This window comes from Microcoleus sp. Pol14D4 (assembly GCF_036701245.1).
In the GTDB taxonomy this organism is placed as follows: domain Bacteria; phylum Cyanobacteriota; class Cyanobacteriia; order Cyanobacteriales; family Microcoleaceae; genus Microcoleus.
This window is the reverse complement of sequence record NZ_JAUBQM010000055.1, coordinates 1-44,736: the sequence shown is the minus strand read 5'-3', so window position 1 is coordinate 44,736 and position 44,736 is coordinate 1. Positions and strand designations below refer to the sequence as shown.

Annotated in this window: 35 protein-coding genes and 1 pseudogene; 16 read left to right on the top strand and 20 right to left on the bottom strand. The window is 46.5% G+C overall.

The window, feature by feature from the left end; all coding sequences use genetic code 11:
• Positions 1 to 501: 501 nt before the first annotated feature.
• From QUA33_RS19115 to QUA33_RS19105, 3 genes and pseudogenes are all read right to left on the bottom strand, one after another.
• Positions 502 to 1,354: pseudogene (locus QUA33_RS19115) on the bottom strand (IS630 family transposase).
• A 432-nt stretch (positions 1,355 to 1,786) separates the two neighbouring features.
• Entirely contained in the window at positions 1,787 to 2,506 is a 720-nt protein-coding gene (gene rph, locus QUA33_RS19110) for a ribonuclease PH (protein WP_333150267.1), read from the bottom strand.
• Positions 2,507 to 2,609: 103 nt separating this feature from the next.
• Positions 2,610 to 3,170, bottom strand: a complete 561-nt coding sequence (locus QUA33_RS19105; protein WP_333150269.1) for a nucleoside monophosphate kinase — start codon at positions 3,168 to 3,170, stop codon at positions 2,610 to 2,612.
• A gap of 356 nt (positions 3,171 to 3,526) precedes the next feature.
• On the opposite strand from QUA33_RS19105, the gene QUA33_RS19100 reads away from it, so the two are divergent.
• Positions 3,527 to 4,054 carry a P-loop NTPase family protein gene (locus tag QUA33_RS19100; RefSeq protein WP_333150265.1) on the top strand — a complete coding sequence of 176 codons (528 nt, stop codon included), beginning with the start codon at positions 3,527 to 3,529 and terminating at the stop codon, positions 4,052 to 4,054.
• A gap of 128 nt (positions 4,055 to 4,182) precedes the next feature.
• Here the strand turns inward: QUA33_RS19100 and QUA33_RS19095 are convergent, their stop codons facing one another.
• Positions 4,183 to 4,362 (bottom strand): hypothetical protein, encoded by a 180-nt coding sequence (locus QUA33_RS19095; RefSeq protein ID WP_333077141.1) that lies wholly within the window; start codon positions 4,360 to 4,362, stop codon positions 4,183 to 4,185.
• Positions 4,363 to 4,663: 301 nt separating this feature from the next.
• Positions 4,664 to 6,163 (bottom strand): GUN4 domain-containing protein, encoded by a 1,500-nt coding sequence (locus QUA33_RS19090; RefSeq protein ID WP_333077140.1) that lies wholly within the window; start codon positions 6,161 to 6,163, stop codon positions 4,664 to 4,666.
• Positions 6,164 to 6,850: 687 nt separating this feature from the next.
• On the opposite strand from QUA33_RS19090, the gene QUA33_RS19085 reads away from it, so the two are divergent.
• The gene (locus tag QUA33_RS19085) at positions 6,851 to 8,224 is read left to right on the top strand and encodes a hypothetical protein (protein WP_333150263.1); all 1,374 of its coding nucleotides are present in this window, start codon (positions 6,851 to 6,853) and stop codon (positions 8,222 to 8,224) included.
• Here the strand turns inward: QUA33_RS19085 and QUA33_RS19080 are convergent.
• A complete protein-coding gene (locus tag QUA33_RS19080) occupies positions 8,221 to 8,373 on the bottom strand; it encodes a hypothetical protein (protein ID WP_333150262.1) in 153 nt (50 codons plus the stop codon). The two genes, QUA33_RS19085 and QUA33_RS19080, sit on opposite strands and share 4 nt — an antisense overlap.
• A gap of 840 nt (positions 8,374 to 9,213) precedes the next feature.
• Between QUA33_RS19080 and QUA33_RS19075 the strand changes: the two genes are divergently transcribed.
• The 6 genes from QUA33_RS19075 (at position 9,214) to QUA33_RS19050 (ending at position 16,721) form a co-directional block, all read left to right on the top strand.
• Positions 9,214 to 12,039 (top strand): ATP-binding protein, encoded by a 2,826-nt coding sequence (locus QUA33_RS19075; protein ID WP_333150260.1) that lies wholly within the window; start codon positions 9,214 to 9,216, stop codon positions 12,037 to 12,039.
• Positions 12,036 to 13,427, top strand: a complete 1,392-nt coding sequence (locus QUA33_RS19070; protein WP_333150258.1) for a response regulator — start codon at positions 12,036 to 12,038, stop codon at positions 13,425 to 13,427. The genes QUA33_RS19075 and QUA33_RS19070 overlap by 4 nt, the downstream gene beginning before the upstream one ends.
• Before the next feature lie 198 nt (positions 13,428 to 13,625).
• Positions 13,626 to 13,814: a hypothetical protein gene (locus QUA33_RS19065; RefSeq protein WP_333150257.1), complete on the top strand. Its 189-nt coding sequence runs from the start codon at positions 13,626 to 13,628 to the stop codon at positions 13,812 to 13,814.
• Between the two features lie 325 nt (positions 13,815 to 14,139).
• On the top strand, positions 14,140 to 14,607 hold the full coding sequence (gene rimP / locus QUA33_RS19060; protein ID WP_333040953.1) for a ribosome maturation factor RimP: 468 nt from the start codon (positions 14,140 to 14,142) through the stop codon (positions 14,605 to 14,607).
• Between the two features lie 263 nt (positions 14,608 to 14,870).
• Positions 14,871 to 16,160: a transcription termination factor NusA gene (gene nusA, locus QUA33_RS19055; RefSeq protein WP_172191969.1), complete on the top strand. Its 1,290-nt coding sequence runs from the start codon at positions 14,871 to 14,873 to the stop codon at positions 16,158 to 16,160.
• Between the two features lie 279 nt (positions 16,161 to 16,439).
• Complete coding sequence (locus QUA33_RS19050) at positions 16,440 to 16,721, top strand: YlxR family protein (protein WP_333066666.1); 282 nt, start codon at positions 16,440 to 16,442, stop codon at positions 16,719 to 16,721.
• 74 nt (positions 16,722 to 16,795) lie between these two features.
• On the opposite strand, the gene QUA33_RS19045 is transcribed toward QUA33_RS19050, so the two are convergent.
• On the bottom strand, positions 16,796 to 17,083 hold the full coding sequence (locus tag QUA33_RS19045; protein WP_333077133.1) for a hypothetical protein: 288 nt from the start codon (positions 17,081 to 17,083) through the stop codon (positions 16,796 to 16,798).
• Positions 17,084 to 17,137: 54 nt separating this feature from the next.
• On the opposite strand from QUA33_RS19045, the gene infB reads away from it, so the two are divergent.
• The 3 genes from infB (at position 17,138) to QUA33_RS19030 (ending at position 21,910) form a co-directional block, all read left to right on the top strand.
• Complete coding sequence (gene infB / locus QUA33_RS19040) at positions 17,138 to 20,305, top strand: translation initiation factor IF-2 (RefSeq protein ID WP_333150253.1); 3,168 nt, start codon at positions 17,138 to 17,140, stop codon at positions 20,303 to 20,305.
• A 423-nt stretch (positions 20,306 to 20,728) separates the two neighbouring features.
• Complete coding sequence (locus tag QUA33_RS19035) at positions 20,729 to 21,442, top strand: low-complexity tail membrane protein (RefSeq protein ID WP_333150250.1); 714 nt, start codon at positions 20,729 to 20,731, stop codon at positions 21,440 to 21,442.
• A gap of 243 nt (positions 21,443 to 21,685) precedes the next feature.
• A complete protein-coding gene (locus tag QUA33_RS19030; protein ID WP_333040946.1) occupies positions 21,686 to 21,910 on the top strand; it encodes a hypothetical protein in 225 nt (74 codons plus the stop codon).
• A gap of 507 nt (positions 21,911 to 22,417) precedes the next feature.
• Here QUA33_RS19030 and QUA33_RS19025 read toward each other — a convergent pair.
• The 7 genes from QUA33_RS19025 to QUA33_RS18995 form a co-directional block, all read right to left on the bottom strand.
• Entirely contained in the window at positions 22,418 to 23,437 is a 1,020-nt protein-coding gene (locus QUA33_RS19025; RefSeq protein ID WP_333150248.1) for a glycosyltransferase family 4 protein, read from the bottom strand.
• A gap of 505 nt (positions 23,438 to 23,942) precedes the next feature.
• On the bottom strand, positions 23,943 to 25,151 hold the full coding sequence (locus tag QUA33_RS19020) for a DegT/DnrJ/EryC1/StrS family aminotransferase (protein WP_333150246.1): 1,209 nt from the start codon (positions 25,149 to 25,151) through the stop codon (positions 23,943 to 23,945).
• A 613-nt stretch (positions 25,152 to 25,764) separates the two neighbouring features.
• A complete protein-coding gene (locus tag QUA33_RS19015) occupies positions 25,765 to 26,340 on the bottom strand; it encodes an alpha/beta hydrolase (protein WP_333150245.1) in 576 nt (191 codons plus the stop codon).
• Between the two features lie 607 nt (positions 26,341 to 26,947).
• Positions 26,948 to 27,256, bottom strand: coding sequence for a DUF3493 domain-containing protein (locus QUA33_RS19010; protein ID WP_333057719.1), 309 nt, complete (start codon positions 27,254 to 27,256; stop codon positions 26,948 to 26,950).
• Between the two features lie 165 nt (positions 27,257 to 27,421).
• A complete protein-coding gene (locus QUA33_RS19005) occupies positions 27,422 to 28,654 on the bottom strand; it encodes a DUF445 family protein (protein WP_333150243.1) in 1,233 nt (410 codons plus the stop codon).
• A 79-nt stretch (positions 28,655 to 28,733) separates the two neighbouring features.
• Entirely contained in the window at positions 28,734 to 29,435 is a 702-nt protein-coding gene (gene ubiE / locus QUA33_RS19000) for a bifunctional demethylmenaquinone methyltransferase/2-methoxy-6-polyprenyl-1,4-benzoquinol methylase UbiE (protein ID WP_333150241.1), read from the bottom strand.
• Between the two features lie 213 nt (positions 29,436 to 29,648).
• Positions 29,649 to 30,593, bottom strand: coding sequence for a response regulator (locus tag QUA33_RS18995; RefSeq protein ID WP_333150239.1), 945 nt, complete (start codon positions 30,591 to 30,593; stop codon positions 29,649 to 29,651).
• A 157-nt stretch (positions 30,594 to 30,750) separates the two neighbouring features.
• On the opposite strand from QUA33_RS18995, the gene QUA33_RS18990 reads away from it, so the two are divergent.
• Entirely contained in the window at positions 30,751 to 31,845 is a 1,095-nt protein-coding gene (locus QUA33_RS18990) for a RuBisCO accumulation factor 1 (protein ID WP_333150237.1), read from the top strand.
• 109 nt (positions 31,846 to 31,954) lie between these two features.
• On the opposite strand, the gene QUA33_RS18985 is transcribed toward QUA33_RS18990, so the two are convergent.
• Positions 31,955 to 32,962, bottom strand: a complete 1,008-nt coding sequence (locus QUA33_RS18985) for a DUF4349 domain-containing protein (RefSeq protein WP_333150235.1) — start codon at positions 32,960 to 32,962, stop codon at positions 31,955 to 31,957.
• A gap of 453 nt (positions 32,963 to 33,415) precedes the next feature.
• Here QUA33_RS18985 and QUA33_RS18980 point away from each other — a divergent pair, with 453 nt between their 5' ends.
• Complete coding sequence (locus tag QUA33_RS18980; protein WP_333150233.1) at positions 33,416 to 35,878, top strand: ATP-dependent helicase; 2,463 nt, start codon at positions 33,416 to 33,418, stop codon at positions 35,876 to 35,878.
• Between the two features lie 173 nt (positions 35,879 to 36,051).
• On the opposite strand, the gene QUA33_RS18975 is transcribed toward QUA33_RS18980, so the two are convergent.
• Complete coding sequence (locus QUA33_RS18975; protein WP_333150231.1) at positions 36,052 to 37,869, bottom strand: pseudouridine synthase; 1,818 nt, start codon at positions 37,867 to 37,869, stop codon at positions 36,052 to 36,054.
• 297 nt (positions 37,870 to 38,166) lie between these two features.
• Between QUA33_RS18975 and QUA33_RS18970 the strand changes: the two genes are divergently transcribed.
• Complete coding sequence (locus QUA33_RS18970; protein ID WP_333150229.1) at positions 38,167 to 39,849, top strand: tetratricopeptide repeat protein; 1,683 nt, start codon at positions 38,167 to 38,169, stop codon at positions 39,847 to 39,849.
• Between the two features lie 414 nt (positions 39,850 to 40,263).
• On the opposite strand, the gene QUA33_RS28295 is transcribed toward QUA33_RS18970, so the two are convergent.
• The 4 genes from QUA33_RS28295 to QUA33_RS18955 all read right to left on the bottom strand — a co-directional run bounded on the left by QUA33_RS28295 (position 40,264) and on the right by QUA33_RS18955 (position 43,109).
• Positions 40,264 to 40,386 carry a hypothetical protein gene (locus QUA33_RS28295; RefSeq protein ID WP_445243263.1) on the bottom strand — a complete coding sequence of 41 codons (123 nt, stop codon included), beginning with the start codon at positions 40,384 to 40,386 and terminating at the stop codon, positions 40,264 to 40,266.
• Between the two features lie 16 nt (positions 40,387 to 40,402).
• On the bottom strand, positions 40,403 to 41,245 hold the full coding sequence (locus QUA33_RS18965; protein WP_333150227.1) for an MBL fold metallo-hydrolase: 843 nt from the start codon (positions 41,243 to 41,245) through the stop codon (positions 40,403 to 40,405).
• Positions 41,246 to 41,464: 219 nt separating this feature from the next.
• Positions 41,465 to 42,274, bottom strand: a complete 810-nt coding sequence (locus tag QUA33_RS18960) for an SDR family NAD(P)-dependent oxidoreductase (RefSeq protein ID WP_333150225.1) — start codon at positions 42,272 to 42,274, stop codon at positions 41,465 to 41,467.
• 682 nt (positions 42,275 to 42,956) lie between these two features.
• A complete protein-coding gene (locus QUA33_RS18955; protein ID WP_333096004.1) occupies positions 42,957 to 43,109 on the bottom strand; it encodes a hypothetical protein in 153 nt (50 codons plus the stop codon).
• Positions 43,110 to 43,218: 109 nt separating this feature from the next.
• On the opposite strand from QUA33_RS18955, the gene QUA33_RS18950 reads away from it, so the two are divergent.
• Together QUA33_RS18950 and QUA33_RS18945 are read left to right on the top strand one after the other, a co-directional pair.
• Positions 43,219 to 43,533, top strand: coding sequence for an RNA-binding protein (locus tag QUA33_RS18950; protein WP_333077113.1), 315 nt, complete (start codon positions 43,219 to 43,221; stop codon positions 43,531 to 43,533).
• A gap of 409 nt (positions 43,534 to 43,942) precedes the next feature.
• Positions 43,943 to 44,554: a hypothetical protein gene (locus QUA33_RS18945; RefSeq protein ID WP_172191765.1), complete on the top strand. Its 612-nt coding sequence runs from the start codon at positions 43,943 to 43,945 to the stop codon at positions 44,552 to 44,554.
• Positions 44,555 to 44,736: the final 182 nt, after the last annotated feature.

Genomic DNA, 44,736 nt, shown 5'->3' with positions numbered 1-44,736 from the left:
ATTAATTATGAAATGGAACCGAAAGATCAAAAACAAAGGTAACGCGAGTTGATGCAGTTTAGATGTCGAACAGCTTAGCTTCGCTTCACGTACTTCAAAAACTTTTAAAGCAAGCGATAGGAGAAGGTTGTAGAAAAGTGAGGGTGAGAAGGTGCGATCGCCCTGGGATCGGGTGCGAGCGTTTTGACGGGGTGACAAGCAAGTGGAAAGACTTACAAGACTTACGGTTTGAGTTGATATACCTCAAAAAAGATCGGAGTCGGTGTGTTCGGTGATGTTTTTTGGGTTTCTCTCGTGGAAAATGAGGCTGCATCGGGCGCTCGCTACCGATCGTATGAGTGAATAAACCTGTCAATAATCCCCTATCTTTTTCGTAGTTCAGCAGTCTTAATGCTCTTATAATCAAAGTTTCAGAGGCGTTCTCATCCCCTAAGTGCCTTTCGTAAAGCTAAGTTTTGCTAAGATGTAATAAATATAGTCATTTCAAATAAAAAAGAGACACTATTGAGCGCAGTAGGCACAGATGAGTTCATCTAAAGATGTGCCAGGAGGAGCATACATTCTGGCTCGCTTTAAGGCACTAAAATCGTGTTCAATATCGTTCAGATAGGCGAGAATATTTCGGGAGAAAAAGAACTTGATGACCCGTTTCCTCTAGCAGTTCTCGAATCGCTGTTTTTCGATGAATCGGTGCATTATCCATGATTAATATAGATGGCTTTGTTAGAGAGGGTAATAAATATAAAGATAACCACCCTTCAAAGCCTTCTGCATTGAGGCTTCCCGTAAAAACCATTGGGGCAATTAAGTCCTTTTCTCCTTTGCGTCTTCCGGCTACTAGATTTTCTCTTTATTCCCCGTTTGCCGGACTTTTCACCCAGATTTTTTTTCCTTTTTTTGACCAGCCAAATGCACAATCGTGAAACTCTTCAAATCCTGACTCATCAATCAATAAAAACCAGACTTTGACTTCCAGATACTTTAATCAATTCTCTCAGATATCTGTAGTATTTCATTCTTGCTTCTCGGTTTCTCTCCTGGTAACGAAGTTGTTTTTTTTTCGAGTAATTTTAAATTTTTTAAGAGCCTAAGATATGGCACTTGGTCTTACTCCAAACTTCATGGCTCTGTCGATTAATCTGGCATCTGAATTCTCTTTTACCTCCTTTTCTAAGGCTTGCCCATCTAGTTTTCTCTTACGCCTTTTTACCTGTGTGGCTCTAAGGTCTGTCCGACCCAGCCACCGATATATCGTTGCCACAACTACCTGAAAAAGTCCGATCGCTTGAGCGATACGACCGCCATTTTCTACATAATCCACTACTCTTTTTCTCCAATCAATACTGTCAGACATTTTCCTAGCGGCTTCACTATTTTTATTCATTTTACCTCATTTTTAAATTGTCTCATACTTATTTGAAATAACTATAACTCTTGGACGTGTTGCCCAATCAATGTTGTCGGTTTTAGTTGACATTGGTACTCCTACGAAAATGCCTAAACAGAGGGGAAAATCCCCCGGCTGGGAAAAAGGAAAAGTACGTACTAAGTCACCGTGCTATCCCACTGTTAAAAAACGGGTTTATCGAAGCAAAAAGTGTTCAATATTAGCTGTTTAATCTTCTACCTATTGAATTTTTGAGCAACAGCTTGCCTTCTATTCAAAGGCAGCTAGTTTTAGCTGCGACCATTTTTTAGTCTAAACTCCAGCTATTAACAGAAGTACAAAAACTAAAAGCAAATTTACAGGAAAATCGCGACTAAATATATCAGCAACTAGATGTACCTACTCCACTAAAGCTTGTCGCTGAGCCTCCAACAATTCCTGAATCCCTATTTCTGCCACATCCAAAATTTGATTTAACTGACTCCGGCTGAAACTTCCCTCTTCCGCAGTTCCCTGAATTTCAATGATATTCAAATCTCCATTCATTACCACATTACAATCAATTTCCGCCGCCACATCTTCAAGATAATTCAAATCTAAAAACGGCTCCCCTTCCAAAAGTCCCACAGACACGGCAGCAACTTGGCGAATCAAGGGCGATCGCACTAAATCACCTTTTTGCACCAACTTGTTCAAAGCATCAGCCACAGCCACAAACCCGCCAGTAATTGAAGTCGTGCGAGTCCCCGCGTCAGCTTGCAAAACATCGGCATCGACAAGTATGGTGCGTTCTCCCAATAATTGCATATCCAAGCACGATCGCAAACTGCGCCCAATCAACCGCTGAATCTCTTGAGTCCGTCCCGATAATTTCATAAATTCCCGCTCTTGTCGCTGCGGCGTAGAACCAGGCAACATTCGGTATTCCGCTGTTAGCCAACCTTGTCCCGTATTCTCCAGAAACCTAGGCACTCCCGGCTTGATTGTCACGCTGCAAAGTACCTGAGTATCGCCACTTTTCGCCAGTACGGAACCGCTAGCAAATTTGGTAAACTGTCGATCGAAACTAATCGGACGAAGTTGATTTGGTTGTCTGCCGTCAGGACGCTGGAAAGACATAATATTTAGATAATTGATAATGGGGAATTGGGCATTGATATTCCGGCTTTTTTTGACTCGTTAAATAAGCATTCATTCCCATCTAAAATCTAAAATGGTATTACTATTTGTCCTTAGCTTCGATCAATTTTAGAATATCCTGCTGGACTTGTTCAGGGGATCGATCGCCATCAACAGTTAACAGTTTGTTGCGGTATTCGTAATACTCTAAAAGGGGAATAGTGCGTTCGTGGAACAAATCGAGCCGACGCTGTAAAATTTCAGGATGGTCATCCGATCGATCGCGCTCGATCGACCTGCTGAGCAAAACCTCGATCGGCACTTTCAGCCAAACCGCCCAATCTAGCTCCTGCGCCAACTCCTCTAATAAAAAATCCAACTCCTCAGCTTGAAAAGCAGTTCGCGGATAGCCCTCCAATACCCAGCCATTAAAGACATCCCACAGCAGCAGTCGGCGGCGAAAGAATTCAATCATAGTTGCGTCGGGAACTAATTCCCCTCTTTCGACATAAGACGCCGCCAGCTTGCCTAAATCTGTGTCTTCTGCGATCGCCTCCCGTAGAATGTCCCCCACAGCCAGCAAAGGAAGGCTCAAATTGCTGCACAGTAGTTCAGCCTGAGTTCCCTTTCCCGCTCCTGGCCCTCCCAGAATCACCACTCTCACAGTCCCTGCTCCTAGTGCCGCGACATTCAAATTTTACGCGATGTGTGTACCTTTTCTGAAAAGCCCTAGACGCAGCGAGACTCTCATCACCTTGGTTTTTCACCCTATAACTGTATAAATGTCAAGCTCCACGCCGTATTTTCCTAAAAAACCCCGTTTCTCTGTAAGTGCTAATTGAGTTCAAAAATCGAACAAACGACTGCGAATGCCACTGCCGCGAGCTTTTGACAACTTGTATATCTAGTGTTCGATCCGATGTGCACTCGGCCCCGTACACTATATATTGTCAAGCAGGCTTCAGCCACGCCAAGGTCGGAGCTGCACTCAAGACTTAGTTGCTGATTAAATATTGCCCTATGGTTGCTCAGTTACAAACCCCTAAACTAAATTTAAACCACAGCTTGCCCTACACAGTTCAAGGGCTGGTGCAAGTCTTTACAGGCCCGCACCGCTGCTTTTTTACCAGTGTCATGGCTCAGGCCCTCAGAATTGCAGGACAAGGATCTCCCGTGCTAGCGGTGCAGTTCCTCAAAGGGGGAATTAATCAAGGGCATCAGCATCCGGTGCGGCTGGGGCAAAATTTAGATTGGGTGCGCTGCGATTTGTCACGCTGCATTGAGAATGCCGATTTAGATGAGCTGGAGACGCGATCGATCGAACAATTGTGGCAGTATGTTCAAAATGCGGTGCGCGAAGGTCGTTATTCCTTAGTTATTCTCGATGAATTGAGTTTAGCTGTTAATTTGGGGTTGATTCCCGAAGCCGAAGTGGTGGCATTGATTGACAGCAAGCCGCATCATTTGGATATGATTTTTACCGGGCCATCCATGCCCCAAAGAATTTTGGATGTTGCCGACCAAATTACTGAAATTCGCCGCAGTTAAGGACAATGATTCAAGTTGCGATCGCTTTTTTAGCGGTCGCATTTTTTATGTAAAAAAATAGTATCTAGAAAAAGAGGCGATCGCTTAGCTCAAAGAGCGATCGCACGCTGATCAATGTACCAGCGACGTTACGCTTGAACTACCGGATCGAAAACAACACTCAATCGATCCGCCGGCACCATCCGCTTGAGAATTTTCAAGTGACCGTCTGCATCAGACCAACTGCGAAACTCACCCACAACCACCTTTTCCACATTTGGAAGCGAGCGAACTATAGTCCACGGCTTGAGACGTTTTTCTTGCAACATACTAGATAAATCTCCTTGGTAAATTGGAGCAAAAGCCAGTCCCCATGGTTGGCCACGGTCGAGGACTGGCTTTTGACTTTGCAAACTTGCCCTTCTCTAAGAACATAGCACAAAAAAAGGGTTTGTGATTATATCTTATTTTTCGCTTTTTTTAGAGCTATTTTCTACATAACAGATGATTAAACTCAAAACTTGTTAACTCTTTAATTCCCAACTCAAAACTATTTCATGACAAACACTTCGACTTCGCTTGGGGTGCAGCCTGACTAATAAATTCTGCCTTCTACCTTCTACCTTCCTTCTACAAATCCCGCCGCGACAGCAGAAACCAGATCCCACCCAAACCCAAAACACCGCACAAAACCCCGCCTTCCCACCCAAAAACAGTCCCCCCCGGCAAATGCCCAGGCTTTGCTTTAGAAGTAAAATTCAGCTCCGAATAGTATACCCACTGGCTGTTAACCCGCCAGCCCACTCGATCGCCAAACTTCTCCCAAACTGTAGCATCATAAACACCAGGCTTTCCCCCCAACTTGAGCCACAAACCCTTTTGCACAGAAAAACCAAATCTGCGGTGACTGTGCCGCACCCAAAGTTGATCGATAGTCTGCAAATCCTTAGCTGGAAACTTCCTAATATCTTCCTCGCTCAAATAACCCCGTGAATTTTGCTGCATCACCTCCAGCATTTTCGCAGAAGTTTCCTCATCAGCACCCCGCCAATTTTTAGCAGCCAGCAGCCTTGCCAAGTGAGAATAATCAATACCTTTTTCCGACTCTAAATTCACAGAAATTAGCGGAGTCTCAGTCACAGGTTGAGTCGGAACCGAAGGACTAACAACAGTTGCCTGCTGCGACTTTTCCAGCACGGGGACAACAACAACAGGAGGTTTTAAAGCATCCAAAACTTCCACAGCCGATTTGTAGCGATCTTTAACATATTCCTGAATCAACTTATCCAAAACCCGACCTAAATCCTCGCTAATTTGTGTTCCTTTTGGCAAAGCCTCCCTCCAAAGCCAGCGGCCTTCAAGTGGATCGTAAAGGTCATCGTGAATGTCCCCATAGATATCCAGGTAAGGCATAACAGAAGTCAGCAAGCGGATGCAAGTCACCCCCAAACTATAAAGGTCGCTAGCAGGAACAGCCCTACCGTGACGCTGTTCAAGAGCCGCGTAGCCGGGAGTTCCCAACTTAGTTCCTGTTTTGGTCGGAGCAGCAGCTACTACCTGTTTAGAAACCCCAAAATCTATTAGCACTAACTTACGATCGCGAGATCTGCGGATCACATTCTCAGGCTTAATATCGCGGTGAATTACATTTCTGTCGTGAACAAACTTCAGTAAAGGCAACAAATCTAACAGCAGTTCGCAAGTTTTTATTTCGCTATAAGCACCGTAGTTATCTAACTCATCCTTTAAATTATTGCCATCAATAAACTCTTGGACTAAATACAAGCGCCCATCTTCCTCAAAATAAGAAATTAACTGAGGAATTTGCGGGTGCTTCAGTTCGTATAACCGCCTTGCCTCTTGTTCAAACAGTCGAACATATTTTTTAAAATGACCGGGCTTCCGCTGAAATTCTTGAGGGGGTGACAACTGTTTTATCACGCACAATTCCTCAAATTTTCCATGATTAACAGCTCGAAAAGTCCTACCAAATCCCCCGTCGCGCAGCGGCTCAGTTGCTGAATAAAGGTCTTTTAGCAGCAGCTTTGAACCACAATTAAGACAATACTTTGTGCCTGGTGGGTTCTGACGCTTGTCTCTTGGGCAATCGAGATTAAGGCAGTATGTCATATATTAAAAAAATGCGAACAAAATTATACTCAGGGTTTTATATTATTCAAGAGTCCGATCGCGAGCTGGTTTTTGTAGAGGCGAGACCTCGAACCTTACGGAGACGGCAGCCACCCTCGCGATCGGAGGGGGCGCTCTCACCAGACTGCCCCTGAGCAAGTATAACTCTCTTGAGGGTTGGACCTCAAACTCGAAGTCCATATCTAACCTTAGACTCCGCTCCGTGCAAAACATTTGATTTAGCGGTCAAAGAGCCACCAGATCAAACAGAAATAGTAATTTATTACCAGCCCCGTGAGTTCTGCAACGCCAAAAAAACTGAGGATTCCGCCTGAGATATAATTTTATTGCCAGAGAGAAGCACGCTAACGGGAGCCACAGCTTCCGTCAAGTTCGATCTACTTTAATATCTTACCCGGATAATTTTTAACTTAACCAGGCATAATTAACAATCCAAAAATCCCCAACAAACGCACGTTAAAATCAATAATAGCTTCCTCGATCGCAACCCGATCCAGACCTGACACTTAGCCAGTTTTCCCTGTTTACTTTTTTCAGCTATTACCAGTTATATCTAATTCGATCGGTCTACTTAATTAGGAATCGCCAGTGACACCAAAACTACAGCCCTCTCCCACTCCAAACTCCCGCATAAAATCACCAAAAGTACCATGGTTCGAGCGGTTCATGGCACTGGTCGCCCTAGGAAATTTAAGTCTAGTATTATTTGACATAACTTACGTCCCCGGTCGAGATTTCTACCTCCGGCAACTGCCAGTTCTAACTCAAGTATACGACCCATTTAAAGGAATTAAACCCCACCGAGACACCCAGCAATATCTAGAAACCTTAGAGGAGTTAAAAATTCAAGTAGTTCAAACAGGGTTGCCCTCTCCCCAAGTAGCAGCAAAATTGCAGGAAATAAACACTCTGAGCGCGAAAATGATCGACGAAGATCCCTTTCGAGTAGCATCAAAAAGCGGCACCCTAGAAAAAATAAAAGACCGGATGCGCGATCGCGTCCCAAATCCGCAAGGCTCCGCTAAAAAATCATTCCAAACATTCTGGAGTCCTGACTATTTAAACAAACAAGGCTGGCAAAAAGAAATCAAGTGGTTTGACACCAAAATCAAGCCATTAATCGCCACTAACTATTACCGCGAGATCGGAGAAAACGGCGAATTTACCGATAAATTCTGGCAAATCGACCTGCCATTCATTGCCATATTCGCGATCGAATTTCTCGCCCGTACCTACTTGATCGGCCGCCGCCACCGCAGCGTCACTTGGCGATCGGCTATGCTTTGGCGATGGTACGACATCTTTCTGCTCCTCCCATTCTGGCGCCTGTTGCGAATATTACCCGTCACAATTCGCATCCACCAAGCCAAAATGCCAGATCTCCAACCCATACGCACCCAAATCAGCCGAGGTTTCGTCGCCAACTTCGCCCAAGAATTGACCGAAGTTGTAGTAATTCAACTCATCAACCAGATGCAACAATCAATTACCACCGGCGAACTGGCTCGTCAACTATTTCAATCTAAAAAACAGCGCTATCTAGACATCAACAATATCAATGAAATAGAAGCGATCGCCACCCATCTAGTCCAAATAACCGTCTACAAAGTCCTCCCGCAACTCCAACCCGACCTAGAAGCCCTCCTCCGGTACAATATTGAAACCTTCCTCAAACAATCCCCCCTGTATGAAGGATGGAAGCAAGTACCCGGCCTGGGAAACCTGCCTCGACAGCTAGCAGAGCAATTAGTTGCAGAACTTTCAAAATTAGCCACCCTCGGCCCCCAAGATGCCTACGAAGCCTTCAAAATCGCCAGCGAAGACCCCATAAGCATCAAACTCTCCAGCCAGCTAGTCCAACATTTCGGGCAAGCTTTAGGAACCGAACTGCAACAGCAGCAAACCTGGCAAGAAATACAACTGCTGCTGTGCGACTTCCTAGAAGAGTTTAAAATCAACTACATTCAGCGGTTGAGCGAAGAAGACTTCGAGAAAATTTTAGAACAAGCCAAAGAATTGCAACGGATAGCCCCGCGTTAGGGCAAGTTTCCCCAGGCGATGCCCCCTTGGAAGCGGTACAAGACCGCTTCCACGAATAACCAATTGTAAGCAGACTGTCCCACCCACATCACCTTCACGTCCGCGCCACAAATCTTCGATCCTTTCCCACTGTTAATCCCGTAGGGCATAACAGCGACTTGTCATGCCGAGCGAATCCTTCTAGTCGGCTATATCTCTCCTTTACCTTCCTTTACATCAACTGATGACAAACCCTAGCCTCTCGGATTTGAAGAACCTTAAAATCCTTGCCAGCAATGTGTTCACCTCTAATACCAAATTCACTATTAAGCTGAGATAGTGTCGCAGAATTAAAAGAATAGCCTCAGCTTTCTCCTCTGTCATAATCCCCTCTGCTCCAGCGCTCTACTTATTTTTTTCTTCTCCAATTAGCAATTAGCAATTACCCTGCTGTAACTCTTGCAAATGAAACTTGCGGGAATTGTAAAGTTTCATTTGCGATGGCATTCTCTACGAGAGTCATCTGCAGGGTTGTGCATCAAATCTTCAGCGCGCTAGTGAGTTAGACCGCCGTTACGGTTCTCAGCGGCCTGCGTGTCATTTTTTTAGCGAGAAAGGTCAATTTTTTTTAGACGTATATTATATCACTTTATATGTAAGTTTGATTAAATTATACTTTTTAGTAGCACTGTGTAAAGTAAAGTTAAAAACTACTACAAATATCTCTAAACGAGGTAATCTACTAGATAGGATTTCTAACTGCTTTGCTAAGCAATAAAAAATTACAACTGCTAGAAAAAAATAAGGCGCGTCAGCATTTTAAGTCAGCTATAATTATAAAGCTTTCAGGGAAAATACGTAAGTAGCAATGCTTGTTCAAGTAAATTACTTTCTAAAAATTTACACTAACTCTTATAAATTGCTTTTCAATATATATTTCCTCAGCCTCATTTCACTAAATCCACTGAAAATTTTCAGCCAACTCGTTACCCCAGGAGTAACACCAATAAATGTCACAGACCTCTCCAACCACTTTCCTGTCAAACCGTTCAAAAAAAAAGGTGTCCCTGCGCCTGATTTTAGTATTGCCATTCGTCGTGCAAATCTTTGCTGCCGTCGGGCTCACTGGCTGGCTCTCCTTACGCAACGGGCAAAAAGCAGTCAACAAAGTTGCTAGCCAGTTGCGGAGTGAAATTACGGCCCGCATCCAGCAGCAGCTCAACACTTACCTAGACACAGCCCCTCGCGTCAATCAACTGAATGCCAATGCCCTTCGCCTAGGATACTTAAATCCCGACGAATTGGAGAGTACGGAGCGCTATTTGTGGGAGCAAATTCAAGCCTTTCCTTCTCTGCCCAATATGGGTTTTGCTACTAAAACTGGAGAATTCATTGCCATTGAACGCCAAGAGAATGGCAAAGTAGTTTTTAAAATAGCAGACAAAGACCATTCCAATGAACTTCATATTTATGAATCTGATAGCAAAGGCAATCAAACGAAGCTTTTAAAAGTCTCCCGCAACTACAATATACTCACCCGTTCATGGTATAAAGACAGTGTACGCTTAGGCAAGCCCACATGGAGCGAAATTTTTTCGCTTACAGGTCAGAAAACGCTCTCGCTTCCTGCCGGACATCCTGTTTATGACGAAAGTGGCGAACTGCGCGGGGTATTCGTTGCTAATTTTCTGATCTCTTTCCTCAGTGACTTCCTGCACCGCTTAAACATTGGTCGTTCAGGACAAACATTCATTATGGAACGTTCTGGACTCCTAGTAGCCAGTTCAACTCTCAAAGAAGCATTTATCACCAACAATGACAAGCTCGATCGCCTGAATGCTTTAGAGAGCACAGATGATTTAATTCGGCTGACAACAGCGCATTTAAAAGAACACTTTGGCGACCTCACTAAAATTAATAGCTCTCAGCAATTGGATTTTACGATCGCCGGCCAGCGGCAATTCCTCCAAGTTATGCCCTTTCAGGATAGCCGAGGATTGGACTGGCTGATCGTCGTCGTAGTTCCTGAAAGCGATTTCATGGATCAAATTAACGCCAATACCCAGACTACCATTTTGTTGTGTTTGGGAGCCTTGGCGCTAGCTACCGTTTTGGGAATCTTAACCGCACGCTGGATTACCAGCCCGATTCTCCGTTTGAGCGCAGCTTCTAGGGCGATCGCCAGTGGCGACTTAGAGAAAAATGTCCAGGTAAAAGGCGTAGAAGAACTAGAAGTTTTGGGTCAGTCTTTCAATCTTATGGCACAACAGTTGCGCGAATCCTTTGAGGCGCTAGCCAAGACCAATTCCGAGCTAGAACTCCGAGTAGAAGAACGCACCGCTGAACTCACAGCAGCCAAACACATCGCTGATACTGCCAACCAAGCTAAAAGTGAATTTTTAGCGAATATGAGTCACGAATTGAGAACGCCACTCAATGGCATTTTAGGATACGCTCAAATCCTAGAACGCTCAAAAACGATGGCTCCGAAAGATATCCAAGGCATCAGTATTATTCACCAGTGTGGTTCCCACCTGTTAACCCTGATTAATGACATCTTAGACCTCGCTAAAATTGAAGCTCAGAAATTGGAACTGTACGCGAAAGATTTCCATTTTCCTTCCTTTTTGCAGGGAGTCGCGGAAATCTGCCGCATCCGAGCCGAACAAAAAGGAATTGCTTTTGTTTATCAACCCAGTTCGGAAATCCCTGCTGGCATCTACGCTGACGAGAAACGCTTGCGACAGGTAGTAATTAACTTACTGAGCAATGCAATTAAGTTTACAGACTCGGGACGAGTAACTTTTAAGATAGAACATCTGGAAAAGGGGACAGGTGAAAAGGTACAAACCAATGACCAAAAGCCAGCCTCACAAATTCACAAAATTCGGTTTCAAATAGAAGATACTGGCGTTGGTATGACACCAGAACAATTAGAAAAAATATTTTTGCCTTTTGAACAGGTAGGAGACAGCAATCGTCAGGCGGAAGGAACAGGACTCGGTTTAACAATTAGCCAGAAAATTGTCGAAATGATGGGTAGTACAATTCAAGTAAAAAGTCAGTCACGAGTCGGCAGTGTTTTTTGGCTAGATTTGGATTTACCGGAAGCGGCAGACTGGGCAAATACAGCCACGCTTGCCAAGCAAAGAAAGCTGGTTGGCTACCAAGGTAGAAAGCAGAAAGTTTTGGTTGTGGATGACAAATGGGAAAATCTCTCGGTCATTGTCAATCTCCTGGAACCCCTCGGCTTTGAAGTAACCGAAGCTAAAAACGGTCAAGAGGGTTTAGAAAAAGTAGAAGAGTTTAAGTTCGATTTGATTCTCACTGACTTAGTGATGCCAGTGTTAGATGGCTTTGAGATGATGCGCCGTATCCGAAATTTGCCCCACTATAAAGACGTGGCAATCATTGCTTCCTCTGCCAGTGTATTTGCTACCGACCAACATAAAAGTTTGGAGGGAGGAGCCAACGATTTTGTCGGTAAGCCAGTGCAGGCAGAAGAGCTATTTGAGATATTGCAAAAGTATTTAAAACTTGAATGGATATATGAAGAACGAAAAAATGAAAAAATCAGCACTATTCCTTTTTCCTCAGATCCTCAATCACTTTCTGACTCGACCTCTGTAGTAGCGCCCCCGCCAGGAGAAATGGAACTTTTATTTGAACTGGCGATGAGAGGCAACGTGAAAGGAATTGTGAAGCGCAGTGAGCACCTAGAGAAGTTAGATAGACAATTTGTACCCTTTGCTGTTGAGCTGCGCCAGTTAGCCCAAGGTTATCAAGTCAAAAAAATCAAAGAGTTTATTACATCCCACAGAATAGAAAAAGAATGAAGGCAGCAAATATGGAAACAAGTAGCATCTTAATCGTCGATGATAATCCTAGCAATCTGGACGTGCTTTCTGAAGCTTTAGCGGGTTCAGGATGGGAGATTTTGGTAGCAACTGATGGCGAAACTGCCATCGAACAGGCTGAATATAGTCAGCCTGATTTGATTCTGTTAGATGTGATGATGCCTGGAATTGACGGGTTTGAAACCTGTCATCGGTTGAAGGCAAGTCCGTTGACAAACGAAATTTCCGTTATTTTTATGACCGCTCTTTCTGACATAGGAGATAAGGTCAAAGGCTTTAATCTAGGGGCGGTGGATTACATTACTAAGCCCTTTGAACAAAAGGAGGTGTTAGCTCGCGTCCACCTTCATTTAAAACTGCGTTCTCTTACTAAAATTCTTGCATATAAAAATCTGCTTCTCAAACGGGAAATAGAAGACAGGCTCGCAGCAGAAGCAGCGTTACATCAGCTCGCGCAGGAGTTAGAAAAACGAGTGGAAGAACGAACGGCTGAACTTTCTCAAGCTTTGGATAATCTTAAAAAAGCTCAAGTGCAAATCGTTCAAAGTGAAAAGATGGCTTGCCTCGGTCAACTTGTAGCTGGGGTGGCTCACGAAATTAACAATCCAGTTAGTTTTATCTCCAATAATATTCCTATTGCCAAGGAATATATTGCCGATTTGATCGGGATGACTCGGCTTGGCCAGCACAACGTTATTTCGACATCAGAATTTGAGGATAAGTCCCAGGAGATTGAGTTAGATTTTATTGCTGAAGATTTGCCAAAAATTATTGATTCAATGGCGGTAGGAACAGAGCGCCTGTACAATCTTTCTATGTCACTGCGTAATTTCTCTCGGTTGGATACATCGGCATTAACGCCCGTGAATATTCACGATGGGCTAGATAGCACCCTGTTGATTTTAGGTCATCGATTGAAAGGTAAAGGCACTCACCCAGCTATTAAGGTTATTAAAGAGTACGGCAAATTGCCGCTGGTAGAGTGCTATCCCGGACAAATCAATCAGGTGTTTATGAATGTATTAGCGAATGCAATTGATGCTTTAGAAGAGTCTACGATCAGTTGTCCGCTCTGCGGGGAAAAGCAACAGAGCAATGACAATCCACAGATTCGGATATCTACTGAAATGCTTCAGGGCGACAGAGTGGTGATTCGGATTGCTGACAATGGGCTGGGGATAACGCCGGAGATAATGCAGCATTTATTTACGCCGATGTTTACTACAAAATCAGTGGGTAAAGGGACAGGTTTAGGCTTGTCTATTAGCCGTGAGATTGTAGAAGCAAAACATGGTGGTACGCTGACCTGCATCTCCTCGCCCGAATGGGGGGTAGAGTTTGTAATTGAGCTTCCTATTCAGCATTAGTAATGGGGATTTTTTATGGTGAATCTTAGTTTGGCTGTTTTGTCAATATACCGTTAATTTGGCGATCGCCCATGTCGAATCTACCAATCACCCTCACTGTCAAACTCTTCGCCACCTATCCAGAAGCAGAGGGCTTGTCCGAACTAAAATGAGAATTTCCCAAAGAAACTCCCGTATCGCAAGTCCTAGAACGCCTGAGTGACCATCGCCAACAGTTTTAGGGACGATCGCACCGGCTTCGGTATCAACCAGGAATTTGCCCTCGCCCCACCCCACTCCAAAACGGTGATGAAGTCGTCCTTATTTCCCCTGTCAGCTCTCCTCTTCTGCCCTCGGACAGTCCGCCGATGCCGATTCGGTTTGTCACCGGACGGGCGATCGAGCTAAACTGAGAACAGAGGCCTCCCTTCGATCGGAAGAAGTCCTCAAACTTCTTGGAAGAAATTGTTTTACCTAGGAGTGGGTCAAGCCCACTTTTTTTGTTGCATTAGTCGCAGGAAAAGAGCTCAGGGCGTCTGACTTGCAAGTTGAGGACTGATTTAGTAGGGGTAATCCCCCCGCTTGAGATCCCTGCTGGGATGTTGGGTAAGTCCCAAAGTTGAAGACGAAAGTCGCAGCCACCTAATCAAACCACCTCAAAACCAAGCAATCTCAACACCAAATTTTTCCTTGCCCGTGTCCGAGTTTAGGAGTTTTAACTTAAGTATTCGATATGACTCATCCCCTAATCCCACAAATCATTGACTTAGCTACCCCCGTTGCGGAAACACTGGGATTGGAAGTAGTGGGAGCAGTGTTTCACACCAACCAAAATCCTCCCGTCTTGCGGGTAGACATCCGCAACCTCCAACAAGACACTGGTTTAGCCGACTGCGAGCGCATGAGCACAGCCCTCGATGCTGAGTTAGAGGCAGCCGACATCATACCCGATGCCTACGTGCTAGAGATTTCCAGTCCCGGAATATCCAGATTGCTCAGCAGCGATCGAGAATTCATTACCTTTAAAGGTTTCCCCGTGACAGCCAAAACCACCGAACCGGACTCGCGAATCAAAGAGTGGAAAGGACTACTCCTGGGCCGGGATGAAACAGCGGTTTATCTCAATCAAAAAGGGCGACAGGTTAAAATTCCCCGCCCTCAGATTGTCAAAGTTGAACTAGACGAAGGAAAGGAGATGTAAAGGGAAATTTTGAGTGTTGAGTGTTGAGTTTTGAGATTGCCTCGCAGCAAGCTGAAAACGCTTGGCTGCGAGTTAATTTTTAACAATCATATCTGTAGCAGCGGGTTGAATAGGAATAACAAATAAATTGTTACAGCACCGAGTTACCCTAATCCTATTCAGTAACTCATCACTCTTCTGTCATCACTTTTTCTGGAAAATTTCCAAGTACCAATTACCGATTACCAGTTACTTATTACCACAGCAAAAAAGGAGAGTTTTATATGTCAATGGTTCCCCTGCCCGGACTAAAAGAAATGGTCGAAGGTATTAGCAAAGAACGCAATTTACCCAAACACGCAGTCCAAGCAGCTTTGCGAGAAGCCCTGCTCAAAGGATACGAACGCTACCGCCGTACCCAAAAACTCGATCACTTCAGCGAAGAATACTTCGACAACTTTGATGTAGAACTCGACGCAGAACAAGAAGGTTTCCGCGTTTTAGCCAACAAAACTATTGTCGAAGAAGTCATCAATCCCGATCACGAAATCTCACTTACGGAAGTGCAAGAAGTAGCCACGGAAGCTCAGCCTGGGAGCATCGTGCTCGTAGACGTAACACCAAATCAAAAAGAATTTGGTCGCATGGCCGCGATCCAGACCAAACAAGTCCTGGCTCAAAAACTGCGCGACCAACAGCGCAAAATGATTCAGGAAGAGTTTAAAGATTTAGAAGAAACGGTTCTTCAAGCAAGAGTTCTCAGGTTTGAGAGGCAGTCGGTAATTTTAGCAGTCACCAGCAGCTTCGGTCAGCCAGAAGTAGATGCCGAACTGCCTAAGCGCGAACAGTTGCCCAACGACAATTACCGGGCCAACGCTACATTCAAGGTTTATCTCAAAAAAGTAGGCGAAGGCTCTACTAGAGGGCCGCAGTTACTTGTTTCTAGAGCAGACGCAGGTTTGGTGGTGTACCTGTTTGCTAACGAAGTACCAGAAATAGAAGACGGGGTGGTGAGGATTGTCGCCGTAGCCAGGGAGGCAAATCCGCCCTCGCGGCACGTCGGCCCCCGGACTAAAATAGCAGTTGATACTCTCGATCGCGACGTAGATCCGGTAGGAGCCTGCATCGGAGCGCGGGGATCGCGGATTCAGGTAGTAGTCAACGAATTGCGCGGCGAAAAAATAGACGTGATCCGCTGGTCTCCAGACCCAGCAACTTATATTGCCAACGCTCTGAGTCCCGCTAGAGTAGATGAAGTGCGTTTAGTTGCTCCAGAAGGCAGGAGAGCTCACATTTTGGTCGCTGAAGACCAACTGAGTCTTGCCATTGGCAAAGAAGGTCAGAACGTCCGTCTCGCAGCCCGCCTAACAGGTTGGAAAATCGATATCAAAGATATTGCTAAGTACGATCGCGCGGCCGAAGACAGCAAATTGGCCGCAGAAGCAACTAGGCTCGAAGAACTAGCAGGCGACTACGACGCAGACGAAGCGGGGGACTACGACGGCGACGAGGAAACCGCAGAATTTGAGGAAGAGGAGGCAGCCGCCACGGAGGAAACCGAAGCCGCAGTCTAAAAACTGTGACATTTACCGAAGAAGAATTGAGAATTCAGGAGCCAGAATCCAGAATGGGTTCTGTGCGACAGGATGGAGGATCGAGGTTGAAAGTCCCCGATTAAAATCGGGGATCGCAAAAATTTTTTCCGTGACTGTTGCCCCTGACTTGGGGCATAGCGTATTTTGAATTCTGAATTCTTTCTTCTGAGTCCTTGTCATAAGATTTTCTCTCTTCGGGAGACAAGCAGGACTTGTCCGCTACTCCCCTCTCTCCCCCTACTCCCCCTCTCACAAGAAATGAAACCGAACTACCGGTGCTGTGCAAGTTGTCGAAAAATAGCTCCTAAGGAAGCTTTTTGGCGAGTAGTCAGGCTCTATCCTTCTCATCAGGTACAATTAGATCGTGGCATGGGCCGTTCTGCTTACCTTTGTCGGGAAACAGAATGCCTCAAAGCAGCTCAGAAAAAAAATCGACTTGGGCGATCGCTCAAAGCGCCTGTGTCTGACGAACTGTACCAAACACTTTGGCAGCGTTTAGCCACATCTGACTGTACATCTTACTCTGGCTCACCCGGATGAAAAACCGACAATAGTTCGGCATCGACTGTATAAACCCTCTTGGCAGCCCTACCAGTAATTACCGGTAGCGCCAGCTATAAAACCCCAATCCGATCTGCCCACCAGTCTGGAAAGATTTGTGTCAGATTAGATAAGGGTAGGGTACTAGCAGAGGTATCCTCAAGGTGGAAAGGCAAACTTTGAAGCTTGAGAGAGTGGGTTTTGCCAAAACTCAGACTTCGGAGTTCCAAGTTGCCAAACAGACTTGAGAATTCTTCAACCGCAGACTTCAGCGAGTTGCATCTTTCTAGATAAAATTGCTGAGAGAGTACCGCAACCCCGATTCCTGACACTGAATCAATCACACCGAATGATGTCGTCATTAGCACAAAAAATCACAATGTAAAAACTGGTTGGCATAAAAGAGGGCAGAGTGGATGAACAACGGCAAAGTAAGAATTTACGAATTATCACGGGAACTAAATTTGGATAATAAAGACATCTTGGCAGTATGCGAGCGGCTCAATATTTCAGTCAAGAGCCACAGCAGCACAATTACAGAATCCGAAGCAGAGCGCATTCGCAAAACGGCGGAAAAATACGTAGCCAGCAGCCACTCTTCCCCCGGCAAGCCAGCTCCACCCGAAAGAGCAGCAGCGCCATCTAGAGAATCTGGCCCTCACCCTAACGACCAACAAAAAAAGCAGCAAATTTTAGAAATACGCAGTCCAAAAGTACGGCCGGCTGGTGCTTCCTCCCAGCCTGCAGGCAACGAGGAGAACAAAAACCAGCCCGCGGCAACCGTGGCAACTCCTCCCAAGTCGCCTGCAGCTCAACAACTCCAGCCTCCAGCTAAACCGAATATCAATAGACCTGTACTGTCGAAGCCAAATGTCGCAGTCTCCGCAGCTCCGTCAGAAGTGTCGGAAAATGTAGGTGCGATCGCCCCGGAAACCACCGCCCAGGCTCAGGCACCTGCGGCATCTCAACCGCCGTCGGAAAAGGCTCCAGAACGCATCCCGCAACCGCCGATCGCCCCTCCCGCGCCTTCGGCTAAACTCACGTCCCCGCCAGTCAGAGGGGCGTCCGAGTCGGCTAGCCGTACCCCACAAAATCTGGGAAACAAGCCGGTACTCAAACTTGCAAGAACCGAGCAAGAGCAATCAGAACAGTCAGAAACTCTGGAAGCGCCAGCTAAACCGAGCCGCCCCAGCAGACCTGCACCAGGATCTCCTACCGAATCTCGCGACACGCAAAGACCGCGCAGGGAAGGCGCTGGTGGCCCAGTCAAAACTCCACTGGCCGCTCGACCACAGCCCGGTGGACCGCGCCGGAGCCTTGCCCCCGCAACGTCAGCTACCGGGCTGCGTAGCCGCGGCGGTGACACCGGAGCCATAGGGGATGACACTGATGACAATGAAGAAGATAATACGCCGTTGCTGGAGATTCCTCTCCTCGAAAGGCCCTCCCTCCCTCGTCCTGCCAAAAAGACATCTGTCATTTGGGAAGAAGATGATGACGAAAACTCAGATGCTGCCAAAGCTGCCAAGGCAGTTAAGGCAAAACGTTCTCGCCTCAAACCCATAGACGAGGATGACGATGACTTAGAAAACGGCTTGGATCTGCCAGCACCAGTCACGGTCAGCCTGTCCCTAGCCCGCCCAGCTAAAGCGAAGGGACAAGCAGCACCCAAGTCAACACCAACTCCGGGCGCACCCGGCAGCAGCGGAAAAAATAAGAGACCAGGCCCTTCTCACGATAAAAGTTCTTCTTCGGGTTCGAGCGGGGGACGCGGCAACCGGGGCAAAACAGCCGAAGCTAAGGTAGAACGTCCAGAAAAGCTGCTGCTGAGCAGGCCGATGACCGTTCAAGAACTAGCACTTAGTCTGGCTGTTCCCGAAACCGAAATTATTAAGCGGCTTTTCTCTAAAGGAATTGCGGTAAATATTACCGAAACCCTGGACATTCCAGCGGTGAGGATGGTAGCCGAGGAAATGGGCGTAGAGGTGGAAACTCCAGAAAAAGTAGCCCCAGCTATCAAAGTGATCGAGATGCTGGATGCAGCGGATTTGGAATACCTCGAACGCCGTCCGCCAGTAGTAACGATTATGGGCCACGTGGATCACGGCAAAACTACCTTGCTCGACTCGATCCGCAAAACCAAGGTGGCTCAGGGAGAAGCTGGGGGGATTACCCAGCACATCGGTGCTTACCACGTGGATGTGGAACACGAAGGCAAGAGCCAGCAGGTGGTATTTTTGGATACGCCCGGTCACGAAGCCTTTACAGCGATGCGGGCTCGGGGAACACGGGTTACGGACATCGCCATCTTGGTGGTGGCGGCGGACGACGGCGTGCGACCCCAGACAATTGAAGCGATCAGCCACGCGAAAGCGGCGAAAGTGCCAATTGTCGTGGCTATCAATAAAGTTGACAAGGAGGGTGCTCAGCCGGAACGGGTGAAGCAAGAGCTTACTGAGTACGGCTTGGTCGCAGATGACTGGGGCGGCGATATCACGATGGTTCCAGTCAGCGCGATCCGAGGCGAAAACCTGGATACGCTGTTGGAAATGATTCTGACAGTGGCGGAAATGGAAGACCTCAACGCCAACCCGCACCGACCGGCTAAGGGTACTGTGATTGAAGCTCACCTCGACAAGGCAAGGGGGCCTGTGGCAACTCTGCTGGTGCAGAACGGCACTCTGCGAGTGGGCGATATTGTGGTCGCAGGCTCGGCTCTGGGCAAGGTGCGCGCCATGATCGATGACCGGGGCGAACGCGTAGAGCAAGCAACTCCATCCTTCGCGGTGGAAGTGCTCGGCCTGCGGGAAGTTCCTCGCGCCGGAGATGAGTTTGATGTCTTCGCAAACGAAAAAGAAGCTGCGGCGATCGCCTCTGGAAGAGCTACTTCCCAACGAGATTCCCGCCTGCTGCAAGGCGGCCGGATCAGCCTCAGCGGCTTCTCTCAACAAGCTAAGGAAGGCGTTCTCAAGGAACTCAACTTGATCTTGAAGGCAGATGTCCAAGGCTCCCTCGAAGCAATTGTCGGCGCTCTGACTCAACTTCCTCAAAAAGAAGTTCAACTCCGACTGCTGCTATCTGCTCCCGGGGAAATTACAGAAACGGATATTGACCTCGCAGCAGCCAGCAATGCTGTAATTATCGGGTTCAATACTACTCTCGCCACCGACGCTCGCCTCGCGGCTGACCAAGCGGGGGTAGACGTGCGGGAATACAGCATCATCTACAACCTCTTGGATGACATTCAAGGGGCGATGGAAGGCCTGCTGGAACCCGAATTGGTGGAAGAACCTTTGGGTCAAGTCGAAGTGCGCGCTGTCTTCGCGATCGGTCGCGGGGCTGTGGCTGGATGTATGGTACTCTCTGGCAAAGTCATCCGTAACTGTAAGGTGCGGGTGCGCCGGGGCAACAATGTCGTTTACGAAGGTGTCCTCGACTCCCTCAAACGGATGAAGGAAGATGCCAAGGAAGTCAATGCTGGCTTTGAATGCGGCATTTCCTTGAGCGGGTTTAGCGACTGGGCGGATGGCGATATTATTGAAGCCTACCGCATGGTTACTAAGCGCCGGACTCTATCTCAATAGTTTTGAGTGGTGAGTGTTGGGTTTGAAGAGAAGTTTTGAGCGATCGCAACCAAATTGCCGATCGCTCGCAACTCTTCTCTTCACTCAATACTCCCAAACTCATCACTCGCAACTTTGGTTTTTAACTTATAGCAGAAGGAAGAAGGTTTTAATTATAGAGGAAAGAATGAAGAAGCAAAGATGTTCGCAATTAACAAGGTCATAATCATCTTGGATGTTGCTGAAAATTCAAAATTTAAAACTAAAATAAGATTTACGCAAATCAACCGAGTTTCCTCCCAAAACGCTCGGTTTGACCGTTAGAAATGTACTCTTCGCACCGGGTTTCTGGGTCAAGAGTGCGTCCCAGACTCTCAAAATTCAAAACTCATAACTCATAACTCATAATTATTTAAAGTGCGTTCTTTTTGGTCAGATCCTTTTTTGTGGATTCACCTTTCTGGGGCTGCTACACTGCCGATTTTCCTGGGACTGTGCTTGCTGGGACTCGCAGTGGGTTCTCCCTTGCTCCCTGTCTGGTTAGAAATATTTTTAGTGGGTGTAGCAGGTATTGTTCCTGTGCTGTGGATGCAGTGGTTCCGCCCTTTTTACATTTTTAGTATTTTAGTTGTGGCAGTAAAACCGCAGAATTTAACTTCTGTGCAGCACCGGCTTCTGACTCGGTTTAAAACTAAGTTAAATCAAGGAATCGCTCTTTTTATAGCTGTTTTGCTGGCAGTAATTTTGTGGCAGCTTTACCGATGGGCTCCCCTGGCGGCTTCGGTGGCTCCCTTTCCTCCTTCTTGGCGGTGGGCTGGATTGTTGTTGGCAGTTGCTGCTTTTTTCGCTAGCAATTTGTTTTTGCAGGTGTCTGCTAGTGTCATGGCGGTTTTGCTGACGCCGGAATCAGAATTTGCAGCGACAAAGCCTCATGTTTTAGAAAAAATTCGGCAGGATTTTACGATCGCGCCTTGGCAAGTCGATCGACTTTTGCCGGCTTTGGCAGCCGAGACAACTGCCACTGTGGTTGCACCCCCAGAGTCAATTGGGTCAGCATCCGGCATAGGGAATTCTTCAGTCGGCAGTATTGTCAACCCAAAACCTGCTGATAGCAAAGGCGTTACATCTCTACCCGAACAGTCGAGCAAAAAAAAGTGAAATAAAAAATTAAGAGGTGGACAATTGTAGTTTAAGCTACTTTAATTTTTACAGATATATGCTGTGAAAAAAAAACAGGTAAGGCCCCTCTTCAGATAGAGATTATTAATAGTCTTAATATTTAATTTTTAATCGCAGGTTGTGGATATATTATGTTGGCTCTTTGGAGAGAAGAATCTATAATAGAGAGTGTCAAGGTCAGCTTTCAATCCTTACAAGGGATTAAAACAGAGGTATAACAATATGGCGAATTATCTACCGCTCGCACAAGAACCTCAAGCCGCAGAGCCGATCGAGCTGTGCGAAGATTCTGAAATCTGGGGCAGTCTCAAATCCGCGATCGGCGCAAGTTCAGGATTTCAACGCTGGCAGCTAGAACTCAATTTTGAGCGTCAGCAGCAAAATGCCACCATCGATCAGCAAGTTCGTTCTTATCTGCGGGAAACTTTAGAAACTTTGGCTTATTGAGTACCATAAAACCAAATATGGCCACGGTTTGTGAATTTTACAGGTCAATTCTGCTGGCATCCCCTCCAATATGCTATGTGAGTGTCGAGAGCGAGTGTCGAGCTGAACTTCGGGCATCAAATTGCAGGGGACAGTATTTCTGCTTACGCAGTGCGGATTAATTTCGGCAGCCTACTGGCCACGCACTTTCAGAGATTTCAAGAGAAAATTAGCCTGAAACCCCCAGACAGAGAGACTGCGGCTGCTATCTGTTGACTGGGCTATTGCCAAAATTCTTTATAAGAATGCTGAACAAAAATAAAATTAACAGTGCTAGAGTGGCAGTACATCAAACCATCAACATCAATCTGATTACAAACCTTTTACACCGTAAGCCCTATTTATTTTTCAGCGTTGCTGATTTACGGTATGAAAGGCTAAATATGCCAGTCATAGAAACCAGTATCGACAAAGCTTGGGGATTTTCAACCGATCTTTTTCATACCCTGATTAAGCAACGCCTATTTTTCATTTTGCGTTCATTTTCTGCAGAATCTGCTCTTGGCGCCTAGCAGCAACTTGTGGCCATGTCAACTCCAAAGCTCGCTGACGGGCGGCGGCTCCCATTTTAGCCCGCAAATCAGGAGAATTAGATAGTTTTCGCAGTCCCTCCACCCAGGCGTCAGTATCGTAGGGAGGAAGAATTATGCCCTCAATGCCATCACGCACAACACCACCTCCTCCCATAGGTGAAGCAAGAATGGGCAAACCATGACCCATTGCCTCATAGATGACGAGTGGGCTACCTTCCTCAAGACTGGGAAAGGCAAAAAAGTCAGCTTGGCGATAGGCAGAACTGTAGTCCAAAGCATAATCAAAGTAAACTACATCAGAACGTTTCAGCAAATCCCTGCAAGTTTGAGCGATCGCCGGTTCGAGTTTGCCAAAAATTGTCAGCGATCCCTTAATGCCAGCTCGCTCCCAAGCCTGTAAGAGCAGGTGAACCCCTTTGCGGACGCAGGCAAAACCTAGGAAAAGGACGTTAACTTCCTCTGAAGGCGGTTTTTGGGATTGATAATTGGGGAAACGCTCTGGCGACCAACCTTCAGTCGTTAAAAGCAGTTTCTCTTCAGAAACTCCGGCTTCTTGAAACGATTTTACTACTATCGGACTAGGACAAAACAGAAAGTCAATCTCCTTGAGTTTTTGGTCTTCTATCTGAATTTTCTCTGGGGTAATGTCGTGTTGAGGTTGCAATCCCAAGCGAGAGTAAGCATCGTCAAGGATACTCTTAGCTTGCCTTTGAGAATTATTAACTCGCTCCCAAAAAATCGCCTTATTCTGCTTGTTAACGCTCTTTACAGTATCTACTGAGGTACCGGGCCACAAGTAGGCAACATCAAAATTTTTGAGCTCTTTGATAAAACGCTTCTCTGCCTTAATTCTGGGTGCACTAGGGCTGCGGTAATACAATGGTGTCAGAAATGACGGAATTGCTTCAACTATATTGGAGTCGCGGCACTCGCGATCGCAACTCGGGACAACCATAAGTGCCTTCAGATCGGGGCCTTGCCATTCTTTGCACACTGAAAAAAATACGTGGCTGATGGCTCGGTTATTACAATGAAATGGCAATAAAGCACTAAGTTTTAACATAGCATTAATTTTTAATCAACTCAACTTTGTCTGCTTTCATCTAAAAATTAGACCTCTTGAATAATAACTTGGACGGGTTCTCCTGTCCATTTCACAAGAGTCATTTTTTTGTGGGGGGCGCCCCGCCTGCTCAATAAAGTGATAAAAAAGAATTTGGCAAGAAGCCTATTCACATAGGAGAGGAGTGCTCAGTTTATAGAGCTGTCTTGTTTTATCTTGTTTTATTTAAAAGCAGATTCAGTAACCTGAGAGTGGTTGTACTGTAAAACGATAGCATTTAAGTAAAATGACTGCCAAGGCGCTAAAAACTCACAAAGCGTTGGGGAGTTAAAAAACATCCTACTTGCTTTTTCTAAAAAACAGCTAGGATGTTTTAATGACAACCGATTTAACGACTTTAGTCTGCTGTTGCTAAAACTAGACTTTTAGCTTGGCCGATCGCCAAACACTTTTTAACAGCCGCAATTACATCTTCCACATCTGCATCTGTTAATTTTGCCGAAATCGGCAAGCTAACTGTATGCCGCCCAATGTACGCAGCATTCGGATAGTCTTCCGGCTGCCATCCAAACATTTCTTGATAGATAGGATGTTCCGGCATACTCATGTAATGTACGCCGACACCGATATTTTCCGCATTGATAGCGTTGAGAAACTCGTCGCGGCTGATTCCTGCTTTGGCTTCATCTACCAGAATGGTGTACAGGTGATAAGCATGAATGGTATCCGGTTCGGGGTTGGCGGGCAAAGTAATGGGCAGATCCGCAAATGCTTCGTTGTAGCGCTGCCAAATCTGCTCCCGTCGCTGCCAATAAGGAGTAATTCGTTTCATTTGATGAATGCCGATCGCAGCTTGCAGATCCATCATATTGTATTTAAAACCGACTCCCACCACTTGGTAGTGCTTGTAACCCGAGTCTCCGAATCGCTTCCAAGCATCTTTGCTCATACCGTGCAGCGCTAAAATGTTGAGCCTGTCGGTATCTTCTTTACTGGCGACCAGAATCATTCCTCCTTCACCCGTCGTGATATTTTTGGTAACATAAAAGCTGAAGCATCCGAAGTCGCCAAATGTGCCTGCTTTCCGCCCCTTGTACTCTGTTTCGATCGCGTGAGCACAGTCTTCAATTAACTTCAAGTTGTGACGGCTAGCAATCTCGCAAAGCGCATCCATATCGCAGGGACGACCTGCGAAGTGAACCGGCAAAATTGCTTTAGTTTTTGAAGTTATTTTAGCTGCGACTTGAGCCGGGTCAATATTCATTGTCACCGGATCTACATCCGCCAGTACCGGTGTTGCCCCGGCGTGGATGATGGCATTAACTGTAGCGCAAAAAGTCATTGGAGTAGTAATGACTTCATCCCCCGGTTGTAACGAAGCAGCAAGGAGGCTCAAGTGCAGTGCCGCTGTACAAGAATTGACTGCAATCGCGTACTGGGAACCCTTGTAAGCATTGAATTCGTCTTGAAAACTCATCACTTTCGGGCCTGTACCCAACCAACCTGTTTTCATGGTTGCCACCAATTCTTGAATTTCAGCATCTTCGATCGCCGGAGCACCGAAAACCAAGAAACGGTCTTTTGAACGAATAGGATTGTGGTTCATGTTGCTAATGTTACCCAGTAAATAGAGTCGAGCGAGTGAAAGTGTAGACCCCTAAAAAGTAAGATTTTATTGGGATTTGAGGTGCTGTTAATTAATCCAGTCTCTCACCTTTTTTTTCAATTTTTTTAGTCAAGAGTTTTGAGGATGCGTGGTGCAATGGCATTTGTATAGCACGAGCTTACTAATGACAAGCCGTTTTTCCACAAGCGCCTGACTCTGACAGCGTTTCTCTATATTAATATAGATAATCTCCAATGTCCACCCGATATTATTTCAGTTTATGGGCGATACACAACCTCTTGCCTGCATTTTTTATTTTAAATACTTTCATTAAAAAAAATTGATTCTTCGATACACTTTTTGTAAGCTCTCGAACATCTATCCCGATATAGATTTGACAGCGAAGTTATCTGATTTTAGATGTTAGATTTTAGAATTAGGAATGACTGATTCCCGTCTGGTTTGGAGCTTGCCTGGAGTTAGATTTTGTTTTTAACTCGTGTCAAAATTAGGCAAATTTTGCACAAAAAAAATGTAACTCCCCTGTAATTGATGCAGGTTCAGCAATATTCTGCGATCGCTCGAAGCAATCAACCGTCCTTCATAACAGCAACTACAGTCTAGGCAGGCGAATCTTATTTAAAATATCTTGCAGTCGTTCTGAAACGCCGCCCAATTGTTCTGACAAAGCTACAAGTTTACCGTAAGCTTCAACTAAGCGATCGCCCTCAACATAAACTTCTGGAGTAGGATAATTCTTCATCGCTTCCAGCAGTGTAATCTCGTTATCATTAGTTGCAGACAGCACCAAGGCCTCGCGCAATGCTTCTCGATTTGCATTCCCAGAAGGAGTGCTAATTACCTGACCGACTTCATCGAGAATTATTTCCCCAACCTTGCTGGTAAGCGTCCGATCCAAAAAGCTTTGACTGACTTTTACTGGTCTCGTCAGACTGTTGCGAACCGCTTCCGGGTCTTTTTTTGCTTTTCCCAGCAGCATTTCTAACGCGGGCGACATTTGCCCAGTTTCTGCAAAAATTTCTAATTCGCTGACGGGTAAAGTCATTCGGATCGCACTGTATTTGAGCACTACCTTTTCGGCAGCCGCCGCAGCATTGCTGTAAAATACAATCCCCGCCCCCGCTGCAAAAAATAACGTCCACCACCCTTGGAAAAATGATCGACCCATAGCAAAACCTCCCAACATCTTTTTCTACTTAGACTTTGACACATCTCATTAGTTACTGCACAGGCTAAGGTCTTCGGGAAATACCAAATTATTCGATCGCCCCAGCACTTATACCATTTGAGATTTGAGATTTGAGATTTGAGATTTGAGATTTGAGATTTGCGAATGACTGATGACGATCGTGGTTTTGAACACGGGTCTACAGTTGCATGATTTCGGGAACTGGTATTACCTATATCGGATGCTAGGCAAAAAACTAGGTTCAGGGCGCTTGTACTGGCCTCCCTGTGCGGGGTGTGCACCCTACTGATTCTCTCTCCCAATCTCCCGATCCTAGCAAAATGCCGAACGCCAGCTCTTCTATCAGTGAAGGCTGGCGCTGGGCTTAAATTTATTTTATATATTTAGGGTCTTTATGAAAGCTGACCCCAATTCAACGAATGACAAGCGGTTTATGATTAGGGCCTTTAAATTTGCTGACCCCAATTGAAGCCACATTCTTAGTATTACAGGGATCGCTGGTAAACCAGGATTTCATAATAATTTCTTTATATTTCTAACTTTTCCTTGCCTGAAATAGATTTTTGTCTCGATTTATAAATTTTTGTTACTTCGACTTCGGGGATCGACCCTCGGCGCGCTGCTCCCAGCGAAACAGGAACACCATCAGGGCCACAACTCCGACTTGGAGGGCAAAATTAGGCAAAGCAGAACCAATTTCCCGGCCCGAGGCAATTTTAGCGAGGAAAACCAAGCCGCCGATAAAGCCCGAAGCGCCACAAGCTACGTAAACAAACTGTCGCAGAGGCCGGTAGGGAGTGGCCATTTCTGCGGTTAAACGCTCGTATTGTTGGCGGCTGAGGTTGCGCGGGTTTTTTGGGATGTTTGTGCGATCGTCTGAATTGGGGGCTGGCATAGATGTAGGAAATAGGTAAATTAGGATTGGGCGACAAAAACCCAGTTTCTACCAAAAACCCTCTGGCTGAGGTGGCAAATACGGCCGCCAAACGTTTTTGGTACTGTGTGCATAAATCGGGTGAATATTAGACTACAACAAATATCTCACAACTGCCGAAATAAATCACCGCTGAATCCAAAGCACAACTGTCTGCAAACAGCCGACAAAAACGCCCAAAATGCCTCCTAAATTTACAATTCCCTGCAACTCGCTTTTGACAATTCCCTGAATTGCTAACTCCAACTCTTCAGGAGAAGTACCTTTTACTCGATCGACAATCACCTGGTCAATATTCAAAATCGGGATAGCCTGAGCTACAATATTTTCTAAATCCCGCTCTAAATAACGCTCTAAAACCAAAGCAAGTTCTTTGCTAACAATTTCCAGGGAGGCGCTCATCACCGCTGAAGTTTGCAATCGATTGAGAATCAACCGCGAAATATTTTCCCAGTCAATAGATTTGCTCAACCCCTCAAGTACCTCTGTACCCCGCTGCTGAACGTAGCTGCGAACGCTGTCGCGCATAGTTTTTCGCAACTGTCTCACAGTAGAAACCGGTAAATTTTGCATCGACAAATTTTGCAGCCATTCCTGAATTCGCCCGCGAATTCCCAAAGAAACAGTTAACTCTGCTAAGCGCTGATTTGTCGCTTCTCTGTCATCCAGACAAAAAGTCCGCAGCCGAGTTAAAGTGTTCCGCAAACCAAACAAATTTGCTACTACCCAATAAGTGCCGCTGGTTTTTTCTCGAAACCCTTCATCGATGATCGAAATATTGCGATCCGTCAAAAAGTCGATTAAAGCTTGCCGCAGCACTTCCGGGGGTATTACTACCTGCAACAACCACTCAGCAAGCTGAGCAGCCTGAGCTTCCGTTAGCTGAATCTCCAGCAAAACTTGATCGAAAATTTGATTAAGCTGAGCTTCTAAAAAATCTTCCCGGCGCGCCAAAACTTTGAGAATTCGCGGCATAGATTCCCCCAGCAAATCTCGCAGAATGTTTGCGAGAATTTTAGCGGTTTTTTGCTCTGCGTCTGCTTTTACCTGATCCAGCGCCAACTGCAACAGCCAGAGAATTATCGACTGCATCCGCTCGGTTTGCAGGAGGCGGCGCGCTAAGTTTTGCAGTTCCTCCGGCGTCAGCAGCGAACCCATAATTGTGTCGGAAATTCGCTTTGCCAAGCGCTCTTGGTTGCGGGGGATCAAGCCTGGAGTGAAAGGCAACTGCCGCCCTTTGATGTAAATAGCTCGATAGGGGCGGAACAGCATTTTGATAGCTATATCATTAGTGAAATAGCCAATAATTCCTCCCACTACAGGTGGGGCCAACAACAGCCAAATGTCAGACGGATTCATCAATAATTGGGAATTGGGAATTGGGAATTGTTGTCAGTTCACTGACAACTGACAACTGACAACAGTCAACTGACAACAGTCAATTGACTAATACCAATACTCCCATCATAGCTCCAGCAATAGGATAGTGGGTGGCGGTGGCAAATCCGGCTTGGCGGGCGATCGCTACTTGCTCCTGGCCGATCGGGAATTTTTCTAAACTAGGATTAATGTAGGCATATTCTTGAGTCATGCCAAATTGCTGAGCAATGGGCACTACGAGAGTGTCTAGGTAAAACTGCTGAAAGCTCCGCATTAGGGAATTGCTCGGGCGGTGGAGGTCGAGAATAGCAGCTTTGGCACCGGGTTTGAGTACGCGGTGCAATTCCTGAAGACTGCGAGGGATGTCAGTCACGTTACGCAAGCCGTAACCCATTGTGGCGCAGTCGAAGTAATTGTCGGAAAAAGGCAAGTCTAATGCGTCAGCTTCTACCCAAGAAATGGGACTGACAGGGGTGAGAAAAGGTCGATCGCGCCTGGCGGCAACGGCCAATTGTTCGGCGGAAAAATCTACTCCAAATACGCAACCGGTCGGCCCTGCTTGTTTGGCCAGCAGCAAAGCTAGATCCCCGCTGCCGCAGCACAAGTCTAAACAAGTATTGCCCGGGCCCGCACTGCTCCATTTCACCGCCATTTGCTTCCAAATTCGGTGTTGCCCAAAGCTCAACCAGTCGTTCAATTGATTGTAAACTGGTGCTATTCGATTAAATATAGTTTTAATTTGTTCGGCGTTATTAGTCATTTCTCATTTTTCATGGGTGATCGATAATTGGTAATTTATCAGCCGAAAAAATAATTAATCCGTGCTTTCATGTCATGCTGTCGCCAGTCATTAATGCTTTTTTATTTGTTAGCGAGCGGTGAGCTTTTGTCGAGAATCATTGGTTTGCTATCATTTTAAACTCAAGACTTAGAGCCGACTAAGGACTAATGACTGATGACTCATGACTGATGACTAATGACCCTGAAAACTCGTCAATACCAAAGCAACTTCTTGAGCTGCGAGGTGAACTGTTGTGAGTTCGTCGGGGCGCAGGGAACAAGGTTGCTTCCACTGCATGGAAATCAGGGCGATCGATCGACCTTTGTGAATCACCGGGATGCTCAGGTGAGCTTGAATGCCGGATTTCTGATAGTGCGGCAGACTAGCTAGGGCGGTGTCGAGCCCTATATTCACAGCACCCTGAATAGTTTGAGAGCTAATTGCTTCTCGAACCAGAGGGTCATCTGCCAGCCAATTTTCCACACTTGAACCCGTGGTGTGAGTGCCTTGGAGCGGTATTAAAACATTTTGTTCCACCAGTTGTAAAATGCAATAGTCCGCCAAAAAATTATCACTTATAGCAGTAGCAATTGGGTCTAAACTTGCTTCCAAACTCGGATAATCCACAGCCGTTTGCATGATTGTTGCTAACAGTTGTATTTGATTTTGGGCGCGATCCAATTCCTCAGTTCGCTGCTTGAGAATTTCATAAGTCTCGGCAGCCTTTTGAACCACCATTTTCAGTTCGTTCGGGTCCCAAGGCTTGGTGATATACTTGTAAACCTGTCCTGAGTTAATCGCATCCACCAAGTCTTCAATGTCCGTAAAACCAGTCAAGATAATTCTGACCGTATTCGGAAACTGCGGCACGGTTTTGCTCAAAAACTCCGTTCCCTTCATTTCGGGCATCCGCTGGTCGGAAATGATGACGGCGACCTCGCCTTCGATGCCGAGGACTTCCAAGGCGCGAATTCCGCTCTCAGCTTTGAGCACGTTAAAATCTCGTCGGAAAGTGCGGTAGAGTAAATCCAGATTGTCTGGTTCGTCGTCTACTACCAGCATTTTGGGCTTTTTCGGTCTGTGTAGGGTCATGAGCTGGCGTTTAATTTGATCGAGCTCTGAAATGGCATTATCCATAACAATACGATAAACTCCCCTTTGTAAATTTAGGCGAGCAACTATTCTGTAACAATAGTCTCATAACTCACTTACTATTAATCTATCGCTCTGCCGCGACACGAGCCTTGCCGGTAATCCAATCACACATAACTTAGCGCTAGTTTTTGATTCAATTATGACTGATACACCGCAAGATTCATCCCCTCCTGCATCTGCATCCTCCACAACTGCTGTGGATGCCGAAAAGTTAATTCGATCGCTCCGCCGAAAAGAAGGCACTTGGGTAGAGTGGGGACAAGCCTGCACTGCACTGCTAAAAGCTGGCTACAACTCTCAAAGGATTTTTGAAGAAACAGGTTTTGAGCCAATTCAGCAAAATCAAGTGAGCGTCGCAGCCCAAGTCTACACCAGCATGGTAAATGCTGGGGCTTCCGAGGAAGTTCGATCGCACTTCTTGAAAAAAGGTAGCGATATCTTATACGAGTTTCGGATTCTCTCTCAAGTAGAGCGGGCCGGGGCGGCTGCTTTGATGCTAACCCACAATTTGGATGTTGACGATGCTCGCCAAGTTGCTAAAGCAATCAAGGAGTTTTCGCACTTCGGGAGTCTCCCCCAAGGGTTCACAGACACTCCCGGCGATGCTATGGCTTACCAATGCTGGCAATTGGCGAGACAGAAAAGCGATTTGCAAGAGCGATCGCGCTTAATTGCTCGCGGTTTAAAATTAGCTAGCAGCCAAACCGCTAGGGCGCAAATCGAGCAGTTGCTCGTCGATTTTACGGTAGTTCCGAGACGGGAAGCGCCCCGCTTACCAGTCTACCGACTCGATACCGAGGAACAATTGCCCCGGATTGTCCCGGTTGTGGGCAAATTGCCGCTTTCTACGACAGATTTGCTGGCAGTGCCTTTGCCGGAGGAAATTGAGCCGTTCCGAATGGTAAAATTTTCCGGAGCCGGAGCTTGGGTGGCGATTCCCGGATGGCAGGTAATTTTGAACGCTGAAGATCCGGTGGCGGTTTTGGAAATGAGCGATAGATTGCCGGTACCGCTGCAAGGCAAAGTTGAAGAAGTTTTGATTATTGCCGATCGAGCCCAAAGACAGTGGGATGCTGAGAGTTATTTCCTCGCCGATAACGCTGGCAATTTAGAATTGTACTGGTTTGAACAATCCCCGGATATTCCCATTTTGGGGCGAGTTGTTCTGGTGATGCGTCCCAAAAAGATTGTGGATGAAGACTATACCAAAGATGGATGGCAAATTGATGATTAGTCAGTTGTCAGTTGTCAGTTGTTAGTGGTTAGTTGTTAGTTGTTGTCAGTTGTTAGTTGTTATCAGCCAACAGCCAACAGTCAACAGTCAACAGTCAACTGACTAATGACTACTGAGGCGGTTTCGGTTCTGGAGTTGTCGGATCAGAATGCTGTTTCTTAAATCGATTAAAGCCGTAAACCGCAGCCGCAATTAACAGAAAATAAGGACTGTAAGCCAACAGCCAAATACCCAAAGCAAACAAACCGAGCGTCAATTCGCCCACAGAATGAGTCGCTTTCCCCCAAGTTTCCTGTACCCGCAAACCTAGAGAAGGTTCGGGAGTTTGTTGAGCAGATACTGCTGCTTCTAGAGTTAAGCTAATAGTCGAATAGGCTACTTGATTTCGCAAACTTTTTAACTGAGCGTCAATGCGTTCGATCGACTCCCGAATATTGCTCAACTCCTGAGCAGCTTTGAGCACGTCGCCGACAGAGCCCGATCGCTCCATAATTTTTAACACCATTTCCTCCGATTTGCGAAGGTTCCGCAGCCTAGCCTCATTGTCAACTAATTGATCGGTAACATCCTCAGCCGTCAGAGCACGGTTCTCTACAGTTCCGAGTTTTGCCAAAGTGTCTAAAGTAGTTTCTAACCGTTCTTGAGGCACGCGAATCTCCACAGACGCGGTTTGGCGGACACTGGAATCCGGCGGCTTTTGATTTTGGAAACCCAAGATATCGCCTTGCTGTTTTTCGACAATATTAGTAACAGATTTAGTGCTGGCGTCAATAGATTTGACAACTACACTGAGTTCGGCTTTTTTAATCAGTTGGGGACGGGTTGCCGGAGTTTCTGCTGCTTTTTTTGATGCACCAGGAGTTTTTGACCTTTGGGCTGCTGGCTCGGGTGCGGGTGGGGGTGGTGGAGCCGATGCGGGAACTTGGTTTTCACGGATGCTGGATGAAGCTCCGCCGGGTGGAGCGCTGCCGGTCGATTGATCTCCTCCGCAGCTAGGCAAAGCAATGGCTGAAGATAAAGTTAAGAATACCGCCACAGCAAAACGAGTTGTGCTGCTGTTGGCTGGGTTTGGGTTTGGCTTGGGCGGGGGGGAATTGATTTTGAGGTGAGTTTTCATTTTGGGTGACTCCTATAAAAAAGGCTTGGGTATTGAATTTTATGCTGGTTTCAATTTAAGCTCGAATAGATAGCATTAGTTTAGCCGATACCGAAATGGAAACGGTAGAGGTTGAATACTTTGGGATTTTTAACCGCAGATAAACGCAGATGAACGCAGATGAAAGCCAATAAATATCGGTGTGATGACCGAAAACAATTTGGTCACAAGTCCCCGGATTCATCCGTGGAGCGAGAAAAAAGCTCCTCGCTCCCGCCAGTGCCCAGATTTCTGAGCGGGATCGCTTTATTCAATCTAAAATCTAAAATCTAAAATCTAAAATCGATTGACGGTTTGGGTTCTGGGCATAGGCGATCGCAACTAAAGCAACTAGGTTTCTGATACCGTTTGAAAAGGCTGAACGCGACAAATATTTTTCTAATCTAAAATCTAAAATCTAAAATCTAAAATCGAATGACAGATGAATTTGATACTGATTTTATGCGATCGACGACTAATATCGATCGCCCGGATGTAGCCTCAGCGCTTTCCGAATCAGGGTTTGCGGCCGTTTTGCGAGAACAAGCTTGCCTTAAAATTCGCGAAAGCTTGCGTGCGGGGCAGCAGGACATGGCGGATTGGCAAGGCGGCCCCCTTGCTGTTTCGGCGGTTCCGGGGGCCGGGAAGTCTACGGGAATGGCTGCTGCGTCGGCAATTGCGATCGCCCGCAACCAGCTTCACAGCCGCCGCCAGTTAATTGTCGTGACATTTACGCGATCGGCTGCTGCTAATATTAAAGCTAAAATTCGGGAAAGATTGACAGAATTGTCTTTATCTCAAGGCGGTTTTGCCGTGCACACTTTGCACGGTTTAGCTTTGAATATTGCGATGCGCCATCCCGATTTGTCTGGTTTAAATTTAGAAAATTCAACCTTAGTTACTCCAACTCAAAGTCACCGATTAATTCGCACCTGTGTAGAACTTTGGATTGCCGAAAATCCCCGCCGATATCAAGTTTTGTTGGAAGGACAGCAATTCGACGGAGAGGAAACGGAGAGGCTGCGGCGACAATCGGTTTTGCGGACGGAAATTTTGCCGCAGGTAGCTAAAACTGTGATTCACGAGGCGAAATCTTCTGGTTTATTTCCCGAACAGTTGTTAGAAATGAACGCTCTTGATACTGGGGACGGTTATGAGATTTTAGCAGTAGCTGGGGGTTTATATCAAAAATATCAGGCTTTGTTGAGGAGTCGGGAATTCATCGATTACGACGAGATGATTTTAGCCGCTTTGCGGGTGTTGGACAATCCGAGAGCGAGGGCGATCGAGCAAAAGCAAGTATTTGCCGTTTTTGAGGACGAAGCGCAGGATTCGACACCTTTGCAGACTAAGCTTTTGGAAACATTAGCGATCGATCCCGATCATCCTACTTTACCTCCCAATTTTATCAGAGTTGGCGACCCAAATCAAGCGATTAATTCTACTTTCACTCCCGCCGACCCGATTTATTTTAACCAATTTTGCGATCGGTGCGAAGTGGAAAATAAGTTAGCGACAATGGACGGCGCCGGCCGTAGCACCCAGGTGATTATCGATGCAGCTAACTTTATGTTGCAATGGGTAAATAGCTCGAAATTAGCGGGAACAGAACAGCCTTTTCGCGACCAAACTATTAAGCCAGTACCCAGCCATGACCCGCAGCATAATGCAAATCCGGCTCCCATTGGTCGCGGCTTAGAATTGCATACTCCCCGCGATATTTACCATACAATTGAGTTAATTGGCAAGCGGGTAATTGAGTTGGTAGAGGAATTTTTACCCACCGATTTTGAATTTGGCAGGGATGGCAAAGATATCGATTCAGGGGGAGAAGCGAGCGAGGGAGAAAATAGTGCCAAATTGCCGTTAGAAAATCTGAAATCGATGGCTATTTTGGTGCGGGAAAATAAACAAGGTAAGTTTATCAAAGAAGTGCTGGAAAATCCTCAAAAACACGGATTAAGCTTTGATTTGCGGAAATACGGGATTAAAATTGAGGATGTGGGAGAGCGGGACAGACATTCTCAAGTACCTTGGGAAATCTTAACACTGCTGCAATTCCTCGATCGCCCGCACTCTCCAGACTACCTGAAAGCAGCCTTAAAGATTTTGAGCGATCGGCAACTGATCCCCAAACAAGACTACAATGCTTTTGCGACTAGCCCCGAACAATTCCTTTACCCAGGCCCCCTAGACCCGCAGCAGTCAGACCCCGTTCGCAAATGCCGCTATTTTTGCTGCGGTTTGCTGCAAGCTAGTTTAGAACTGCCACCCTACCAAATCATTTCATTCTTAGCCTTAGCGCTGCAATACGACCAAACAGAATTAGCCACCGCCGACAAATTAGCAGAACGAGTAGCAATCCAAACAGCCGGCAACAATTCAATGCGTAATATTTTGGATGTACTGAGCGAAATTGTCAGTTCCGAAAGATTTGAACCTGTGGATGCAGACGACAAAATAGAAGAACGCTATACCAGCAAAGGTCAACTAACAATTATTACGATGCACAAAGCTAAAGGATTGGATTGGGATTGTGTATTTTTGCCGTTTTTACACGAACAAACCATCCCCGGAAATTTGCGTGTTTTGCCGCAAGCCCGATTTTTAGGAGATTTCACTTTAGCAGAGGTAGCGAGAGCACAAATTCGAGCAAGTTTGCACGAAAAATATCCTTTACCAAATCTAGGCGAAGCCTGGGAACAAGCAGGTTATTTGAAAACAGCAGAAGAGTTTCGACTGCTGTATGTGGCGATGACGCGAGCAAAAAGCTTGCTGTGGATGGCGGCGGAAAAAAAAGGGCCTTTTACTTGGAACAAACCAGAGAATTTACAGGAGCAAAAACCTTGTCCGGTAATGCCTGTTTTGAAGCAGAGATTTCCGAGTAATGCGATATAAAAGAAGTAAGAAGTAATCAGTAATAAGTAGCTCGTTCCCTGCCCTACTCATGGGTGACAAGTTAAGCTGAAGTCCCCCCATTTGTTGCTCCGATTACTCAACAATAAATATGGCCTGCCTCTATCTGTAATTCCTACTGCTCAACTATCCTTCGTTGCCCGATCGCCCTTAGCTCAAAATGGTGTTTCTGCCTTTAAGTATAACCTTTCTCCCAACTGCGGATGCTCAAACGAAAGTTCCCGCGCGTGCAAGTGTAGCCGCTTTGCAGCAGCCCGACATCCATAAAGCCGATCGCCCAAAATCGGAATCCCTAACCCTCGAACATCCGCTGCATGAACCCTCAATTGATGCGTGCGTCCCGTCAGCGGCAAAAACTCGACGCGATCGCAATTTCCCTCCCTCGCCATTACCTGAAAGCGAGTAACACTGGGTTTTCCGCACTCCCAATTGACTTCCTGGTAAGGGCGATTTTCTGGATCGCCCCAAAGTGGGAGTTCGATCGTCCCCGCATCAATTTTTACAGTACCCGAAAGCACCGCTTCATAAACTTTGTGAACCTGCTTTGTTTCAAATTTCTGCCTGAGTTGACTGCTAGTTTCTTTGTCCCGCGCCAATAGCAAAATCCCCGATGTTTCTAAATCTAAACGATGCACAACTGTCAAATTTAAACTATCAGGTAACAAGTTACGCAAACGACTGAAAACACTATCTTGATTTTCCAGATAACGACCTGGAACTGATAGCAAGCCAGAGGGTTTATTCACCGCAATCAACCATTTGTCTTCATAAATAATCGGTGGCATTTGGGTAACGGGCAAGATGCCCGTTCCACAAGAAGAAATATGATGATTTGTGGGGAGTAGGGGTTGGGCATCTTGCCCGCCCGCAACGGGCAAGATGCCCGTTCCACAAGAAGAAATATTATTGCTTGTGGGGAGTAGGGGTTGGGCTTCTAGCCCGCCCGTCAAACCCTCATTTATATTAGAAAAAATCGGATTTTGAGCCAATCCTGACAGCAAAAAACCCATCAACGGCTGACACCGATCGCCACAAGCACCATAAAATTCTCCCTGTATCTTATCCTCCGATGGCGGCCCCCACCAAAACTCAGCCATTGCCAGCGGTTTCAGATTGTTTGCTGCCGCGTAGTGGAGCAATTTTGGGGCGCAACAGTCGCCGGTGCCAGTGGGAATAGAATTAGTTGGCATCAATGAGGAGAGCGATCGCGATTTCCCCAAAAAATTCATCAGAGTGTAAGCCGCGTGCATTTGCGTCTGAAGTTCGCGGGAAAGTTCTTTTCGCCGCTGTTTTAGCGCCCGCATCCGTTGATCGGCAGCTTCAATTAATTGTTTGAGCGGCTGCAATGTTTCATCCCGCTGTCGTTTCAATTGTCTGCGCTCACTTTTCTCCAAACGGCTTTCTTGATTCAGTTGTTCCAGGGCAATTTCTAGTGTTTCTGCTGGGAGAGTTTGACACAGTAACTGGCGTTTTTCGTCTCGCTGCTGCTTGCACTTGCGATGCCGATCGCTCAAAACTTGCATTTGCACTTCAAACTCCCGACATAAGGCTTCATACTCTTGTCGCTGCGGGAGTTGATTGAGTGCAATAAGTTCCTGTTTCATCGCCTCCAATTGAGTTAACGTGCGGGCTTCATCGAAAGCAACTCGCTCGCGTCCCGGAATCGGTGGCACCCAGCCCTCAACAATGCTGCAACCGTTCAGCAGCCCGGAAAATGCTTTGAGTATCCCCTGTTCCCCCGAAGGCATCTCCACCAGTAATATGCCGTACATCTTCCCTTCGCGATCGTAGGCACCGTCAGCCGCAAGATACCGCATCAAACCCCGCGCGAGATCCTCAGACATTCGAGTACGCGGCAGTCTCACCAGATCCCCGCTTTGAGGACAACGGCCTTCGTACCAATAATTGGGGTGCGAGTCGATCGACTCCCAATCCCAGTCCGTGAAATCTAAAAGCGCGTGCAACTCTAACATCTTAAATTTGGTTTGAAATCTGAATTAGGACATATGTGCTTGTGTCCTCGATGCTTTCGGTCAATCGAAAATCGAAAATCGAAAATCGAAAATCGACTGACCGTATCTTACAGGGGTGTACCGAAAGTTGGAAGGGTGCATAATTTTATACCTACTCGAATTAAGTAAAAAGGATTTGTCGCACCAAGCCTGATATGCTAAATTTGTTTCAAAACAGCAGCGATATTAAGAAAAGCATAAGTTAATATATAAGACCGCAAGCTTGTTATCCCACTAAATTTTTTATGTGAAAGGCGTATGCCAGACCTCTCGACTTCGGCTCCTGAAAACTCCTCAAACCCCCAACCAGCACTGCTGCCGCCGATTTTAAGAATTTTTGCAGCATTTCCAGATTACGATCGGGGCAATAGATTGTACGCATCGGGAAGGTACGAGGCGGCAGTGCTTTGTTACGGAAAAGCGGTTCAAATTAAGCCGGACTGGGCCAGGGCGTGGCTGAATCTGGGCAAAGCTTACAAGCAACTGCATTCCTACGCAGAAACCGTAGCCTGCGCCGATCGAGCTACAGCAATTAATCCCGAAGAATACTGGGCTTGGATGCTGCGCGGCACAGGGCTGTTAAGTTTGCAAAATCACTCAGAAGCGCTCGCGGCTTTCGACACCGCAATTCAAATCAATTCAGAAAAGCACGAAGCTTGGTATCAGCGGGGCAGAGTTTTAGAGGAATTGCAGCAGTGGGATGCAGCCGCAACCTGTTACAAGAAAGCAACCCAACTTCATCCGAATTTGCCCGCCATGTGGTACCGGCAAGGCAACGTGTTGGTTCAAGCGGAGCGCTACCCTGAAGCCGTGGCCGCTTTCGAGCGCGCGCTGAAACTCGTCCCCACTAATTGGGAAGCTTGGCTGAACCGAGGTTTGGCTTTGATGAAAGCCGAACGCTACGCTGAAGCTGTAACTTCATACGATCGCGCCATTCAACTGCAACCACAAAATAGTCTGGCTTGGTTCAATCGCGGCATTGCTTCAGCAAAATTGCACAAATATGCAGAAGCGGTGACAGCTTACGATCGGGTACTGCAAATGCAACCCAACGACTGCGAAGCTTGGTTTTATAAAGGAATGGCCCTCAAACACCAGTGGGCCGACGCGGCAATTGCTTGTTTCGATCGGGCAATTCAAATTAATTCTTTTTATCCCGAAGCATGGATCGGGCGCGGTCAAACACTCTCAGAAGCGAGAGATTTTGAAGGGGCGATCGCAGCTTTTGATCAAGCCGTTCAAATTAATCCGAATTTTCCCGAAGCTTGGCTGGGTAGAGGCATCGCCCTGGCAGGATTGGAACGCTACAAAGAGGCAATTATCGCTTACAGCAATGCCCTACAAATTGAAGGTAATTTTCTAGAAGCTTGGAACTTGCGAGGCGAAGCTTTGGAAAAATTGCAGCAATACGAAGAAGCGATCGCCTGTTTTGATAAAGTAATCTCTCTGACTTCAGAAGCAGAAATTACATCAAAAGTAGGTTTGCAGCAAGGCGCAGCGCTGGAAAAATTGCAGCGTTACGAAGAAGCCGTCGCAGCTTACAACCGCGTACTAAAAATCGTGCCAGACAATTTTGAAGCTTGGTTGCAACGCGGCAACGCTTTGTCAAAATTGCACCAGTACGAACAAGCTCTAGCATCATACGATCGAGCAATTACCGTCTGGCCGGATAACTATCAAGGCTGGGTGCAGCGAGGTCTGATCCTAGGGGAAATGCAGAATTATTCCCAAGCACTCGTCGCTTTTGACCAAGTGATTCAACTCAAGCCAGACAACTGGGAAGCTTGGGCGCAGCGGGGCGACGTTTTGCAAAAATTGCAGCGAACTCAAGATGCTATTAGCTCTTACGGAGTCGCCCTCGAAATCAAACCCGATTACTACGAAGCTCTAGTCAGTCGAGAAGAATTGAGACTCAAGGACGCGATGTCAGGAAAGTGGTAAGGGGAAATTGACGAATAGTTTTGAGTTTTGAAATTGCTTTGTTCCTCGTAAGACCGCGCTGGCGTAAAGCTTGAACTATTTATTTAACTTAAAACTAAAAAAACTTCCCTCTTCTCTCTTCCTCTGCGTTCTCTGCGCCCTCTGCGGTTAATAAAAAAATCTAATTCCCCAAACAATTAGTATTGCTATATCCGCCTGAATATCCTGAGCATAATTAGGGCTTGCTGAATGAGTTTTCCAAGTAAACACTGTATGGATTGTGTGAGCAAAAAAAGGTGGAAGAGTGCAAGATAAACAGGTAAAATAGCACAAAATCCTTGCATCACCATTTGCGATCCTGTACGGAAAATTTGACCTTGTTCCCCTCCCACCCTTGGACTTTGAACTAGCTTTCCGGATATAAATTGTCAGCCCTCAACCTTTTTTATACTGATACCCTTGCCATGAGATGCTGTAGAAAAAGATCGGACGAGTGTCGCGGACAAAAAAGCCTTGGACACGCCGACGGTCGATCGAACCATCAGAATCTGTTACCAAAAAAATGATGAAATTTCTAGTTTTGAGAGTTCCTAGACCCGGCAGCGAAGGCTTTTAACTCAATAGCATCGTGACTGCAAAACACGCGCACATCTTTACTATGCTGCACCGATAAGGCGTTCAGCCGGTCTTGATTGAGCAACCGAGCCTTGCGATCGACCTCCATCATCCATTGGTAGGCGCGCAGGCCGGGCGTACAGCGTCGGTTAGCGGCATCCATCTCGTGTCGGTAGAAATAGGCATCGCCTGCGTGCAGAAGCCAGCCGTCGGGTGTATCAATGGCAATGCCAGCATGACCGCGCGTGTGCCCCACCAACGGGATTAGCAAAATCTCCGGCGGCAACCCGTCGAGGTCGCGGACAGCTTCAAAACCAAACCAAGGTTCGCCACCCGCCGAATAGTATTTCCAGCGTTTGACTTCATCCCACTGCCCCGGACGATAGCGCCTTTTTGTGATGAAACCGTGCCGATCCTGTGCGGCATCGATTTCAGCCTGCATGACGTGTACGGTTGCTTCCGGGAAATCCTCTAGACCACCGGCATGATCGAAATCGAGGTGGGTGATCACAATATGGCGCACATCGCTTGGTGAAAATCCGAGCTGTTCAATTTGATGGATTGCCGTGTACTTGCGATCGAACTGGATGTTATTAAAATGGACGAAAAACCGGCTGAGCCGGGAGTAAGGCGACTCGATATCCCGCAATCCGAAACCGGTATCGATCAGAACAAGTCCCTGATTCGTTTCAACGAGCAAACAGTGGCATACGAGGTTAGCCGTCAAACCGCGACTGAAGCCATCGAAAAGCGCCCCTCCAATGGGACACATACAGCCACAATTGAGATGATGAATTTGCATAAATGTGCTGCACTAAATTACTTAGGCGGGAACCATTTATTCCTCAGTTCGCATCCAATGCCGATGCTGCATAATGCCATCGATGAACGCCTGAGAAAACTTCGCTAAATCGTCACTACTGGGAGAAGTAAACACGCTTTTATCGGCTGCAATCTTGCCATTATCTGCGATGTTTACTTTCTTTAAATCTGCACATAAGAATAGTAAGACGAGCGCGAATTATTTGTTAGCAGAACCCGGTTCAGTAAGCTGGCGGTGCATTTCGGCATTAACGGTATCAGGCAAAACTTTGCTCGCGCTGGCTAGAATCTTTGTCTTGAGTGAACCGGCGATAATGTCGTCCTTACCCGCCATCAGCGCCTCGAAGCCCTGCTTGGCAACTTCGGCCGGGTCGTCTTTCTTGTCTGCGCCCGCCTTCGTGTCGTCCATTCCCGCCCGATGGAAGAAGTTGGTATCCGTCGGCCCTGGCATCAGCGCGGTAACGGTGACGCCTGTGTCCTTTAACTCGTTACGCAGCCCTTCTGAGAAGGAGTGTATAAATGCTTTAGATGCCGCGTAGACTGCCTCGAACGGGCCGGGCATCAGGGCGGCAATCGACGAAGTGAATAGAATCCGTCCCTGGCCGCGATCGACCATATCCTTAACTACCCGTTTAGCCAAATGCACAGACGAGACAACGTTGAGGTTAATCAGATTTAGTTCGTCCTTCAAGTCGGTTTCGCGGGCAAAGTCGCCGCCGACGCCGACACCGGCATTAATTGCGATCGCATCCACTGGCCGATTAGTCGCTTTTATCTGGTTGTAGAGCGTCTCAACACCGTCGTAGGTAGCGAGGTCTGCCTCCACTGTCTCGACTTTGGCACCGAGCCTCTCAAAGGCTTGAGCCGCTTCATTGATGCTCGCTCCGGTGGCGGTGACTAGGAGATCGAATCCGTTTTGAGCGAACTGTTTGGCGAGTTCGTAACCGATACCGTTAGAGGCACCCGTCACGACAGCCAAGGGCCGGGTCAACGAACTGTTTATAACCATTTAAAATCCTCTGTTACTGCTTCACGCTCGTTTGTCTAGACTTCCTTTTCTCTGTACCAGACAATCTTTGTGGACTGTGGGCTTTCAACTTTTACAATGCTAGGGAGGTAGGAGTGCGATCGCATCTTTCCCAGGACATAAGCTTTTAGGCATTTAAATACGGTCTAATCGAAAACAAACTTCATGCAATTAGTGTAAAAATGACAGCCGAGAATCATCTTAGAGAAAGAGCAAATAGAGAAACTACATAAAGCCTTAAAAAATGAATAAAATGGAAATCTTATTGAAATAATTATATTTAGATAGCAATCCTTGCAGGAGTCGTATTTTTTTTACCCCACCCCAACCCTCCCCGCGAGTTCGGGGAGGAAGTAAGAAATTCACAAATGATGCGAGGATTGCTATATATGTATAAAAAAATGCGCGTAGATATGGCTAATAACTCTTTTGATAATTATTTGGGAACCGTTATTCTCTGGTGCTAAATCGGAGGCGATGAGAAACGGGAGATGAAAGAGGGGAGATTGACTCGGAAGATTAATCCCGGGCTAAAAACATTTATCTCTGGGGGAAGGGGGAGGATGCTTGCCCAGGGAGAACAGTGCGTGATGTTAGTTATAAGTGAATCTCAGGCACTGTTCTCAATCAGACCCAATCAACCTGGTAACAGCGACGAAAAATCTCAGATATCAGGTCGATCGCGCAGCAAGAAACCAAGCGCATGACGCCCAGAGTGTAAGATGTCAGTTATCACGAATACTTTCGGTTGCCAATTGCCCGATCGCCCCCAAAATTGAAAATTATCACAGCCAATTGCTGATTCTGCTGGCTTCATGTTATAGTGGTTTCCCAAGAATTAAATTCGGTTGCGTAGTTTGTTGGTATTTATTTACAAGCGTCTCTCCGAATCTAAGTCTCTGCACCCTAATGATTCTGGAGATTTTATGTCGATTTACGTGGGTAATCTTTCATATGAGGTAACATCAGACGACCTCAACGAAGTATTTGCCGAGTACGGTACTGTAAGCCGCGTCCAAGTGCCAGTGGACCGGGAAACAGGCAGGATGCGGGGTTTTGCTTTTGTGGAAATGGCAAGCGAGGCAGAAGAAGCAGCAGCCATCGCAGCTCTAGACGGTGCTGAGTGGATGGGCCGCGACTTGAAAGTCAACAAAGCCAAACCTCGCGAAAACAACAACAAACGCTCTTCGGGCGGCGGCGGTGGCTGGGGCGACAACGATCGCTCTTCACGACGCTACTAAGCTTTGACACTGAAAATTTGAGTTTTGGTAGTTGACGGCAGGTGCGAATGCTGCTTTTTTTTCCAGTTGTTCGATCGACCCATCAAATAAAACTCCCAAACCTCTAAATCAGTTTTGCCCCCTCTTTGGAGGGGGCTTTGTTTTTGGCGAAAAATCCCGCCAGGTACGTCTGCGATGCAGTTCCCACTCTAGTTCGTGATTCGATACCCTCTTAACTGCTTTCTTTAAGAGGCTGTCGGGATTTCGCGGTTCGACTCCTGTAAACTATCAAACTAGAATTAAGCAGCAAGAAAAGTTAGAATAACGGCAAAACTGAATATTGCCCAGAACAGCAAAACTATCTTTACCGAAGATTAGTAGAGAAAACCAGCCGAATATCAGCCAATATCTTGATTTTGCCTCAATAAAGATGTCCAAGGTCTACAGCACGGCGGAACTCATTAAAATCCTCGAAGAAGAGCGCCAAGCCTGCTTGCATGGGCGGCGCCTCAACTTGACTGAAACTCCTGCTACAGGCAACCCCGTGATTGACCGCTTTCTCAAATCTGAAGGAGTTCAGAAGTTCACTGCTTATCAAAATTTTAAGGCTGCCGTGCACGAATACCAGCGGGAACATCAAGTTTCTGGGATTGTCTGGCGGGAAATGGCGGTTAAAGGCAATACTCTACGCTATCCGGCAGTGGATGACGAATTAATAGCTCTACCGGTTGATTTGATAACGTTGAAGGCAGCTAAGATTGCTATGTTGGAATTCTGGCAGCAGGTAACTGCCGGGATGGATTTGTATTTAAGCATTAACAGCGGGAAGGATTTTCGATCGATCGAGCCGGTTGATGTAGAGGCTATAGCCCAGCGCACAGAATGGGCCAGTCTCTCGAAGTGGGAAAAGTTGGATTTTCTAGAAATTTTGTTGCAGTTGGGCTGGGGGAAGCCGGAGGAAGCTTATTATAAGCGGGGATGGCCGACCTCGGGCAGCGAGTACATTCACGCCGTCAAACCCGGACAGCGGCCGATTTGTTAATTAGTCAGTAGTCAGTAGTCAGTAGTCATAGTGCTGTCCCCGCTCGCGAACGTTATTAGTCACCAGTCAGTAGTCAGTAGTTACTGATTATTGGGAGATCTTTAAAACAAATAACAAATAACAAATAACAAATAACAAATAACAAATAACAAATAACAAATAACAAATAACAAATAACAAAT

What these genes read in the sequence shown, in the direction of transcription:
- rph (WP_333150267.1), bottom strand. Translation starts at nt 2,506, where the DNA reads ATGTCTTTCCAGCGTCCTGACGGCAGACAACCAAATCAACTTCGTCCG.
- QUA33_RS19100 (WP_333150265.1), top strand. Translation starts at nt 3,527, where the DNA reads ATGGTTGCTCAGTTACAAACCCCTAAACTAAATTTAAACCACAGCTTG.
- QUA33_RS19095 (WP_333077141.1), bottom strand. Translation starts at nt 4,362, where the DNA reads ATGTTGCAAGAAAAACGTCTCAAGCCGTGGACTATAGTTCGCTCGCTT.
- QUA33_RS19090 (WP_333077140.1), bottom strand. Translation starts at nt 6,163, where the DNA reads ATGACATACTGCCTTAATCTCGATTGCCCAAGAGACAAGCGTCAGAAC.
- QUA33_RS19085 (WP_333150263.1), top strand. Translation starts at nt 6,851, where the DNA reads ATGGCACTGGTCGCCCTAGGAAATTTAAGTCTAGTATTATTTGACATA.
- QUA33_RS19080 (WP_333150262.1), bottom strand. Translation starts at nt 8,373, where the DNA reads ATGCCCTACGGGATTAACAGTGGGAAAGGATCGAAGATTTGTGGCGCG.
- QUA33_RS19075 (WP_333150260.1), top strand. Translation starts at nt 9,214, where the DNA reads ATGTCACAGACCTCTCCAACCACTTTCCTGTCAAACCGTTCAAAAAAA.
- QUA33_RS19070 (WP_333150258.1), top strand. Translation starts at nt 12,036, where the DNA reads ATGAAGGCAGCAAATATGGAAACAAGTAGCATCTTAATCGTCGATGAT.
- rimP (WP_333040953.1), top strand. Translation starts at nt 14,140, where the DNA reads ATGACTCATCCCCTAATCCCACAAATCATTGACTTAGCTACCCCCGTT.
- nusA (WP_172191969.1), top strand. Translation starts at nt 14,871, where the DNA reads ATGTCAATGGTTCCCCTGCCCGGACTAAAAGAAATGGTCGAAGGTATT.
- QUA33_RS19050 (WP_333066666.1), top strand. Translation starts at nt 16,440, where the DNA reads ATGAAACCGAACTACCGGTGCTGTGCAAGTTGTCGAAAAATAGCTCCT.
- QUA33_RS19045 (WP_333077133.1), bottom strand. Translation starts at nt 17,083, where the DNA reads ATGACGACATCATTCGGTGTGATTGATTCAGTGTCAGGAATCGGGGTT.
- infB (WP_333150253.1), top strand. Translation starts at nt 17,138, where the DNA reads ATGAACAACGGCAAAGTAAGAATTTACGAATTATCACGGGAACTAAAT.
- QUA33_RS19030 (WP_333040946.1), top strand. Translation starts at nt 21,686, where the DNA reads ATGGCGAATTATCTACCGCTCGCACAAGAACCTCAAGCCGCAGAGCCG.
- QUA33_RS19025 (WP_333150248.1), bottom strand. Translation starts at nt 23,437, where the DNA reads ATGGTTGTCCCGAGTTGCGATCGCGAGTGCCGCGACTCCAATATAGTT.
- QUA33_RS19020 (WP_333150246.1), bottom strand. Translation starts at nt 25,151, where the DNA reads ATGAACCACAATCCTATTCGTTCAAAAGACCGTTTCTTGGTTTTCGGT.
- QUA33_RS19015 (WP_333150245.1), bottom strand. Translation starts at nt 26,340, where the DNA reads ATGGGTCGATCATTTTTCCAAGGGTGGTGGACGTTATTTTTTGCAGCG.
- QUA33_RS19010 (WP_333057719.1), bottom strand. Translation starts at nt 27,256, where the DNA reads ATGCCAGCCCCCAATTCAGACGATCGCACAAACATCCCAAAAAACCCG.
- QUA33_RS19005 (WP_333150243.1), bottom strand. Translation starts at nt 28,654, where the DNA reads ATGAATCCGTCTGACATTTGGCTGTTGTTGGCCCCACCTGTAGTGGGA.
- ubiE (WP_333150241.1), bottom strand. Translation starts at nt 29,435, where the DNA reads ATGACTAATAACGCCGAACAAATTAAAACTATATTTAATCGAATAGCA.
- QUA33_RS18995 (WP_333150239.1), bottom strand. Translation starts at nt 30,593, where the DNA reads ATGGATAATGCCATTTCAGAGCTCGATCAAATTAAACGCCAGCTCATG.
- QUA33_RS18990 (WP_333150237.1), top strand. Translation starts at nt 30,751, where the DNA reads ATGACTGATACACCGCAAGATTCATCCCCTCCTGCATCTGCATCCTCC.
- QUA33_RS18985 (WP_333150235.1), bottom strand. Translation starts at nt 32,962, where the DNA reads ATGAAAACTCACCTCAAAATCAATTCCCCCCCGCCCAAGCCAAACCCA.
- QUA33_RS18980 (WP_333150233.1), top strand. Translation starts at nt 33,416, where the DNA reads ATGACAGATGAATTTGATACTGATTTTATGCGATCGACGACTAATATC.
- QUA33_RS18975 (WP_333150231.1), bottom strand. Translation starts at nt 37,869, where the DNA reads ATGTTAGAGTTGCACGCGCTTTTAGATTTCACGGACTGGGATTGGGAG.
- QUA33_RS18970 (WP_333150229.1), top strand. Translation starts at nt 38,167, where the DNA reads ATGCCAGACCTCTCGACTTCGGCTCCTGAAAACTCCTCAAACCCCCAA.
- QUA33_RS18965 (WP_333150227.1), bottom strand. Translation starts at nt 41,245, where the DNA reads ATGCAAATTCATCATCTCAATTGTGGCTGTATGTGTCCCATTGGAGGG.
- QUA33_RS18960 (WP_333150225.1), bottom strand. Translation starts at nt 42,274, where the DNA reads ATGGTTATAAACAGTTCGTTGACCCGGCCCTTGGCTGTCGTGACGGGT.
- QUA33_RS18955 (WP_333096004.1), bottom strand. Translation starts at nt 43,109, where the DNA reads ATGAAGCCAGCAGAATCAGCAATTGGCTGTGATAATTTTCAATTTTGG.
- QUA33_RS18950 (WP_333077113.1), top strand. Translation starts at nt 43,219, where the DNA reads ATGTCGATTTACGTGGGTAATCTTTCATATGAGGTAACATCAGACGAC.
- QUA33_RS18945 (WP_172191765.1), top strand. Translation starts at nt 43,943, where the DNA reads ATGTCCAAGGTCTACAGCACGGCGGAACTCATTAAAATCCTCGAAGAA.